This window comes from Bacillus paramycoides (genome assembly GCF_038971285.1).
In the GTDB taxonomy this organism is placed as follows: domain Bacteria; phylum Bacillota; class Bacilli; order Bacillales; family Bacillaceae_G; genus Bacillus_A.
This window is the reverse complement of sequence record NZ_CP152427.1, coordinates 4938187-4995857: the sequence shown is the minus strand read 5'-3', so window position 1 is coordinate 4995857 and position 57671 is coordinate 4938187. Positions and strand designations below refer to the sequence as shown.

The 57671-nt window shown below is 37.0% G+C and carries 54 protein-coding genes and 1 pseudogene (2 of these 55 only partly in view); 37 read left to right on the top strand and 18 right to left on the bottom strand.

The window, feature by feature from the left end; translation table 11 throughout:
* Positions 1-246, top strand: partial view of a phosphomethylpyrimidine synthase ThiC gene (gene thiC / locus AAG068_RS26055; protein ID WP_306186511.1) — the end only. 1515 nt of this gene lie to the left of the window's left edge; the window shows 246 of its 1761 coding nt (coding positions 1516-1761); its start codon lies off the left edge, out of view; it ends in the stop codon at positions 244-246.
* A 254-nt stretch (positions 247-500) separates the two neighbouring features.
* Here thiC and AAG068_RS26050 read toward each other — a convergent pair whose 3' ends face one another.
* The 3 genes from AAG068_RS26050 to cydA form a co-directional block, all read right to left on the bottom strand.
* A complete protein-coding gene (locus AAG068_RS26050; protein WP_342716360.1) occupies positions 501-1859 on the bottom strand; it encodes an arsenic transporter in 1359 nt (452 codons plus the stop codon).
* 372 nt (positions 1860-2231) lie between these two features.
* Complete coding sequence (locus AAG068_RS26045) at positions 2232-3257, bottom strand: cytochrome d ubiquinol oxidase subunit II (RefSeq protein WP_078417298.1); 1026 nt, start codon at positions 3255-3257, stop codon at positions 2232-2234.
* Positions 3250-4605, bottom strand: coding sequence for a cytochrome ubiquinol oxidase subunit I (gene cydA, locus AAG068_RS26040; RefSeq protein ID WP_098238600.1), 1356 nt, complete (start codon positions 4603-4605; stop codon positions 3250-3252). Before cydA ends, AAG068_RS26045 begins: the two co-directional genes overlap by 8 nt.
* Positions 4606-4861: 256 nt before the next feature.
* Here cydA and AAG068_RS26035 point away from each other — a divergent pair, with 256 nt between their 5' ends.
* Positions 4862-5008 carry a hypothetical protein gene (locus AAG068_RS26035; protein WP_342716359.1) on the top strand — a complete coding sequence of 49 codons (147 nt, stop codon included), beginning with the start codon at positions 4862-4864 and terminating at the stop codon, positions 5006-5008.
* A 94-nt stretch (positions 5009-5102) separates the two neighbouring features.
* Complete coding sequence (locus AAG068_RS26030; RefSeq protein ID WP_342716358.1) at positions 5103-6188, top strand: transcriptional regulator; 1086 nt, start codon at positions 5103-5105, stop codon at positions 6186-6188.
* A 59-nt stretch (positions 6189-6247) separates the two neighbouring features.
* On the opposite strand, the gene AAG068_RS26025 is transcribed toward AAG068_RS26030, so the two are convergent.
* Positions 6248-7132, bottom strand: coding sequence for a LysR family transcriptional regulator (locus tag AAG068_RS26025; protein ID WP_342716357.1), 885 nt, complete (start codon positions 7130-7132; stop codon positions 6248-6250).
* Between the two features lie 135 nt (positions 7133-7267).
* On the opposite strand from AAG068_RS26025, the gene AAG068_RS26020 reads away from it, so the two are divergent.
* Positions 7268-9268, top strand: a complete 2001-nt coding sequence (locus AAG068_RS26020; RefSeq protein WP_342716356.1) for a YhgE/Pip domain-containing protein — start codon at positions 7268-7270, stop codon at positions 9266-9268.
* 40 nt (positions 9269-9308) lie between these two features.
* Here AAG068_RS26020 and AAG068_RS26015 read toward each other — a convergent pair whose 3' ends face one another.
* From AAG068_RS26015 to AAG068_RS26005, 3 genes are all read right to left on the bottom strand, one after another.
* Positions 9309-9689 carry a VOC family protein gene (locus AAG068_RS26015; RefSeq protein ID WP_342716355.1) on the bottom strand — a complete coding sequence of 127 codons (381 nt, stop codon included), beginning with the start codon at positions 9687-9689 and terminating at the stop codon, positions 9309-9311.
* 42 nt (positions 9690-9731) lie between these two features.
* Entirely contained in the window at positions 9732-10889 is a 1158-nt protein-coding gene (locus AAG068_RS26010; RefSeq protein ID WP_342716354.1) for an acyltransferase, read from the bottom strand.
* Positions 10890-11037: 148 nt separating this feature from the next.
* Positions 11038-12255: a dicarboxylate/amino acid:cation symporter gene (locus tag AAG068_RS26005; protein ID WP_342716353.1), complete on the bottom strand. Its 1218-nt coding sequence runs from the start codon at positions 12253-12255 to the stop codon at positions 11038-11040.
* Between the two features lie 223 nt (positions 12256-12478).
* Here AAG068_RS26005 and AAG068_RS26000 point away from each other — a divergent pair, with 223 nt between their 5' ends.
* The 3 genes from AAG068_RS26000 to AAG068_RS25990 are packed head-to-tail and all read left to right on the top strand — an operon-like array spanning position 12479 to position 14424.
* Entirely contained in the window at positions 12479-12781 is a 303-nt protein-coding gene (locus tag AAG068_RS26000; protein WP_001023540.1) for a PTS sugar transporter subunit IIB, read from the top strand.
* A 14-nt stretch (positions 12782-12795) separates the two neighbouring features.
* Complete coding sequence (celB, locus tag AAG068_RS25995) at positions 12796-14097, top strand: PTS cellobiose transporter subunit IIC (RefSeq protein WP_048528124.1); 1302 nt, start codon at positions 12796-12798, stop codon at positions 14095-14097.
* A gap of 9 nt (positions 14098-14106) precedes the next feature.
* Positions 14107-14424 carry a PTS lactose/cellobiose transporter subunit IIA gene (locus AAG068_RS25990; protein WP_016085555.1) on the top strand — a complete coding sequence of 106 codons (318 nt, stop codon included), beginning with the start codon at positions 14107-14109 and terminating at the stop codon, positions 14422-14424.
* A gap of 110 nt (positions 14425-14534) precedes the next feature.
* Here AAG068_RS25990 and speD read toward each other — a convergent pair whose 3' ends face one another.
* Both speD and AAG068_RS25980 read right to left on the bottom strand, forming a co-directional pair.
* Positions 14535-14906: an adenosylmethionine decarboxylase gene (speD, locus tag AAG068_RS25985; RefSeq protein WP_342716352.1), complete on the bottom strand. Its 372-nt coding sequence runs from the start codon at positions 14904-14906 to the stop codon at positions 14535-14537.
* Positions 14907-14933: 27 nt separating this feature from the next.
* Entirely contained in the window at positions 14934-16046 is a 1113-nt protein-coding gene (locus AAG068_RS25980) for a polyamine aminopropyltransferase (RefSeq protein WP_342716351.1), read from the bottom strand.
* A gap of 400 nt (positions 16047-16446) precedes the next feature.
* Between AAG068_RS25980 and AAG068_RS25975 the strand changes: the two genes are divergently transcribed.
* From AAG068_RS25975 to chbG, 5 genes are all read left to right on the top strand, one after another.
* On the top strand, positions 16447-16749 hold the full coding sequence (locus AAG068_RS25975; protein WP_001023567.1) for a PTS sugar transporter subunit IIB: 303 nt from the start codon (positions 16447-16449) through the stop codon (positions 16747-16749).
* A gap of 16 nt (positions 16750-16765) precedes the next feature.
* Positions 16766-18070 (top strand): PTS cellobiose transporter subunit IIC, encoded by a 1305-nt coding sequence (celB, locus tag AAG068_RS25970; RefSeq protein WP_342716349.1) that lies wholly within the window; start codon positions 16766-16768, stop codon positions 18068-18070.
* A 183-nt stretch (positions 18071-18253) separates the two neighbouring features.
* Positions 18254-18577: a PTS lactose/cellobiose transporter subunit IIA gene (locus AAG068_RS25965; RefSeq protein ID WP_342716348.1), complete on the top strand. Its 324-nt coding sequence runs from the start codon at positions 18254-18256 to the stop codon at positions 18575-18577.
* A 3-nt stretch (positions 18578-18580) separates the two neighbouring features.
* Positions 18581-19906 (top strand): 6-phospho-beta-glucosidase, encoded by a 1326-nt coding sequence (gene celF, locus AAG068_RS25960; protein ID WP_000145748.1) that lies wholly within the window; start codon positions 18581-18583, stop codon positions 19904-19906.
* 48 nt (positions 19907-19954) lie between these two features.
* A complete protein-coding gene (chbG, locus tag AAG068_RS25955) occupies positions 19955-20659 on the top strand; it encodes a chitin disaccharide deacetylase (protein ID WP_342716347.1) in 705 nt (234 codons plus the stop codon).
* Positions 20660-20699: 40 nt separating this feature from the next.
* Here the strand turns inward: chbG and AAG068_RS25950 are convergent, their stop codons facing one another.
* Positions 20700-21881 (bottom strand): chromate transporter, encoded by a 1182-nt coding sequence (locus AAG068_RS25950; RefSeq protein WP_342716346.1) that lies wholly within the window; start codon positions 21879-21881, stop codon positions 20700-20702.
* Between the two features lie 189 nt (positions 21882-22070).
* Here AAG068_RS25950 and exsM point away from each other — a divergent pair, with 189 nt between their 5' ends.
* A complete protein-coding gene (exsM, locus tag AAG068_RS25945) occupies positions 22071-22484 on the top strand; it encodes an exosporium regulatory protein ExsM (protein WP_342716345.1) in 414 nt (137 codons plus the stop codon).
* Positions 22485-22624: 140 nt separating this feature from the next.
* Here the strand turns inward: exsM and AAG068_RS25940 are convergent, their stop codons facing one another.
* The 3 genes from AAG068_RS25940 to AAG068_RS25930 all read right to left on the bottom strand — a co-directional run bounded on the left by AAG068_RS25940 (position 22625) and on the right by AAG068_RS25930 (position 27417).
* Complete coding sequence (locus tag AAG068_RS25940) at positions 22625-25300, bottom strand: PRD domain-containing protein (RefSeq protein WP_342716344.1); 2676 nt, start codon at positions 25298-25300, stop codon at positions 22625-22627.
* A gap of 104 nt (positions 25301-25404) precedes the next feature.
* Complete coding sequence (locus AAG068_RS25935) at positions 25405-26142, bottom strand: polysaccharide deacetylase family protein (protein ID WP_342716343.1); 738 nt, start codon at positions 26140-26142, stop codon at positions 25405-25407.
* Positions 26143-26343: 201 nt separating this feature from the next.
* Complete coding sequence (locus AAG068_RS25930; RefSeq protein WP_061529281.1) at positions 26344-27417, bottom strand: glycosyltransferase family 4 protein; 1074 nt, start codon at positions 27415-27417, stop codon at positions 26344-26346.
* 550 nt (positions 27418-27967) lie between these two features.
* Between AAG068_RS25930 and AAG068_RS25925 the strand changes: the two genes are divergently transcribed.
* Together AAG068_RS25925 and wecB are read left to right on the top strand one after the other, a co-directional pair.
* Positions 27968-29338 carry a UDP-glucose dehydrogenase family protein gene (locus AAG068_RS25925; protein ID WP_342716342.1) on the top strand — a complete coding sequence of 457 codons (1371 nt, stop codon included), beginning with the start codon at positions 27968-27970 and terminating at the stop codon, positions 29336-29338.
* Positions 29339-29412: 74 nt separating this feature from the next.
* Positions 29413-30528 carry a non-hydrolyzing UDP-N-acetylglucosamine 2-epimerase gene (gene wecB, locus AAG068_RS25920; protein ID WP_000140129.1) on the top strand — a complete coding sequence of 372 codons (1116 nt, stop codon included), beginning with the start codon at positions 29413-29415 and terminating at the stop codon, positions 30526-30528.
* A gap of 39 nt (positions 30529-30567) precedes the next feature.
* Here the strand turns inward: wecB and AAG068_RS25915 are convergent, their stop codons facing one another.
* Both AAG068_RS25915 and AAG068_RS25910 read right to left on the bottom strand, forming a co-directional pair.
* Positions 30568-31689, bottom strand: a complete 1122-nt coding sequence (locus AAG068_RS25915) for an LCP family protein (protein WP_342716341.1) — start codon at positions 31687-31689, stop codon at positions 30568-30570.
* 74 nt (positions 31690-31763) lie between these two features.
* The gene (locus tag AAG068_RS25910; RefSeq protein ID WP_166702736.1) at positions 31764-32399 is read right to left on the bottom strand and encodes a YigZ family protein; all 636 of its coding nucleotides are present in this window, start codon (positions 32397-32399) and stop codon (positions 31764-31766) included.
* Between the two features lie 239 nt (positions 32400-32638).
* On the opposite strand from AAG068_RS25910, the gene AAG068_RS25905 reads away from it, so the two are divergent.
* The 16 genes from AAG068_RS25905 to AAG068_RS25830 all read left to right on the top strand — a co-directional run bounded on the left by AAG068_RS25905 (position 32639) and on the right by AAG068_RS25830 (position 50712).
* On the top strand, positions 32639-33481 hold the full coding sequence (locus AAG068_RS25905) for a DegV family protein (RefSeq protein ID WP_342716340.1): 843 nt from the start codon (positions 32639-32641) through the stop codon (positions 33479-33481).
* Positions 33482-33654: 173 nt separating this feature from the next.
* Positions 33655-33969 (top strand): winged helix-turn-helix transcriptional regulator, encoded by a 315-nt coding sequence (locus AAG068_RS25900; RefSeq protein ID WP_000400857.1) that lies wholly within the window; start codon positions 33655-33657, stop codon positions 33967-33969.
* A gap of 147 nt (positions 33970-34116) precedes the next feature.
* Positions 34117-35535, top strand: a complete 1419-nt coding sequence (locus tag AAG068_RS25895) for an NlpC/P60 family protein (RefSeq protein ID WP_342719819.1) — start codon at positions 34117-34119, stop codon at positions 35533-35535.
* 127 nt (positions 35536-35662) lie between these two features.
* Complete coding sequence (comFA, locus tag AAG068_RS25890; RefSeq protein WP_342716338.1) at positions 35663-37012, top strand: ATP-dependent helicase ComFA; 1350 nt, start codon at positions 35663-35665, stop codon at positions 37010-37012.
* Entirely contained in the window at positions 37012-37716 is a 705-nt protein-coding gene (locus tag AAG068_RS25885; RefSeq protein WP_342716337.1) for a ComF family protein, read from the top strand. The genes comFA and AAG068_RS25885 overlap by 1 nt, the downstream gene beginning before the upstream one ends.
* Positions 37717-37842: 126 nt before the next feature.
* On the top strand, positions 37843-38040 hold the full coding sequence (cspC, locus tag AAG068_RS25880) for a cold shock protein CspC (protein ID WP_001990088.1): 198 nt from the start codon (positions 37843-37845) through the stop codon (positions 38038-38040).
* 322 nt (positions 38041-38362) lie between these two features.
* Positions 38363-38905, top strand: a complete 543-nt coding sequence (hpf, locus tag AAG068_RS25875) for a ribosome hibernation-promoting factor, HPF/YfiA family (protein ID WP_087959291.1) — start codon at positions 38363-38365, stop codon at positions 38903-38905.
* A gap of 275 nt (positions 38906-39180) precedes the next feature.
* Positions 39181-41688, top strand: a complete 2508-nt coding sequence (gene secA, locus AAG068_RS25870; protein ID WP_342716336.1) for a preprotein translocase subunit SecA — start codon at positions 39181-39183, stop codon at positions 41686-41688.
* A gap of 144 nt (positions 41689-41832) precedes the next feature.
* Positions 41833-42931 (top strand): peptide chain release factor 2 gene (prfB, locus tag AAG068_RS25865; protein ID WP_306186569.1). Its coding sequence is split into 2 segments (ribosomal slippage): positions 41833-41904 and positions 41906-42931, totalling 1098 coding nucleotides; the frame shifts between segments, so codons are not numbered across the junction.
* A 442-nt stretch (positions 42932-43373) separates the two neighbouring features.
* Positions 43374-43697, top strand: coding sequence for a cytochrome c551 (gene cccB, locus AAG068_RS25860; protein ID WP_342716335.1), 324 nt, complete (start codon positions 43374-43376; stop codon positions 43695-43697).
* 280 nt (positions 43698-43977) lie between these two features.
* Positions 43978-44664 carry a cell division ATP-binding protein FtsE gene (gene ftsE, locus AAG068_RS25855; RefSeq protein WP_087955103.1) on the top strand — a complete coding sequence of 229 codons (687 nt, stop codon included), beginning with the start codon at positions 43978-43980 and terminating at the stop codon, positions 44662-44664.
* Positions 44654-45547 carry a permease-like cell division protein FtsX gene (gene ftsX / locus AAG068_RS25850; RefSeq protein WP_342716334.1) on the top strand — a complete coding sequence of 298 codons (894 nt, stop codon included), beginning with the start codon at positions 44654-44656 and terminating at the stop codon, positions 45545-45547. The genes ftsE and ftsX overlap by 11 nt, the downstream gene beginning before the upstream one ends.
* Before the next feature lie 70 nt (positions 45548-45617).
* A complete protein-coding gene (locus AAG068_RS25845) occupies positions 45618-47102 on the top strand; it encodes a S41 family peptidase (protein ID WP_342716333.1) in 1485 nt (494 codons plus the stop codon).
* A 91-nt stretch (positions 47103-47193) separates the two neighbouring features.
* Positions 47194-48396 (top strand): PDZ domain-containing protein, encoded by a 1203-nt coding sequence (locus AAG068_RS25840; RefSeq protein WP_342716332.1) that lies wholly within the window; start codon positions 47194-47196, stop codon positions 48394-48396.
* A gap of 223 nt (positions 48397-48619) precedes the next feature.
* Positions 48620-50335, top strand: a complete 1716-nt coding sequence (locus tag AAG068_RS25835; RefSeq protein WP_342716331.1) for an ABC transporter ATP-binding protein — start codon at positions 48620-48622, stop codon at positions 50333-50335.
* 65 nt (positions 50336-50400) lie between these two features.
* Positions 50401-50712: a heavy metal-binding domain-containing protein gene (locus AAG068_RS25830; RefSeq protein WP_000637523.1), complete on the top strand. Its 312-nt coding sequence runs from the start codon at positions 50401-50403 to the stop codon at positions 50710-50712.
* 111 nt (positions 50713-50823) lie between these two features.
* On the opposite strand, the gene abc-f is transcribed toward AAG068_RS25830, so the two are convergent.
* From abc-f to AAG068_RS25815, 3 genes and pseudogenes are all read right to left on the bottom strand, one after another.
* Positions 50824-52458, bottom strand: a complete 1635-nt coding sequence (gene abc-f, locus AAG068_RS25825) for a ribosomal protection-like ABC-F family protein (protein WP_342716328.1) — start codon at positions 52456-52458, stop codon at positions 50824-50826.
* Between the two features lie 265 nt (positions 52459-52723).
* Positions 52724-52891 (bottom strand): annotated as a pseudogene (locus tag AAG068_RS25820) (flavodoxin family protein); the annotation flags it as partial.
* A gap of 51 nt (positions 52892-52942) precedes the next feature.
* Positions 52943-53836 carry a LysR family transcriptional regulator gene (locus AAG068_RS25815; protein WP_342716327.1) on the bottom strand — a complete coding sequence of 298 codons (894 nt, stop codon included), beginning with the start codon at positions 53834-53836 and terminating at the stop codon, positions 52943-52945.
* Between the two features lie 152 nt (positions 53837-53988).
* On the opposite strand from AAG068_RS25815, the gene AAG068_RS25810 reads away from it, so the two are divergent.
* The 6 genes from AAG068_RS25810 to AAG068_RS25785 form a co-directional block, all read left to right on the top strand.
* Positions 53989-55011, top strand: coding sequence for a YeiH family protein (locus AAG068_RS25810; protein ID WP_342716326.1), 1023 nt, complete (start codon positions 53989-53991; stop codon positions 55009-55011).
* 209 nt (positions 55012-55220) lie between these two features.
* A complete protein-coding gene (locus AAG068_RS25805; RefSeq protein ID WP_002143740.1) occupies positions 55221-55418 on the top strand; it encodes a helix-turn-helix transcriptional regulator in 198 nt (65 codons plus the stop codon).
* 144 nt (positions 55419-55562) lie between these two features.
* Complete coding sequence (locus AAG068_RS25800) at positions 55563-55790, top strand: hypothetical protein (protein WP_342716325.1); 228 nt, start codon at positions 55563-55565, stop codon at positions 55788-55790.
* Positions 55791-55896: 106 nt separating this feature from the next.
* Complete coding sequence (locus AAG068_RS25795) at positions 55897-56652, top strand: MerR family transcriptional regulator (protein WP_342716323.1); 756 nt, start codon at positions 55897-55899, stop codon at positions 56650-56652.
* The gene (locus AAG068_RS25790; RefSeq protein ID WP_342716322.1) at positions 56649-57269 is read left to right on the top strand and encodes a hypothetical protein; all 621 of its coding nucleotides are present in this window, start codon (positions 56649-56651) and stop codon (positions 57267-57269) included. Before AAG068_RS25795 ends, AAG068_RS25790 begins: the two co-directional genes overlap by 4 nt.
* A 45-nt stretch (positions 57270-57314) precedes the next feature.
* Positions 57315-57671, top strand: partial view of a DUF4362 domain-containing protein gene (locus AAG068_RS25785; protein ID WP_342716321.1) — the 5' portion only. 75 nt of this gene lie beyond the right edge of the window; the window shows 357 of its 432 coding nt (coding positions 1-357); the start codon lies at positions 57315-57317; its stop codon lies beyond the right edge, outside the window.

Genomic DNA, 57671 nt, shown 5'->3' with positions numbered 1-57671 from the left:
CAATTTAATTTATCTTTAGATCCTGAACGTGCGATGGAATATCACGATGAAACATTGCCAGCAGAAGGCGCGAAAACAGCTCATTTCTGTTCCATGTGCGGACCGAAGTTTTGTAGTATGAGAATTTCACATGATATTCGTGAATATGCGAAAGAAAATGATTTAGAAACGACAGAAGCAATTGAAAAAGGAATGAAAGAGAAAGCGAAAGAATTTAAAGAAACAGGTAGTCATTTATACCAATAACACGTTACACCTCTTTACTTGATTGATCACACTGTAGTACCTAACTTAAATATAGAAGAAGCCCGCTTTGCTAAGACGGTAGCAAAGCGGGCTTCTGTCGTTTATCCCACTTTAATGGGCAGTAAGACTCCCACCTCAAAATTCAGCGAAAGCAAAGAATTTAGGTGGGGGGCGGGCTGCCCATTAAAGTCCGATTGGTGAGGGCTGATAATCAGTGGGGGATGAAGAAACCCCCTACTAATTAAAGTTTCACTTTATAAGGCGAAGAAGAGATGTACCCAGTAGAATAAGAGGAATAATGTGACGACTGTTGTGAGTGGAATAACGATAAGGGATACACTTAAATAGTCTTTCCATTTTACTTTAATTTTGTTTTGTTTCAGGATATACATCCATATGAGGGAAGCTAGCGTACCGATTGGTAATAATAGTGAACCGATGTCACTACCAATAATGTTTGCGAGATAGATCGTTTTTAAAGTGATTGGATCTAGTCCCATTTCTGTTAATGTGATTGTCCCAATCATAAGTGCAGGGTGATTGTTGAAGACGTTGGAGAGGAGGGAGACAAGTCCGCCCATTGCAAAGCTAGCATAGAGTAGATGTTGACTTACCACTGGCTCAAGCCAATTTACAAGCGCCGCTGTTAATCCTGCATTATGAAGCCCGTAAATAATGACATACATAGAGAAAGCGAAAATTAAAATGTGCCACGGTGTCTTTTTCAAAATGTCGACAGGATTCGTTCGTAAGTAGTACCATCTCCAGATGAGAAGAATGAGTGAACCGAGTACGGCAACAATTTCAATTGGGATGGATAAGAAGGATGCAACGAATAGAAGACAGCGCATAAGGAAGACGAAGCCTAATACTTTTAGCATGAATCTTGTCCGTTTTTGTTTCGTATCAACTGAATTTTTTCCTTTTAACGGATGGAAGTTTTTTGTGAAGAATATTTCTTCGATATCATATGAAGAAACAGGTAATTTTTTTGGTAGCTTTTTCTTTAACACTGTATACATAAGCCATGACATAAACAATAGTCCTAATGTTGCAGGTACAAACATCATAGCAGTATGCATATAAAGAGTCATATTCACGATATTTAATGCAATTAAGTTTACGATATTACTTACACCAATTGGTGCACTAGATGCAGTAGCGATTAAAGCACCGCTTAATAAATAGGGGATTTGTTGATGCGGTTTTAATTGAAGGTTTTTTAGAAGAAGAATTAAGATTGGAGTTGTAATTAAAATACTACCGTCATTATTAAATAAAAGAGTCATAAGAAAACATAATAATTGAATATACCAGTATAAACGGCGACCAGAGCCTTTTGCTAAGTTTGCAAGTTTCGCTGCGGACCAGTGGAAGAAGCCAAAGCTTTCTAATATAACTGCCATAACGATGGTCGCTAATATTGTTATAGAGGCACCGCCAATTTTACTAATAATGTCTATGACGTCTGGTCTTGATACAAGTCCAGTAATCAAGATAATGCCAGCGCCAATTGCTGCCGGCCACGCCTCATTTAAACCACGGGGTCGCCAAAAGATAACAATCATCGTTAAGAAGAATACAATAATAGTAATCCATATTTCAATGCTCATATTTTACCTACCTTTCTACTTTTCCTTAAATCAATGTAGCTTGTCTCAAGGTTTGTATTAGTAGTATATTCAGCGAAAAATAGGAAGAACTAGACATATAATGGAATAAAGTGAATATGTGTTTTTCAAGCGAAAGGACAAGTGTCATGAATAGTGAAATAACTATTGTGAGAGGTGTCTATAAATTAGTGGGGCAGTAAGATAGTAAATAGAAATTATATGGGCAATTATTGAGATATATCAGCAATTTTTAAAATATATCGGCGTAACTCAAAATATATCAGTGATTTTTAAAATATATCAACTTGTCGAAAAAACATGACAAAAGGAGCCCATCCCAATATGATTTTTGGGACAGACTCCAAGGGTGGATTATTTTTCCTTTAAAAAAGTTCGATCCTTCAAGAATAAATTCCAGAAGAAAATAAATCCTGGTAATAAAATTGCAATGCCAATTGCATATAGAATAAGCAATGCATAGAATGTTTCGACCGTTGTAAAGCTTGTAAATACAGTTACATCAGGATAAATAATATAAGGTAAATGTGCAACACCGTAAGCGTAACTTGCAAATGCATATTGAGCGATGACTGCTAAAACGGCAATACGAGGGTATCCTAGTGAGTCATACTTCTTGTTTGTCCACCAAAGAGAAGAGTACCCGATAACGAATAAAACGATAGAAACTGTAAACCATGGGAATTGCTTTATGAGTCCTTGCATAAGCCAGTGTGTTTCCGGGTCCATTACAACGAGGGCGATAATCGCCGTAACGAGTGTTGCAGGACCAAGGATGATGGCGTTTCTTCTATAAACTCTATACGAATCTTCTGAACCTTGCTCTCTCGCAAAATCAGCAAGAAAGAGAGAAGAGAGAAATAGTTCCGAAGTTAGCCCAAAGAGCATATAACAGTAGATCACTGGGCTAGAAAGAAGCTTTCCATACAGGAGTACTTCTTTTCCTTCAGACATTGTAATATAAGCCCCCTCTGTAACGGGTAAAACGGTAATTAATAAGGCTGGAATTAAGAGCCCGGTAATACCTGAAATAACCCGAAGAAGATACTGATATTTTGGTACAGAGTAAGCAAATACCATGAATGTACTGCGAATTGCAATGAGTATTAAAATTAACATAACTGGTACGAACATGACTGTCGCAAGGGTGAAAGCGGCTTTCGGAAAGAAACCGAGAAAAGCGACAACGACAAAGACAAGAAATGTATTTGTTACTTCCCAAGTTGGTGATAAGTATCGGTTGGCAAGCTTAGCAGCGAGCGTTGGATGTTTTGCGTATACCATGCCCCAAAAACCTGCCCCAAAATCGATGGACCCTAATATACTGTAAACGAAAATAAGAGCCCATAAGATGATGATTGCAATACTTTCCTCATGCACGAGAATCGCCTCCTTCGTGATGTAAATCATTTGTAAGCGGATGTTTCTTAAAGAATGTCCGTAGTACAAAAACAGTTAAAATACCGAGTCCAATATATAAAATGATGAATAGAATAAATAAAGGACCGACAAAATCAGCGCGTGTAGAAGCGTCGACTGTACGTTGCATACCATAAATGGTCCACGGTTGGCGACCGCTACAACTAAAAATCCATCCAAATTCAATGCCGAGCATCATAATTGGTCCACATGCGGCCGCTCCCCAAAGAAGCCACTTCGGTAATTCTGCGCCTTTTTTTCGGTAAACAAAGTACCAATATAAGAGGGCAATTGCTGCAACCGCAAAGGTGAAGGCAGCGGTGCCGACCATTAAGTTGAATAGTGTATGTGTGTAAAATGGTGGCCATGTTTCTTGTGGGAATTCATTTAGTCCTTTTACGACGGTGCTAGGGTCTAGTCCCACTAGTAGGCTAAGCATGTTCGGAATTTCTAGTGCATAGTTTAGTTCAAGTGTGTTAGGATCTACAACGCCGCCAATTGATAACGGTGCATGTGACGTCGTTTCAAATAAAGCTTCAGCAGATGCAAGTTTTTCAGGGGAATGCTTATGTAAGGCAATTGCCGATTCGTGTCCCGAAAGCCACATCGTAGCCCCTGTAATAAATGTCACGACGAGTCCTAACAGCAGTCCTTTTTTATGATACGCCACTTCACGCTCACTTAAATTTTTCTTTAATAATTTAAATCCAGCGATAGAGGCAATGACAGCAGCTCCAGTTGCGTAGGCTGTAATCACAACATGGAATGCGCTCGTGCCAAAACTCGGATTAAAGAAAGCTTTCCACGGATCAACGTTGAAAACGGATCCATCTGGCCCCATTGAAAAGCCCGCTGGTGTATTCATCCATGTATTTGCTGATGTAATAAGCACGGCAGATGCCGTGGCACCAATCATGACGAAGAATAATGAGATTAATCTCATGAATGGAGGTAGTTTGTCAGCTGCGTATACATAAATGGACATGAACAAAGCCTCTAAAAAGAAGGCGAAAATCTCAATTTGAAAGGGAACAGAAATAACCTGCCCAACAATTTTGGCAAAACCAGGCCAAAGAAGTGAGATTTGCACACCAACGATTGTTCCAGTCGGAATTGCTACACCGAGAAGGATGGCGAACGCTTTCGTCCATCTTTTCGCCATGATGGCGTAATCGGAATCTTTCTTCCAGTGATAGAGTATTTCACTTATAAAAATCATTAATGAAAGTCCCACGCCAAGTGTTGCAAAGATAATGTGGAATGCTAATGAAGAACCGAAAAATGCTCTTGCTAATGTTACCGTATCCATATGTAAACTCCTCTTCTTTTTTGCCATTATTTTCTGATTGAATTGGAAGATTTATTCAAAAAAACTACCAAAAATATATATGTATTTAAAAAGTGGATATGGTAATATAATGTTTGAATATTATGAAAAGAAAGAAGTTAATGTTTAATAATATTTTGTTTGTTTTTTAGTAAGGAATATTTTATAATCTTTTATGCGAACATAAGTTCTGTTTTTCCGGGGTGAAGAAGTTTATGTGAAATGGAGAGGATGTTTTATGTATCCTGAAGTCATTAAAAAGATGGCATTTTCAAAAGAGCATAGAGATTTATTATTGAAGCTGTATAATAAAGAGATTACGCGTCGGGAGTATGATCGACTTGTGGAATCGCTATATAGACCTTCTAAAGAGGTATGTGAGTGATAGAGGAACGGGAGACAATCTAATAGATTGTCTTTTTTAATTTTACGTATGTTCTGGTAAAATTAAGGATAGCCTTATTAGGGAGGTGAATAGATTGAGGAAACGTTTATATATAGGGGTTGGAGTTGTTCTCTTAATCGCTTTAGGTGGAATTGTATTTTGGTCAGCTATACAAGGAAACCGTACAGAACATTTTATTTTAAGACATATGGTGAATGAAAATGGGACGCTTGCTACATATCGTTTAGCGGATACAAAGGCAGGCACGGGTGAAGCGAAGGGCCGTGAAGCTTTATCGGAATCGGCAGGGCTATGGCTACAATATACACTCGATAAAGACGATCAAGCGTTATTCGATGAACAAGTTAAGGTTATTCAAAATAACTTTGTACATAAGGATCAAATCGTTATATGGAAAATCTCTGAAAAGGGAGAAATACAGTCTGCTACCAATGCACTTATAGATGATCTTCGTATTATAGAACAATTATATCGTGCTTATGAAATGTATAAGGAAGAGCGTTATAAAACCTTGGCAGATCAATTGAGCGATGCTGTAATTCGTTATAATAAGAAAGGTAATTATTACGTTGATTATTATGATGCAGATGCAGGAAAACAAAATAACTTTGCAACTACATCATACTTAAATCCGCACGCATTCTCTTATATGAAGAAGTACGGTAAAGTTTCTGCTCAGCAATATCAGGAAGTCGTTCAATTGTTAGCGGATTACCCAAGGCATGGCTGGGCATTCCCGAAAGAGTATAAAGAAGATGGTACATTTACGTACGATAAAGAAGTGAATTTAATTGATCAATCATACGTTGCCTATCACCGGAGTCTAGGTGGACTTTCATCAGATGCTTACTTGGAATTTATAAAGAAGAAATTTCAGGAGGATGGAAAGCTATACGGCCGTTACAATTTAGAAACGGGAAAACAAACTGTGAATTATGAATCACCAGCGGCTTACGGATTAACGATTATGTACGTACTACAAACAGGTGATACAAAGTTTGCAAAGGAACTATATGATCATATGGTTACATTTCGAAATGATAATGTATTTAGTAGATATTACGGTGGATACGTAACGGGCGAAAATAATAATACGCATATTTTCGATAACGTATTGCCACTTTTAGCGGAAATGGAATTGGAGAAGAGTAAGAAATAGAAGGTGCCATCCTTTTGAGGGGGCACCTTCTATTTATATCGTTATTTATCGATGTAATTTTACGTCCTAATATTAGAGAAGTAGTCAATCACGAATTCACGAAATTGCTGAGCAGTTTTTGATAAATAGCGTTTTTTCGACCAACTTAAGCCGATAGTTCGCTCGCAATTCGGTTCAATAATACGTAACTTATTTAATGCTAAAGTAGAATTTTTTAATAAAGTTAAACTTGGGACGAAAGCGATGCCGAGACCTTGCTTAATAAGGTCGCTAATTACGGTTGGTTCATCTACTTCAAAAGCGATATGCGGAGTGAAACCAGCTTTCTTGCAAAATTCATCTGTTAAGTGCCGAAATCCGTAACCAGTGTTCATACTAATAAATGGTTCGTCTTTTACTTCATGCAGATGAATACTGTCGCGTCCTGATAAACGATGACCTGAAGGGACGACTAAGAAAATTTCTTCTGTAATAAGTGGTTCCCACATAATTTCCTCGCCTTCAATTGGCACAGAAGAAATGCAAAAATCAATTTCTATATTATCTAGTTGTCGTTTCATAGAAGGAGTAGATGCGAGAAACTGTTGGAAACGAACGTTAGGATGTTCTAGTAAAAAAGAACCGAGTAGTTCTGGTAATATTCTCGGAATAGAAACTGCCAGTGTAATAGAGCTTTGTTGTAATTCAGCTAAATCTTTAATTTCTCGTTCACCTTCACTTAATTCATGAAAAATGCGCTCTACTCGTTTTAAAAATACTTTCCCAAAAGAGTTTAATGTAATCTGTCGACCTTGGCGATCAAATAGCGGGACGCCTAAGTCTTTTTCTAATCTAGCGATTGTTTTACTGAGCGATGGTTGTGCGATATGCAATTCCTCAGCCGCTTTTGTCATATGTTCTAATCGTGCGACTGTCTGAAAGTATTTTAGTTGAAGAAGTTCCATTTTGAATCTCCTTTCTATAGACCAAAAGGAATGAATTGATAATTAAAGATGTATTATACAGTATGGAAAGTGGCGTGTATAGTAAATCTGTTAAACCATTGTAATGGTGTGAAATTAGGAGAAGGAGTATGTTTCATGAAGGGAATTCAACTTATATTTAAAGATTGGAAAGCGATGTGGCACCATAAACATGGACGTATCGCTTTAATTTTTTTATTAATCGTTCCTTTAATTTATTCAGGATTCTTTTTAGCTGGATACTGGGATCCATATGGGAAATTAGATAAATTACCTGTTGCGATTGTAAATTTAGATAAGGGTGCTGCGATGGATGAAAAAACAATTCATGCAGGAGACGATTTTGTAAAAAATTTAAAAGAGAATAAGGAACTAGCTTTTCATTTCGTATCAGAAAAACATGCTGATGAAGGGTTGAAAGAAGATAAGTATTATATGGTTGTTACGATTCCAGAGGATTTCTCTCAAAAGGTAAGTACACTTATGGATGAGAAACCAGAGCCAGCGCAGCTTCAGTACAAAGTAAATCCGGGTAAAAACTTTGTAGCAGCTCAAATTGGAACGACAGCTGTTGAAAATATGAAAACAAAAATTTCAAATAGTATTACGAAATCTTATACAGAAGGTGTCTTTTCAAAGTTTCAAGAATTAGCACAAGGATTGAGTGATGCAAGTAATGGGGCTGAGAAGTTACATGAAGGAACGACAGATGCAAAAAATGGGGCGAATCAGCTTGCAGATGGTATTCATCGTTTAAGTGACGGAACATCAAAAGTGAAAGAGGGAAGTGAAAAACTTGCTGCTAGCCAATCAGCCTTAACTGGCGGAGCAAACGAGCTAAACCAAGGAGCAAACTCGCTTCATAGCGGGATGGAGTTATTGACGCAAGGTGAAAAAACTTTGCAATCAGGGGTTAGTGAATTAAGTGCGGGTACAAATGAATGGGTGAACGGAAGTGAGAAACTTGCTGAGGGGCAAGTGAAAGCGGACAATGCAGCAAATAGTGTAAAGCAACAATTAGAAGATTACGTGAAAAGTCATCCAGAAGTGCAGCAAGACCCTGCTTTTCAAAAAATCGTTGCTACTTCTAATGGATTAGCTAAAGCAACAAATACTTTAAATAATAGCCAACAACAATTGACACAAGGTGCGCAGAAGCTTGCGGATGGTCAGCATAAGATTGAAGAAGGCATGAATACATTTGGAGTTAAGTTAAATGAGGCTACTACTGGAACGAAAAAGATTGCAGATGGTGCTGCGAATTTAGCTAATGGATTTACGAAGTGGGGAAGTGGATTTACATCATTACAAGAAGGTGTAAATCACCTTGCGAGTGGCGGAACAGAGCTAAATCATGGTGCTGATCAGTTAACGAACGGACTTGTTAAACTTGACGATGGTGCGAAGGAACTTTCTACGAAATTGGGAGATGGAGCAGAGAAGATAGCGGATGTTCGCAATGATGATGCACGCAATACGATGTTCTCAGAGCCAGTTCAATTAGTGAAGTCGACAGTTTCTGATGTACCTAATTACGGTTCAGGTATTGCACCATATTTCTTATCACTTGCATTTTATGTTGGCGGAATTATGGCATCGAATATTTTACCTCTTGGCCGTAGACAAAATATGAAGGTAAGCGGAACGGTACATTTTATTAATAAACTAGGATTGGTATATGTAATTGGACTTATTCAAGCATTACTAGTAGATGTGGTTGTGCTAGGAGCTATGAAATTAGAAGTTGCAAGTGTGCCACTCTTTATTTTATCAAGTATTGTTATTTCCTTTACGTTCATGACATTTATTCTCATGTTAGTAACGGTATTTGGTCTTGTTGGAAAGTTCTTAGCGGTAACACTTCTCGTCTTGCAATTAGCGACGAGCGGTGGTACTTTCCCAGGAGAATTAAATATAGCTATTCTTAGCAAGATTGGACAATTTCTCCCAATGTCCCATTCTCTTAGAGGGCTACAAGATGTGATTTCTTTAGGAGATTGGTCGCAATTACAAATGCAAATTTTAATATTATTATGCTATCTCGTTGTTGCCGGCGGAATTGCTTGGATCACGAGTCATATACAGCATAAGGAAACGAATGCAGAACAAGTTTCTTAAAATGAAAGAAGCTATCCGATTTTTTCGGATAGCTTCTTTTTTATTTGCGTTCCATTACCGCAAAATAATTATTTTCGTTATCAGCAAAGTTGAATGCTCTACCTGTAGGTAAATCTACAACTTGTCCAACTGTAACGTTTTTCTCAGAAAGATCTTTATACAGTTGATCTAAGTTATTAGAGAAGAACATAAGTGAAGGCGTATGTAAGTTTAATTCAGGTTGCATCTTCGCAATTAACGCTTTATCGTGAAGGACGATGCTTGTGCCTGCATCTTTCGTTGGAGCGATTTCAATCCAGCGAAATCCTTTTCCGTTATTTTCTTCAGCGATGATTTGGAATCCTACTTTTTCTGTCCAAAATTTCACTGTTTCGTCTTGGTTATTTACATATAACATAATTTGTCCAATTTGATTAATCATAGGTGTATCCTACTTTCTTTTCTTGTATGGAATTCTATTATATCAAAGATATGGTTTGAATACTTTTTCATGATTTTTCCGAAGTACAATTTTCGCCCATTTTGCATTCGTCGTAGGAGAAGGGCCTGTAATCCACGTATGAAGTGGTAGTGTACTGCAAATGACCATTGCTGAAATTGAGATTGTGGCTGTTATTGTAAATAATAATAGGCTATATAATATTGTGTTTTCTTGTAGTGTGAATAAAGAAAGAAATTTTGTACATAGTTGCAAGAAGAAAAAGTGAGCTAAATAAGCACCATATGTGTAATTCCCGATAAAGCGTAAAGCTTTATATAAGAAACCGCGTCGCTGTACGATTGTAATAGACAGCACGTAAAGTATAATAATCTCGCATACGATATATATAAACATAGACGGTTTTAAATAAGTCGAAACGGTTAAATGAATAGAGTTTGCTCCGTGAAAACTAAATAACTCATAATTGATGAATAAAAATAAGATAAAAAATAATATTGTAATAAGCGGGATATGTTTTATGACAAATGTACGCCACGCTTTTAGTGCGACAGCAGCGATTCCTCCCATGACGAAATAGAATGAGTAGAAGAAGAAGGAACGGTCTGTATAATGTAAAATAGTTGAGCTAGTCAATTTCTCTCCATTAAAAATGTAGTGAGAAGAATACCACATTAAGAGAAAATATAAACAAGCAAAGATGGTCATATATTTATATATGTCTTTTTTATTTTCTGTTCGTTTTTGAAACCAATAAAATAGTGTGCATAGTAAAGGGAACAATAAGTGAATTTGGAACATCATAATTACGTACCAAAGATGGGGTGCTGCTGTTCCGAGTAATAAACTTTTTATTCCGCTTTGTAGTGTAATCATATCGTTTGTTGTTAATAAGTAAAGAATAGACCAGAAGAAATAAGGAATGAGTAAATGTGCGGCTTTTTCATAAAGATATTCTGTGTAGGCTAGTTGCTTCGTATATTGCCGAATTAAGTGAAAGCCGACGATAAATATGAATGCAGGTGCTGAAAATTTTGCAAGGTTAAATAGCATGCCCATAATGAGGGATTGCTCAAGTAAAACATTTCCTTGATTCATTGTATATAATAAGGAACTTTGCAAAACGACAGCGAGGAATGCAATGCTTTGCAAAACTTTAAATTCTGGTGCGCTTTGAGTCATAATGTCCATCTCCTTTTCCATACATGATTATAGTACGGAGAATAGATAATGAGTGTGGAATATTTGTGAAGGTTTTAACAAATTTGTGGCGGAATGGATTAACAACAAAAAAAGAGGATGCTCCACAGGAGCATCCTCTTTCTATTTATTAAGCAAATTTGTTTTTGATCCAGTTCTTACCTTCTACAAGGCGAGCTGTCATTACGGCACAAGCGTTATCTGCTGTTACGTTTAACATCGTTGCAGGAGGATCAATGATTGTACTGATTGCTGCGATAATTGGCAATGCTTCTGGCGGGAAGCCATATAAAGAAACGATTAACATTTCACCAATCATACCGCCGCCTGGAATAGCGCCCATTACTGTTCCTACTAATAGAGAAACAACAAGTGCGATTGCTAATGTTTTCGGTCCTTCGAATTCCATATTGAAAATACCGAATAAGAAAGCAATCTTTAATACGCCGCCTAAAACAGAGCCGTCTTTATGAAGTGTAGATCCAAGAAGGACAACTGTTTCACGAACGTCAGACGAGATACCCATTTTCTTCGTTGCTTCCAAGTTCGCTGGAATACTAGCAGCACTACTACAAGTTGCAAGTGATGTAACTGTAGGAGAGACCATGTTCTTCCAAAATACTTGTATACCTTGTTTGCGACCTGCAAGGTATGCATAGAACGTGAAGAATACAAAGAAGTAAATGAGAGACGCTGGATAGTATACCATTGCAGCTCGGAAGTAAGTTCCAAGAAGTTGTGGTCCAAATTCACCAACTAATGCTGCGAAGTAAGCAGCAAGTCCGATTGGAGCGTAGTACATAATGAAAGATACAACTTTCATTGAAATTTCTGCACCAGCTTGTAAGAATGTAGCGAATGGTTTCCCTTTTTCACCAACTGCTGAAGTTGCAATCCCCATTAAAATAGAGAAGAAAATAAGTGCTAACATATTTTCTCGAGATAGTAACTTTGAGAAGTCAGATACTGTTAGAATACCGACGATTTGATCTGCAACACTAACTGCCTTTTCAGCTTTATCAGGCTGCGTTAGTTCTAATACAACACCTTGTGCTGGCGGGAATACTTTCACGACAATAATCATAAAAATAGCAGCTAAAATACTCGTAAATAAGAAAGTCCCAGCCATGCTAGACATAATTTTACCGAAACGTTTTAATCCATCCATATTAGCAATAGATGATGCGATGCTAAAGAACACTAAAGGTACAACAATCGTAAACATTAAGTTTAAGAAAATGTCACCAAGCGGCTTTAAAGCAACTGCATCGGCACCCATGAAATAACCAATGAAACCACCAATTAGGATAGAAGATAATAAAATAAGTGGAAAGCGATATGCCTTCATAAATATATCCTCCTATCAATTAAAAAAATCATACTGAATTATTATAGCGAGTTAGCGTCTTCTTTACTAGGAGAATAATGATAGATGGAATAGCGTGAAAACCGAGAAATTTTTGTTTTTAAGCTCGGCATACAGCAGGAAATCTAGACATATATATTTGTAACCTAGCGGTGGCAAAGGATGCACCGTAACTTAGGTTTGGAAAAAGGGGGAGGGAAAAGGGATGAATATTTTACTTTGCTGTGCAGCGGGAATGTCTTCCAGTTTAATTGTTACGAAAATGGAGAAAGCAGCAGAGGCAAGAGGGATAGAGGTAAAGATTTGGGCAGTATCAGGTTCTGAAGTAAATAGTCACATAGATGAAGCGGATGTACTTTTACTTGGACCACAAGTACGTTATTTATTACCGAAAATGAAAGAGTTATGTAAAGGGAAAGGGATACCTGTTGATGTCATTCAGTCCGTCCATTACGGGCTTTGTAATGGGGAAGCAATCCTGCAAGCAGCTTTGTTAATGAAACCATGAGGAGAGTGGGATAGATGATACGGTTTTTAGAGAAATATGTAATGCCAGTAGCAGGGAAGGTTGCAGAACAGAGGCACTTGCTAGCGATTCGTGATGGACTTGTATTGACGATGCCTTTCTTAATTATAGGATCATTTTTCCTCATCATTAGTGCTTTACCAATACCAGGTTATAATGATTTTATGGCCGGTTTGTTTGGGGAGAATTGGCAGAGGGCTTTGGGGTATCCAGTTAGTGCAACTTTTAATATAATGGCTTTAATAGCTGTTTTTGGAATCGCTTACAGACTTGGAGAATATTATAAAGTGGACGCTTTAGCATCCGGGGCATTATCGCTTGTGACATTTTTACTTGCGACGCCATTTCAAGTTGCATATATTATACCAAGTACAAAAGAGAGTGTACTTGTAGAAGGTGCTATCCCAGCTGCATTAATGGGAAGCCAAGGGTTATTTGTAGCAATGATTATCGCACTTATATCTACTGAGCTTTATCGGTTTATTGTACAAAAAAAGATAATTATAAAGATGCCAGAGACAGTTCCGCCAGCTGTGACACGTTCATTTGCCGCACTTGTTCCAGGATTTATTGTTGTAACGGTTATTTGGATTTTACGTTTAATTATAGAAAATACTTCTTTTGGCAGTATCCATAATATTGTAGGGCAAATTTTACAGGAACCACTTAGTGTACTTGGTGCTAGTCTTTGGGGCGCAATAATAGCTGTTATTCTCGTTCATGTTCTTTGGTCATGTGGAATTCATGGAGCTACTATTGTTGGTGGTGTAATGAGTCCCGTTTGGTTGTCGTTAATGGATCAAAACCGAGTTGCTTACCAAGCAGGGCAAGATATACCAAATACGATTACTGCACAGTTTTTTGATTTATGGATTTATATGGGCGGTTCCGGTGCAACGCTTGCTTTAGTTGTAGGAATGTTATTATTTGCCCGAAGTCAGCAATTAAAAAGTATAGGTAGATTGTCAATTGCGCCTGGTATATTTAATATTAATGAGATGGTAACTTTTGGGATGCCGATTGTCATGAATCCAATTTTATTAATTCCATTTATATTGGTTCCAGTTGTGTTAACAATTGTTTCTTACTTTGCAATGGAATGGGGATTAGTTGCTCGTCCGAGCGGTGCTGCTGTACCTTGGACGACACCGATTCTTTTTAGTGGATATTTAGGATCGGGCGGGAAACTTTCAGGTGTTGTTTTACAACTTGTTAACTTTGCGCTTGCATTCTTCATTTATTTACCGTTCTTAAAAATATGGGATAAACAAAAAGTAGCGGAAGAAAAGGGGGAGTAAAGAACTAAAATGGATACGATAGAAACGAAAGCTTTTCATTTAATTTTGCACGGGGGAAATGCGAGAAGTTGTTCAATGGAAGCAATTGATTGTGCAAAGCGTGGAGAGTTTACAGAAGCAGAAGCTAAATTACAAGAAGCGTTAGAGGAATTAAAAGAGGCGCACCGTGTACAAACGGATCTCATACAAAAAGAAGCTGGTGGTGAAAAGACCGAAGTTACGCTTCTGATGGTGCACGCACAAGATCATTTAATGAATGCAATTACGGTGAAGGAATTAGCGAGTGAATTTGTAGAATTATATAGGAAGATGTCAGTGGCTGAATGAACCTTGCGTATGCAAGGTTTTTTTATGTATGTATCTGTACCACCAGTGGAATGTTCGTTCCACTGATGGTATTTACACTCCTCCTTTTTACAAATGAATAAGAGTGATATTTAATTAGTATTTACAATCTCTCCTATACCACGAATTAATTTTTTTATATGCATCTCATTTGGTTTTAATATACTTACGATATAATCAATCGCTATTTGCGGTTCAACGGTCGTACCACACGTATAACAGTCAATGGCTGCAAAGTTTTTTTCTGGATAAGTGTGAATAGAAAGGTGGCTTTCTGATAGTAAAACTAAGACAGTAACACCGTGCGGTTCGAATTCTTTTGCACTTACGTTTAAAATATGTGCGCCAGAGCGATCCGCAGCGGTAACTAAATGATATTCTAAAAAGTGAACATCATCTAATAGGGAAAAATCCACTCCCCATAAATCTACTATTATATGCTTACCGAAAGTAGAGTATTCCATAAGGTAGCACTCCTCACTATAATATCGTTAAAACTCCATTTCTTTTTTATAACACTGATGTAGGATAAGGTTTGATTCTGAATTTAAAAGGGCAAGGTTACGCTGTTCGAGATGTTCTTCTTTAAATTGAAATAAGGGAGAAAGAAGAGAAGGCAATGTTTGAGGAGTTGGTACAACGTATAATTGTTCAATTTGATCGAGTACATAGTCAGAATTAGCTGCAATATGAAATCCCCAGTCAGTTCCGAAAGAAGGTACGATTGTATGATAACTTTTCACAGTTAATCCAGCATGTTCAATTGTGTTACCAATGCTCCAGTATACTAGAGGTGCATCAGCAGGTGAATTAGATTGACAGACGAACGCGCCACCTTCTGTTAAAAACGTAGCGATACGAGCGAAAAGTTCACTTGTATATAAAGTACTTAACAACTCTGTCGCGGGGTCTGGAAAATCAATAATGATTACATCGTATAAAGAGGAAGGAGAATTCAAAAATTCCTTTGCATCGCATACGTGTGCATTCACACGATCATCAAAAAATGCGCTTTTGTTCAAAGAAACTAATTCAGGAACATTACGAGCCATATCAATCATCGATCCATCTAAGTCAACAAGGTCTACATGTAGCACAGTTTCATATTTCAAAACTTCTCGTAAGGCAAGGCCATCGCCACCACCTAATATGAGAACACGTTTTGGATCAATTACTTTTGACATAATCGGATGCACAAGGGCTTCATGATAAATTTGTTCGTCAACGGAACTGAATTGTAGTTGTTTGTCTAAATATAAACGGACATCGCTTACTTGTAACAAAGTAATATTTTGATAATTACTTTGTTCTGCAAATAAACTTGTATGCTCGCCATTTTGTATTTGTTGTAGAGAAATTGCATCCCATACATCTAAGTTGTGTGAACTTGTTTCTATTATAGGTTCCAATTGTTCTTGCTTGTCCTGCTTGTTTTGCTTGTCCTGCTTGTTTTGCTTGTCCTGTTTGTTTTGTGTGTCCTGCTTATTTTCTATTTCCTGTTGTTCTAGTTCAAATTTGTCAGAGTCTAATTCAGAGCGCTTGTCTTTTTTATAGCTAGTTATTCTATAAATCTTTATTTTGTTCTGTTTTCTATGTTTTGGCATAGGAATCCCCTTTCGAATTGTGTTATTTTACTCTATTCTATGTAATCTAGTAGAAACTGCTTGGACAATAGATAGAAGAGTGTGTTTAAGAGAGGTTTATTTTTCACTAGATTTTCATGTTAATAAATTTTTTTTAGTGTTTTTTTCTTTTAAATACAACTAGACAACTAAACACTAATCTATTTTCATACAGTTATGTGTTAAAAGCGTGTTGTTTTATAACACACTGTGTGTTTTTTGAGTGACACACTAATTGAAAGCGTTAACACACAAGAAAATGCTCGAAAAAGCACTGATTTTAGTGGTTTTAAAAAGTTGGCACGATAATTGCATTAATAAATAGCGTAAAGAAAAATAAATAAAACATAAATTTTTTATACTACACAAGGGGGATTTTCAAATGAATATTTTATTATGTTGCTCAGCAGGGATGTCTACAAGTTTACTAGTTACAAAAATGGAAGCGGCTGCAAAAGCTCGCGGTCTAGAAGGAAAGATTTGGGCTGTATCTGGGGATGCAGTAAAAACAAATATCGATCAAGCAGATGTATTATTACTAGGACCACAAGTTCGTTACATGCTGTCTTCAATGAAAACGCTTGCCGATGAGAAAAACGTTGGAATCGACGTTATCAATCCAATGCACTACGGCATGATGAATGGAGAGGCAGTTTTAGATCACGCGTTAACACTTAAAAAATAATTAGGGGGGAAGCGAAATGCAAAAGTTTATTGCATTCATGGAGAAATATATTGTTCCTGTCGCTGGTAAAATCGGATCGCAACGTCACTTAGCTGCGATCCGTGATGGATTTATTGCAGTTATGCCACTTATTTTAGTTGGTGCACTGGCATCACTAATTAATGGTTTTCCGTCTGAAGCTTTCCAAGATTTCATGAAAGGTTTGTTTGGTGAAACGTGGAAACAAGTTGGCGGTGGAATGTGGACTGGTTCTTTCGCGATTCTAGCACTAATCATAGCATTTACAACAAGTTATAACTTAGCAAAATCTTACGGCGTTGATGGTTTGTCAGCAGGTATTATTTCATTTGGTGCGTTAATTATTCTTACGCCAACAACACCGAAAGAAGGCGGATTGAACTTAGCTTGGACAGGTGCACAAGGGTTATTCGTAGCAATTATTGTGGCGCTCCTTGTTACTGAGGTATTCCGTTTCTTTGTACAAAGAAACATTACATTTAAAATGCCTGATGGAGTACCACCAGCAGTTTTAAGATCGTTCGCAGCTATAGTTCCAGCATTTGTTATCTTAACAGTAGTTGCAGGTATTCAATTAGCAGTGAAATTAGCTGGTACAAGTGTTCATGAATTTATCTTTAATACGATTCAATTACCACTGCAAAGTTTAGCAGGGACATTACCAAGTGCAATTATCATTGTAATCCTTGTTCATCTTCTTTGGTTCTTCGGTTTACATGGTCCAAATATCGTTGGTGGTATTATTGAGCCATTATACTTACCGGCATTAGAGAAAAACATGAAGTTATTCAAAGGTGGTACATCTGCATTTGATGTTCCAAACATTGTTACAAAACCATTCTTTGATACTTTCGTATATCTTGGTGGTTCTGGTGCAACATTAGCGTTCTTAGTAGTTGTGTTAATTGTAGCGAAAAGTGCACAATTACGCGGTGTATCTCGTTTATCAATTGGTCCTGGTGCATTTAACATTAACGAACCAGTAATCTTTGGTACACCAATTATTTTAAATCCAATTTTATTCTTACCGTTTATCATAACACCAATTGTATTAGTAATTACTTCTTATACAGCTATATCTATTGGCTGGGTACCAAAAACAGTTGGGATAATTCCATGGGCAACACCACCAATTATTAGTGGTTATCTTGTAACAGGTGGACATCTTTCAGGTGCACTCCTACAGTTATTCAACTTTGTAATTGCGATGGTAATCTATTATCCATTTGTTGTATTATGCGATCGTTCAGTTGTTCGTACTGAAAAAGCAGCGCAAGGAAATAACAACTCTGTACCTATGTAACATAGTAATTGTTCCCACAGATAACATAATCTGTGAGAACAATTATCTTTATATCATGTTCAAAAAGATGAAATCCATCTACAAGAACACCAAACTATCATTCATAAAATAATAATGTAATAGAAATGTTCAAACTGAAGGGGTATTTCAATCGGTTGAACCATAATAGAGAGGGCGGTAATTATGATGACTACAGCAGAACAAATTCCATTTCAATTAATTTTAAATAGTGGTAATGCACGAAGCTTTGCGATGGAGGCACTTCAATTTGCCAAACAGGGGAAAATGGCAGAGGCTGATGAAGCGATGGTGAAGGCGAAAGAAGCGATTAATGAAGCGCATCATTTCCAAACAGGGCTCATACAATCAGAAGCAAGAGGAGAAAAAACAGAGATTAGTGTCCTTTTAATTCATGCACAAGATCATTTAATGAATGCGATTACAGTAAAAGAATTAGCAGCAGAATTTATTGACCTTTATAAAAAATTAGAAGCGAAAGGGGAATAAAGCATGACTGGAATTAAAATTGCTACAATCGGCGGTGGGTCTAGTTATACACCAGAATTAATTGAAGGATTTATTAAACGTTATGATGAGCTTCCTGTTCGTGAAATTTGGTTAGTAGATATTGAGGCAGGAAAAGAAAAGTTAGAAATCGTTGGTAACTTAGCGAAACGTATGGTGAAAAAATCTGGTTTACCAATCGAAGTACATTTAACACTTGATCGTCGTGAAGCATTAAAAGATGCTGATTTCGTAACAACGCAGCTTCGCGTAGGTTTATTAGAAGCTCGTGCGAAAGATGAAGCAATCCCATTAAAATATGATGTAATCGGTCAGGAAACGAATGGTCCTGGTGGTTTATTCAAAGCGCTGAGAACGATTCCTGTTATTTTAGATATTTGTAAGGATATGGAGGAGCTTTGTCCGAATGCATGGTTAATTAACTTCGCGAACCCAGCAGGTATGGTAACAGAAGCTGTCCTTCGTTATACAAATATTCAAAGAGTAGTTGGTCTATGTAATGTTCCAATCGGAATTCGCATGGGTCTTGCAAAATTACTTGAAGTAGATGCAAGTCGTGTTCACGTTGATTTCGCAGGTTTAAATCACATGGTATACGGATTAGACGTATATTTAGATGGCGTAAGTGTAATGGATCGTGTGTTAGAGCTTGTAACAGATCCAGAAAAGCAAATTACGATGGAAAATATTGCAGCGCTTAACTGGGAGCCAGACTTTATTCGCGGCCTTCGCGCAATTCCATGTCCATACCACCGTTATTACTACAAAACACGTGAAATGTTAGAAGAAGAGAAAGAAGCTTCAGTTGAAAAAGGTACACGTGCAGAAGTAGTAAAACAATTAGAAGATGATTTATTCGAGTTATACAAAGACCCGAACTTAGATATTAAACCACCACAATTAGAAAAACGTGGCGGCGCTTATTATAGTGACGCAGCATGTAGCTTAATTACGTCTATTTACAATAATAAAGGTGATATCCAGCCTGTTAATACACGAAACAACGGAACAATTGCAAGCTTACCGCATGATTCAGCTGTTGAAGTGAACTGTATTATTACGAAAGAAGGTCCAAAACCAATTGCGGTTGGAGATCTTCCAGTACCAGTTCGCGGTTTAGTACAACAAATTAAATCATTTGAGCGTACAACAATTGAAGCTGCTGTTACAGGGGATTATCATAAAGCGCTGCTTGCTATGACAATTAATCCACTTGTACCATCAGATAAAGTGGCAAAACAAATTTTAGATGAAATGTTGGAAGCACATAAAGAACATCTTCCACAGTTCTTCAAAAAGGTAGAGAAATAAAGCGGCGCTATTTAGCCCGCTTTTTTTATTCTATTAGGAGGTATTACGATGATTAAGTTAATTGTAAACGCAGATGATTTTGGTCTTACAGAAGGTACAAATTACGGCATTATTGATGGGCATATAAATGGACTTGTAAATTCAACGACGATGATGATGAATATGCCAGGAACAGAGCATGCGGTACGTTTAGCGAAAGAACATAACCTACTCGGAGTAGGCGTACATCTCGTATTAACAGCAGGAGAACCGCTTCTTGGAGACGTACCATCACTTGTAAGTAGCGATGGGTTGTTTCATAAACAAAGCGTCGTATGGGAAGGGAAGATAAATCCGGAAGAAGTCGAGCGAGAATGGACTGCTCAAATTGAGAAATTCTTATCTTACGGATTAACGCCAACTCATTTAGATAGTCATCATCATGTGCATGGGTTGCCAATCTTGCACGATGTTCTTGAGAGATTAGCGGCTACATATAATGTTCCGATTCGTCGTTGTGAGGAAGAGCGAGCAGTACGCCCGTTTTCTGACGTATTTTACAGTGACTTTTACGCAGATGGTGTGACGGAAGATTACTTTGTGAAGTTAAAAGAAAGAGTACAAGGTGAACAAACGGTAGAAATTATGGTTCATCCAGCGTATATTGATCCAGAGCTTGTGAAGCTTTCTTCTTACGTAATGGATCGCGTGAAAGAATTGCGTATTTTAACAGAGAGCGAATTGCCTGAAGGAATAGAGCTTGTGAAGTTTTAATAGAAAAACGACGGCTATATCATGTCGTCGTTTTATCTATTTACAAAATGGATAGAATATATCCGCCAAAGGCTCCGAGTATAACGATAACCCAAGGTGGTGTTTTCCAAAAAGCGAGCAAGCAAAATAGAAGAGACGCAAAAACAAAATCTGCAGCGTTCATAATTGTGCTTGTCCAAATAGGATCATAAAAAGCGGCAATTAAAATACCAACAACAGCGGCATTGACTCCAAGTAGTGCGCCTTGTATGAAAGATATTTTTCTCACGCTATTCCAAAATGGTAAAACACCAATAACGAGCAAGAAAGCAGGAAGAAAAATTGCAATTGTTGCAAGTATTGCCCCAAGCGTCCCGTTTAACACTGCTCCTATATAAGAGGCGAATGTAAATAGTGGTCCTGGTACGGCTTGTGTTAATCCGTATCCAGCTAGAAACTGTTCTTTCGTCATCATTCCGTTTTGTACGAACTCACCTTCAAGAAGAGGTAGCACGACGTGTCCGCCTCCAAATACAAGTGCACCAGAGCGATAGAAACTATCAAATAAAGCGATGTAATAAGAGAACGGTCTTAATATTGGTAGTAGCAGTAACAGCCCGAAGAATAAGATGAGACAAGAAACTGCTATCGTTTTTGAAATAGGTACTTTTATATGTTGAGATTGACTAATTGGTTGGTTACGATATAAAAACCAGCCGATAAAGCCCGATATTATAATGAGGATGACTTGTGTCCAGCTACTTGGCCATAATAAGGCGATTGCTGCAGTTACAATCGCAATCGTCGCACGATTGCGGTCTGGCGTTAATTTTTGTGCCATTCCCCATATGGCATGAGCAACAATAGCGACTGCTACAAGTTTTAGTCCATGAATCGAGCCAGCACTTCCAAGAGCGAACTGATTAAGGAATGAGGCAAAGAAAACTAAAACAAGCACAGACGGTAAAGTGAATCCAATCCATGAAATAATAGCTCCTAATACCCCGCCTCTTAATAATCCAACCCCCATACCGACTTGGCTGCTAGCAGGACCAGGAAGGAATTGACATAGCGCTACTAAATCTCCATAACTTCGTTCATCCATCCATTTTCTTTTTTGTACATATTCGTGGTGGAAATAGCCGAGATGGGCGACGGGGCCACCAAATGAAGTAAGTCCTAATTTAAATGAAACGAGAAAAATCTCTAATAATGTGTGAAAAGTGTATTTGTTTTTTTCCAAAACGACCTCCGAGAATGTTTTTCTATGTGAATTATACAAGAGATAGTGAGGCAAAAGGAACGATTCTAATGTAAAGATTGTGTGAATCTTTTCTTCGTAATTAACACTTGAAAAAGTCATAAATGATTATGTATAAACCATAAAGTAGTAGAAGTAGTGCTGGGAAATTTATATGAGGAGAATGCCCGTATGACAACACATTTCTTTGCGAGGTTAACAGGCAAGAGGGAAATACCTCCTGTAAATACAGAAGCTTTTGGCGTAGCAGAGTTTATATTTAGTGGTGATTTAAAGAAATTACAATATCGGGTCATATTGAAAAACATCGAAAAAGTTACATCATGCCAAATTCATTTAGGGAAAGCGGATCAAATTGGCCCAGTTGTTTTAAGTTTATTTGGTCCGTTAAAGCAAGGGATTAGTGTAAATGAAGGAGTCGTTACTGGTGTAGCTAATGTGGAAGATTTTGAAGGGCCGTTACAGGGGAGAGCATTTGATAGCTTACTGCAAGAAATCGTGCAGGCGAATGTATATGTAAATGTTTATACGAAGTCCAATAAGAAGGGCGAAATCAGGGGAAGAATCAGGAAAGTAAAGAAGTAGAAAAAAGGCTGTCCATATTTTGGAACAGCCTTTTCTGGTATAAGGTGCAAATTTTAGCGATTATTGTCGGTAAATCGATATATATTGAAAATCGCTGATATAATCCAAGTTACAGTCGATATACTAAAGAACTGCCTCGATTAATTTTTTGCAGGCTGATTTTTAATGAAGAAGTCCATAACATAAAACACTTCGTCATCAGGTATTTGTATTTCAAATGTATTTTCAATTGGCTGTAACGCTTTTTTCACTTTCATATACATCCAGTATTCATCTTGTCTGCGTTTCTCTTTATCTGGATGAGGGAGAAGGCTTTCTCCTTTTTGAAGACGGTCAACCATACAGCTCATATGAAGAATAACACCCATTAAACTGTCAGGAGTTAGCTGTAAGGAAATTAATTTTTGAATTGTATTTAATGCGTAACGAATTGTTTTAATAAGTAGTGCTCCGTCGTTACGCTGCATTTGTTGTTCAAGAATATCGGCCATCTTTGCATATGTTTCTTCATAGGTAATTAATTCTTGAATTGGCTGAATCGCCGTGTAGTTTACAATGTCTTGGAAATGATACGTTAAGCATGGTACCTGCACATCGAAATTCGTGACGATACAAATAATATTCCGCTCTTTTTTTATGTTCTCAATCATTTTTGTTAAATCTTTTTCATGGACGATACTAATCGGAATAATTTCAATTAAGTCTTTGTCAAATCGCAAATAGTTTTCCAACATTTTTTGGATAGCTAAAGCACTGCCTTCCCCAGTTAAACAAGCTGTTAAAATAACAGATTTCATTGGAGATAGTGGCTTTTTCTTTTCTTCTTGTACGTTTAAGTAAAAAGGTGTTAAGTTCTTCACCGTTTCATATAATGCATCTAACGAGTAGCCAAGCTGAGCTTTTCGAGCTGCTTCTAGTGCATGTGGAGTGCTTGTCATGGAAAGAACACGCACCGGAATTTTGAACTCAGTTTCTAATATATCACCGATATAAGCGAGTGATCCCATATCAACGAGTAAGAGGAGCCCGTTTACATTTTGAAGTGTTTTCATATACACTTTCACACGTTCTAAGAAATCTTTCGGCGATTCATGTAACGGCATATCGATACCGGTTACTTCATCAATGCCGAGCAGTTCGTTGGCGACGTTTGCCATTTCGGTTGCGATGCCGTTACCGTGCGCTAATATTAATACTTTTACTTCTGTTTGTGAGGCAGGAATTGGATCAACAACGAAGAACATTGTTAAAAAGCCGGCCTCATCGATAGGCATTGTTATTTGTAATTCATCCTCCAGTAGTTGAATGCATTGCATAGCTACAGAGAACGCTTCTTTATATTTCGTACGAATTTGATTTAATTGTGGGTGATGAATTTGTTTTCCAGCTTGTAAACGTTGTAGAGTTGTCTGTACATGTAAACTTAAAGCGAGAAATACTTTTTCATCAAACGTCTTAGATAAATGCTTTTCAGCAAGTTCTGCAATTCTTTCACAAACGGAAACGATATTACGATCCACAATTTTAAAAACATTTTCATGACTTGTCTTTTTTGACATTTGGTTAAAATATTGTACGAAAAAGCTTTGAATATCATTTTCGATTAGTAATTCTAATTCATCTTCTTCAATACCGCGAGCTTGAAGTTCTTCATATTTATAATCAATATAATCGTAAATAGAAGACTGTTTTTCATTTTCTATTTTATGGTTACTCCAACCTTCATCACCTGTAAATACAAATGTTTCATTCGGTATTTGGTATAGGTGACGGCTCTTTCTTTCAATGAATAGCCCTTCTTTCATATACCAAGGTAAATCTGTACTTGAAACATAGACAGAATCACGTTTCTTTGTCACGAAGTCAGAATAGGCTTTCGCACAGGCAATTTGTACATCCGTTTTTAATTGACCAATGTTATTGGGACAATTGTAAAAGACGAAAGCTCGCATTGCATTCGGACTAACGTGAATTTCTTTTCGCAGGCGGATTGCTTCATTTGTGAAAAATAGTTGTAGTAAAGCAAAGCGTTCTTTATGCGTACGCTCACGAAGTGGTGGCAGCGTGACAGTCATTGGTATACGTCTTGTAAATGTTTTTAATAAAAATGAATTTGGTTCTTCTGTTGTTGCAGTAATGATTAATACTTGTGCTTTACGTTCGTTTTCTGTTTCTCCAAGGCGGCGGTATACACCGCGGTCAATAAAGGTGAAAAGCATTTCTTGTCCCTCTGGAGGAAGACGATGTACTTCGTCTAAGAAAAGGATCCCTTCATGTGCTTTTTCAATTAACCCTTTTTGATCACTTGCCCCTGTATAAGCTCCTTTTTTGATTCCAAATAACTGCCCGAGTAGTAGCTGTGGATTATTTGCGTAATCAGCACAGTTAAAGACGATAAATGGTGCATTTTTAGGAAGCTGTTCGACTTCAATTGCATATTCGTGCATTAAAGAAGCGAACATAGATTTTCCGACTCCTGTTTCTCCGAGCAGTAAAGTATGCATACCGTTTGGAGGATAGAGAATAGAAGCTTTCGCTTTTTCAATTGCGATTTTAAGGCTCGTATTTTCAATTGCAAATGTATCTAATGAAGTCACTTCTTTTGAATGCGTTTCCAACGAAGCGTTCGTTTCTATATAAAAACGAACAGGACGCGTATTTGTTTTTAATAAACGTTTATTTTTTACAAGTTTGTTTAAGTCGCTACTTACATTGGCGCGATCTAATTGCAGAATGGTAGCGAGTTCTAATGCGGTTACACCTTTTGTATAATTGCCTTTTTGTATTGCGTTAAAAATGAGATCTATTCGTTTCATTTCTATTCACCTCGAAACTTCATCACTATTTAAAATTTTACACAAAAATGGGAAGGGTGGGAAGAGAAAAATAAAACAGCTTTAGCATATAGGCGCTAAAGCTGTTACAATCTTGTGTCTTTCCAAAAGTTCACTTCGAGATGAGAAGATGGATTATAGGGAAGAAGTTTGTATCCTTGTGACTGTAAATAATCAATTACCTTTGGAAGTATTTGTACAGTTACACTCGAATCATGCATTAAAATCACTTCGACTTGTTCATCGCTCTGATTACGTACTCTTTCTAGTATGGCAGAAGGATTGTCATAACTTTTCCAGTCATATGTATCGATTGTCCAATCCCACATTTTATACTGGGCTGATACAAGTGCATCACGGTAATTCTTTTTTAAGTAAGGCATGCTACCATACGGGACGCGAACGAGATGTGAATTTAATTTTGTAACTTGCTGAACGATGCTTTGTGTTTGTTCCATCTCTGTAATTAAAGCAGATGGATCACCAGTGTAAAGGCGTTTTACATCGTGTGACATACTGTGAAGTCCGATATAATGTCCGTCTTTAATCAATCGTTGCATTGTCTTTTTATAATGTGGCACTTTTCCACCAATAACAAAGAAAGTTGCTTTTCCGTTCTTTTCTTTTAAGATGTTTAAAATTTGCGTAGTATATTTGTTTGGTCCGTCATCAAATGTTAAGTACGCGATTTTTTTGGTAGAAGAGGTAGTTTCGGTATTTGGATGATGTTCAGCAGGGGTAATGGTAGTCGCTCCTGCATGAGATGACGCGTACATAGTAATTGTTAAAAATAAAATAATGGATTGAAATACTCGCTTGATCATAACATTCACCCTCAGTTTGACAATCAAGATGTAAAGAAGAAAATATAATCCTTTTCTTATTATGTATATCTTTCTCCAATAGTGGGACTCTCAAACAAACTATATTTTGGAAATATGAAATGAGGAGTAAAAAAATAGCATCCTCTTATAAGAAAGAGGATGCTATTTGAATATTTCATAATAGTAAAGGCTATACTACAATTAGTCTTCGCGTTTTTTCACTTTTTTATAAAAGGAAATAATTGGTTTGTAACGTTCATGTACAAGCCCGATTACTTCAGCAATAATCTCTGTAAAGAAGATTAAAACGAAAAGAAGAATAATGGATAACCATAATGTCGCACTAGAGAAAATGATTGCATTTACACTAAAGAAAATACCGAATGCGTATATAATTAGTACCGTTTTACGATGAGAGAAGCCCATTGCAAGTAGACGGTGATGTAAATGCGATTTATCTGGTGCTGAAATAGGTTTTTTATTTACGATACGGCGGATAATTGCAAATGTCGTATCAAATACAGGTACGCCTAAAATGATAACTGGAACGATAAAGCTGAATAACGTTACACTTTTGTATAATCCAAGTAACGATATAACAGAAATACAGTATCCTAAAAATAGTGCGCCTGTATCTCCCATGAAGATCTTTGCTGGATGGAAGTTGTAGAATAAAAATCCAATTGTACTTGCTAATGTAATTAATGCTAGTGGTAAGATAATAGCAGCTCCAGTGCCCCATGGGCTAGTGAAGGCCATATATGCTAGCGTTGCAAGTACGATAGATGAAATACCAGCAGATAATCCATCTAAGCCATCAATTAAGTTGATTGCATTTGTAATACCTACAATCCAAAATACTGTAATCGGATAAGCAAGCCATCCAAGTTCAGTATCCCCGAGGATTGGGATGTATAATACTTGCACTAGTAATCCACTTTTTACAATCATAATGGCAACTAGTAGTTGTCCACCGAATTTTACCTTCGCAGATAACTCGTACATATCATCTAAAATACCGATGATTACAATGATAATCGCACCTAGCGTTATCGATAACATTCTTTGTTCGTATAAGCCGCCGACAACAAATCCTACAGCTACACCAATAAATATCGCTAACCCGCCAAGACGAGGCATGATCTTTTGGTGTACTTTACGAGCGTTTGGCTTATCTGTCGCTCCTATTTTAAAAGCTAACTTAATAACTAAAGGAGTAACGACGAGTACAGTGATGAAAGATGCCAAAATGGCATAAATCACTTGTGAGTCCATGAATACCCCACCCTTTTATAGTCTAACGTAATTTTTTTTAATGTATTTATCTGAAAATTATGATGTTTATTTACAGGCTCATAACATATGGTATCACAAAAAGATTAGAATTCAATCTTTTTTTCTTTGTATGGTAAATGGGAGCAGATAGAATATATGACAATTGTATACAGAATGTTGAATCGTTTGAGAAGTTTAATCGTATCGGAATTTAGAATATGACATTTTTTCTTTTTCTTTGATGATGAATACTTTTATTTCAATATTATAAGTGTTACACGTAGAGATGAGTAAGTTCCGTGTTAAAATGTGGGAATTTATCTTGCGTGTACGGGTAGTAATGCTCGAGCCCTTAAAATTTAGTTGGAGGAAAGAAATTAGGTGGGAGTATTCATTCCTGTAAAATCCAAATTGGTTTAACAAATAATTAATGAAGGTTGTTTAATTTTACAAAAACTTAAAAAAGAATGAAAAAAGGAATTCATATAATAAAGAGGTAAAAGAGTTTTCTCATTTTTAATGTGAGAGGGGGAAGCACAGGGGAAATTCTATGTATTCGTATATTTTCTATTGTATATTCCTGTGCGAAAAGGAAATGAAAATTACGATAATAGGTACCGGATACGTTGGATTGATTACAGGAGTAGGCTTGGCAATGTTAGGCCATTCGGTTACATGTTTTGATATAAATGATGAGAAAATTGAACGGATAAAACAAGGGGATCTGCCTATTTATGAAGCTGGCTTATATGAACTAATGAATGATGCATGTGAGAATAATCGTTTAACTTTTACAACGAGTAGAGTAAAAGCATTTAACGATGCGGAATTTATATTTATTGCAGTTGGGACACCATCTTTATTAGATGGGACAGCGGATTTAACATATATTCGAAATGCTTGTGATGATATCGGAACATATGCGACGAATGACATTATTGTCGTGACAAAAAGTACGGTCCCTGTAGGAACAAATGATGTTATGAGGGGCTGGATTGAGGAGAGATTACAAAATAGATATGAATTACATATCGTATCGAATCCAGAATTTTTACGGGAAGGTTCAGGAATTTACGATTTTTTTCAAGGAGATCGTATTGTAATTGGAGCAGATAACGAGGAAGCGGCACGAAAAGTTGAGAATTTATATAGTGAATTACATTTGAAAACGTATGTTACAGATATAAAAAGTGCAGAGATGATTAAATATGCATCGAATGCTTTTTTGGCGACAAAAATTAGTTTTATCAATGAAATTTCAAATATATGTGAGAAAGTAGGAGCTAATGTATTAGACGTTTCACAAGGGATGGGAATGGATAAGCGAATTGGTGCGTCTTTTTTAAATGCTGGCATTGGCTATGGGGGATCGTGTTTTCCGAAAGATACGAAAGCCCTTGTGCAAATTGCAGGAAATGTGGCGCATGATTTTCGTTTGTTAAAAGCCGTCATTGAAGTAAATAATAAACAACAGTTGTTATTGATTGAGAAAGCGAAGAAAGTAATAAATATGAATAAGAAGCGGATTGCCGTGCTAGGGGCGGCATTTAAACCAAATACGGATGATATAAGAGACGCACCGTCCCTTATTATGATACAAGAACTATTAAATATAGGGGCGGATGTAGTTCTATATGATCCGAAGGCGATTCACAATATGAAAAATATCTTTGGGGGGACTATACAATATAGTGAATGTATAGATGAATCGATTAGAGGAGCGAGTGCGGCTTTTATCATAACGGAATGGGAAGCAATTAGAGCCTATCCGTTAGAAAAGTACGCACAGCTCATGAGAGAACCTATTTTATTCGATGGAAGAAATTGTTATACTAATGAGGATGTTGAGAAACAAGGAATAGATTATTATTCTGTTGGAAGAAAAAGTATTTGTAAGAGGGATTTTTCCGTTAGTCGTTAAAAAGGTATGTATTCATGTATATTCTTATATGTCATAATAGAATTTGTAACTAGTGAAAGAAAAGAGGCAATGAAATGACTGAACGTTTAAAAGTAATGACAATTTTCGGGACACGTCCAGAAGCAATTAAAATGGCACCTCTTGTATTAGAGTTGCAAAAACATCCAGAGAAAATTGAATCGATTGTGACTGTAACAGCGCAACATCGTCAAATGTTAGACCAAGTATTAAGCATCTTTGGAATTACGCCAGATTTCGATTTGAATATTATGAAGGATCGCCAAACTTTAATTGATATTACAACACGTGGTTTAGAAGGTTTGGATAAAGTAATGAAAGAAGCAAAGCCGGATATTGTACTTGTACATGGTGATACAACGACAACATTTATTGCAAGTTTAGCTGCTTTCTATAATCAAATTCCAGTAGGGCATGTTGAAGCAGGACTTCGTACATGGGATAAATATTCTCCATACCCAGAAGAGATGAACCGCCAATTAACAGGCGTAATGGCAGACCTTCACTTCTCACCTACAGCGAAATCAGCGACGAACTTACAGAAAGAAAATAAAGATGAGTCACGCATTTTCATCACTGGAAATACAGCGATTGACGCACTAAAAACGACTGTAAAAGAAACATACAGTCATCCTGTATTAGAGAAACTTGGAAATGATCGTCTTGTACTTATGACAGCTCACCGTCGTGAGAACTTAGGAGAGCCAATGCGTAACATGTTCCGTGCGATTAAACGTCTTGTTGATAAGCATGAAGACGTACAAGTTGTGTATCCTGTTCATATGAACCCTGTTGTTCGTGAAACTGCAAATGATATTTTAGGCGATCATGGCCGCATTCATTTAATTGAGCCGCTAGATGTAATTGATTTCCACAATGTTGCAGCTCGTTCATACTTAATGTTAACTGACTCTGGTGGAGTGCAAGAGGAAGCACCATCACTTGGTGTACCAGTTCTTGTTCTTCGTGATACAACAGAGCGCCCAGAAGGTATTGAAGCAGGTACATTGAAATTAGCAGGAACAGACGAAGAGACAATCTTTAGTCTTGCTGATGAATTGTTATCAGATAAAGAAGCTCATGATAAGATGTCGAAAGCATCTAACCCATACGGTGATGGTCGTGCATCAGAGCGCATTGTAGAAGCAATTTTACAACACTTTAATAAGTAAATAAAAAAGAGCCAAATCATATGCGATTTGGCTCTTTTGTTATTGCTGATTTCTCATAATCCACTCTGCATGAGCATTTGTGGAAGGAGGAGGCTCAGTTGGTGTTTTATTTTGATTTTGGTTCGTTTCTTTCTTTGCTTTTTCGCTAGAGTTAGAATTTGATTCCGTTTTTGTTGTTGGATTTTCTTGAGTGTTTGCTGTTTCTCCTAATTCTTTTTTAATTTCGTTACGTACTGCCTCAACACCGTTTGGATCCGGAAGGAAGTAGTAAATACCACCTATTTTTTTGTCTTCTCCTTCAAGTTTGAACGTTTGCATTGTAGAAGGATCAAATCCAGAAAGTTTATTGTAAAGAGCAAGGCCGTCTGAAATAGGAATGTCAGTTTTTATAAATTTTCCAACGACTGCCGTTAAATCTTTAATTTTAAATACGGTAGAGGTGGAATTTAGTTTTTGAGCAACAGCAGCTAGTAGTTGTCTTTGTCTAGCAGCACGACCATAATCGCCATTTGGATCTTGCTTTCGCATACGAACGTAAGCGAGTGCTTCTTCACCATTTAATTCTTGTTGCCCTTGCTTAAATTCGATTTTTTTGTAGTAATCTACGTCAGAACGCTCCCAGAAATCGAAGGGAACATCTACGGTAACACCGCCAACAGCATCAACAATACCTTTAAAGCCTTGGAAATCAATTTTAAGATAATGGTCTACAGGCACTTTTAGAAAACCTTCGACCGTTTTGATTGCCATTTCTTCTCCGCCATAAGCGTGCGCAGCGTTAATTTTGTCCTCTTTATTCTTTCCGACAATTGGGACGCGACTATCACGAGGGATACTCATAAGCGAAATCTTCTTTGTCTTCGGATTGACTGTTGCAAACATTAATGAATCTGTACGACCGTTTTGACCGTCTGTCGCATAATCCTCTATACCCATAATAAGGATTGTAAAAGGTTCTTTTGTAATTTCTACATCTTCGGTTCTCAAATCCGATTTTTCACGAGTAAAACCACTATACATCCCCATAAGAGAAGAGTAAGAATTTAATACATAAAGTCCTACACTACCAAATAAAAATAAGAAAATAAGGAAGATGAAAAACTTTCTTCTTCGTTTCTTTTTTATTCTGCTATTTTGGAGATGATAATAACGTTCTTCCATATATAATCTCCTTAGTTCATTTGTAGGGAAGTAATTCACTACATTAATCTTTAAAGGTGATAATATAGTTATTCTTAGATAACATCTTGTTCTAAGTACAACATATCTCCCTCTGTAATTGTACATTTCCCATTTGTTAATTCAATCATCCAATCTGTGAATGGTTGTTTTCCATCTTCTTCTACATACGTATCAAATGTGACATTTTCGAGATAATGTATATCTTTAATGGCATATTTTGAATTGCGTAATTCATTTTCAATTTTACCAAGTAATGTGTAATCAATTTCGGTCTGCATAACACGCATAAGTTTTCGCTCAACAACACCGACATGATTAATACCTTCGCTTGTACATTTTCCGTATGCGCGAATTAACCCACCTGCACCAAGTTTGATGCCACCAAAGTAGCGGGTAACGACAACGACGGTATCTTTTAAACCGCGTTTTTTTAGTACCTCTAACATAGGTACACCAGCTGTACCACTAGGTTCGCCATCATCATTTGCTTTTTGGATTTGATCTTGTTCGCCAATTAAATAAGCGGAACAATTATGTGTCGCATTCCAGTTTTGTTTTTTTATTTTTTGTATAAATTCTTGAGCTTCTTCTTCGGTTGTAGCTCGGCTAATGTAACAGATAAATCTTGATTTCTGAATGACAATTTCGTGCTCACCGTAGTCTTTAATTGTTAAATATTGTAATAACACTCGAATACGCCCCTATCTACCAAAGTGACTAGTACTTTACATTTTAAAAGCGAGCGTTTTTATATTCAAACATTTTTTATAAATAAGTTAAAATTTTTGGTGAGTATTTCACCTTTTTGTTGTAATTTGTCAAAATGGTGAGTATAATTTCAAGCCGGTATTTTCATGTATGGATGCACCATTTTTAGTTTTCGTGTAAAATTAGGAAATAAAAACTTTTTTATAAGGCAGGTACGAAAATGAAAACAGCTATTGTTACTGATAGTACAGCATATATACCGAAGCATATTCGTGATGAACTCAATATATATATGATTCCATTAAACGTTGTGTTTGGAACGGAATCTTATCAAGAAGAAGCTGAAATTTCAGCAGATGATTTTTATGTAAAAGTACGTGAGCAAGAAGAACTTCCGAAAACTTCTCAACCAGCAATCGGAAAGTTTGTTGAGCTATATGAAGAATTATCTAAGGATTATGATGCGGTTATTAGCATCCATCTTTCAAGTGGAATTAGTGGTACATATCAAACTTCAACGACAGCTGGACAGATGGTAGAGGGTATTGATGTATATACATACGACTCTGAAATTAGTTGTGAAGTACAAGGATTCTATGTGCGTGAGGGTGCAAGGCTAGCAAGCGAAGGAAAGGATCCGAAAGAGATTATCGCCCGTTTTGACGAAATGAAACAAACGATGGACGCTTATTTTGTAGTAGATGATTTACACCATTTACAACGTGGAGGACGATTAAATAGTGCCCAAGCTTTCATCGGTAGTTTGTTACAAGTGAAGCCCGTTTTATATTTTAGAGATAAAATCATTATTCCGTTTGAAAAGATTCGTACGCGTAAAAAAGCGTTAAAACGTATCGTTGAAATTTTTGATGAGCAGGCAAGTAAAGGTGTACCTATGGAAGCTGTTATCATTCATGCACAACGTGAAGAGGAAGCGAATGAATGGAAGGCTGAATTAGAAGCAAAATATCCTCATGTCACAATCCGTACAGGTTATTTTGGTGCTGTAATTGGTACGCATTTAGGTGAAGGTGCATTAGGTCTTGGATGGTATACGAAGTAATAAAGATATAAAAAGCTCTCTTTTTGAAGAGGGTTTTTTTACGGGTATTTTACGTGTGGTTGACAAGTTAATATTTGGAAATGGTAAAATGTACGTAAAATAAAATAACGAGGAAAGTTTTATAACTTACTTTTTACAAGAAACTATATTATAATAGAGGAGAGGTGAAACATATGGAGCATAATTCTTGTTTATGTCCAAAGTTTGAGTCAGCTTTTACTTTGCTTAGTAAGAAATGGACTGGCTTAATTATTAAATCTTTGCTTGAAGAGTCAAAACGTTTTAGAGAAATCGCAGATATTATACCGAATATGAGCGATCGTATGTTGTCAGAGCGTTTAAAGGAATTGGAAAGCGAAGGCATTGTAGTTCGTAATGTTTATCCAGAAGTACCAGTTCGAATCGAGTACGGCTTAACTGATAAAGGGAAAGCATTAGAAAGTGTTATGGATGAAGTCCAAAATTGGGCTGAGAAATGGATGAAATAACGTTTTGATTTCATTCGTATTAGTATATTTAATAAAACGTAAGGGAAACCTTGCGTTTTTTTCTTTGCTTATAAAAAGTATTTAAAATTCTACACATACATACAAAAATATGCATATTTTGCGATAGTGTTACATATAATATTACATTTGTTTTACAAAAGCGTAACATTAGCAAAAAAAATCCCGAATTATGGTATAAATTTTATAGGTTATATACGGAAAAAGAAAAAAGAAAGCGGTGTAAAAAATAAAATGAAAAAGCTAAAAATGGCATCTTGCGCATTAGTTGCAGGGTTAATGTTTTCAGGGCTAACACCAAATGTATTTGCAGAAGATAAAATTGCTGACGTGAAATCACAAATTAACACACAAAATGATACTTTACATAAACAACAACAAGAACGTGACGAATTACAAAAACAAATGAATGACTTAAATAAAACAATTCAAGGTTTGGATAAGTCTGTTCAAGAGAATGCTTCAAAACTTGATGAAACAATGAAAAAAGTTGCTGATACGGAGCAATTAATCGAAAAGAAAAATAAAGATATTGCAGAACTACAAACGAAAATTGCAAAACGTGAAGAGTTATTAAGAAAACGTTTAGTTGCACTTCAAGAACAACCAAACACAAATGTTGTAACAGAAGTTCTTGTAAACTCTAAAAATGTTGCAGATTTAGTTGATCGTTTAACTTCTGTTTCTAAAATTCTTGAGTCTGACGAAGATATCATGAAAACACAACAAGAAGATCAAGCGAACGTGAAAAAAGATGTTGAAACGGTAAAAACAAAGCAAAAAGAATTAAAAGAAGCACAAGCTCAAATTGAAACTGCTAAGAAAGAACTTGACGCTGAAAAAGAGAAGAAAGCAGCGGCAGTAAACGATTTAAGCGGTAAAATGGATACAGTTGTAACTTCTATGACAAGTACGGAAGATCAATTGAAAGATCTTGAGAAGCAAGCGTTACAATTACAACGTATTGCTGAACAAGAAGCGCAAGAAAAAGCTGCGCAAGAAGCTGCTGCTCAAAAGCAAGCAGAGCAAGCGGCTAAAGCTGCGCAAGCTCAGCCAGTACAAGCACCAGCAGAGCAAGCTGCACCAGCAAACAACGGTGGACAACCTCAAAAAGAAGAGCCTAAAAAGGAAGAACCTAAAAAAGAGGCACCTAAGCAAGAAACGAAAAAACCAGAGCAAAACCCAGCTCCAGCACCAACTCCGGATACTGGCGTAATTGCTAAAGCACGAAACTACTTAGGCTTACCATATGTTTGGGGAAGTGCATCTCCATCAAACGGTGGTTTTGACTGTAGTGGATTCATTTCTTACATCTATGGTGTAGGACGTCAAGACGTTGCAGGTTACTGGAATTCAGTTTCTAAAGTAAGTAGCCCACAACCTGGAGATTTAGTATTCTTCCAAGGTACTTATAAACCAGGTCCATCTCACATCGGTATTTACGTTGGCAATGGCCAAATGATTCATGCTGGTGACAAAGGGATTGCTTACGCTAGCTTAAGCAGTAGCTACAACCAAAAACATTTCTTAGGATACGGTCGATTCTAGGATTTATAAACGAATAAAACATGTGTATAAAGTCGATAGCTTACTATTTTATAAGTAGGTTATCGGCTTTTTTGCGTTTTTACGAGATTATAAGAAAGGTTTATAGTAATGCTGGAGGTGGTTGCTAATGCTTGCTGGAAAGCAATTACTATTAGAAGAACTCTCTTCAGATTTACGGAGAGAGTTAAGTGATATGGAAAAGAAGGGAGAGGTCGTATGTGTACAAGGTGTAATGAAGAATGCTTCTAAATATACATGTCAGCGCTGCGGAAATATAGAGCAACGACTCTTTGCATCATTTTTATGTAAAAGGTGCTGGGAGGTATGTACGTATTGCCGGAAGTGTATAACGATGGGGAGAGTTAGTGAATGTGCTGTACTCGTTCGCGGAATTTATGAAAGAAACGGAGAAAGGGGGGCAAATCCGTTACAGTGGAATGGGACTTTATCTATTGGTCAGGAGTTGGCGGCGAAAGGTGTTATAGAAGCTATTAAGCAGAAAGAATCTTTTTTTATTTGGGCTGTATGCGGCGCTGGGAAAACAGAAATGTTATTTTACGGTATTGCAGAGGCGCTTCAAAAAGGAGAAAGGGTTTGTATTGCAACGCCAAGAACAGACGTTGTACTGGAATTAGCACCGAGATTACAAGAAGTGTTCCCTAGTATAAATGTAGCTGCTTTATACGGAGGGAGTGTAGATCGTGAAAAAGATGCAGCGTTAGTCGTTGCAACGACTCATCAACTGTTACGTTACTATAGAGCATTTCATGTCATGATCGTAGATGAGATTGATGCCTTCCCCTATCATGCGGATCAAATGTTACAGTATGCAGTGCAACAAGCGATGAAAGAGAAAGCGGCGCGTATTTATTTAACAGCAACTCCCGATGAAAAGTGGAAGCATAATTTCAGAAAGGGGAAACAAAAAGGGATCATTGTTTCAGGACGATACCATCGTCATCCGTTACCAGTTCCTCTATTTAGCTGGTGCGGGAATTGGAAGAAAAGCCTTCATCATAAAAAAATTCCTCGAGTGTTACTACAATGGTTGAAAATGTACTTCAACAAAAAGTATCCTATTTTTTTATTTGTTCCTCATGTGCGATATATAGAAGAAATAAGTCTGTTATTGAAAGGGTTGGATAATAGAATCGATGGTGTACATGCAGAAGATTCGATGAGAAAAGAAAAAGTAGCAGCGTTCAGAAAGGGAGAAATTCCGTTATTAGTTACAACGACAATTTTAGAAAGAGGGGTAACTGTGAAGAACTTACAAGTGGCGGTGCTAGGGGCAGAAGAAGAAATTTTTTCAGAGAGTGCGCTCGTACAAATTGCAGGCCGAGCGGGTCGTAGTTTTGAAGAGCCATATGGCGAGGTTATGTATTTTCATTACGGTAAGACAGAGTCGATGGTACGGGCGAAAAAACATATTCAAAGTATGAACAAAAATGCGAAGGAACAAGGAATGATCGACTAATGCATTGTTTACTTTGTGATGAGTATATGTTGGAAACAGTTAGTTGGTACACCTTCTTTGTAAAGTCCCATAAAAAATATGTATGTAATAGATGTGAGCGGAAACTTTCCTATATTATAGGGAAGATTTGCATAGAGTGTGGGCGACCTTTAGAGGACTTGCCTTCCGTATATAAAGAAAATGATATTTGTGTGGATTGCGTAAAGTGGATAAATGAGGAGAAGTATCGTCCTTTTAGAAATCGTTCTTTGCACGTGTACGATGATGAGATGAAAGAAATAGTAGCACAGTTTAAGTTTCGGGGAGATGCGGAGTTAGTTCATATTTTTCATCGATCCTTTCGGGAACTATTTCAAAAGTATTTTACGGACGTTTCAATTGTTATTGCTGTTCCACTTAGTAGGGAACGGAAATATGAACGTGGTTTTAATCAAGCAGAGTTATTAGCAGCTTGTTTACCTGTCAAAAATTCTTATCCATCATTAAGAAGAAGAGAAACAGAAAAGCAAAGTAAGAAGACACGTAAAGAAAGGCTTTCGGGAAGTAATCCTTTTTATTTTCAGGGAGAAGAGATGTTTCATGGTCAACACATTTTACTCGTGGATGATGTATATACGACAGGAATTACAGTGAGACAAATTGGAAGTCTTTTATACGATAGAGGAGCTAGAGAAGTTTCTAGTTTGACGCTCTGTAGAAGTTGATCTGTAACTGTCGAAAGAGATAATAAAAAGACGATAAGTCTTCTTTGACTTCGTAAGTTGTCATTCGTTATAGTGAAATTATGGGGCAAGAGCCCTGATTTTTAGAGTGAAGGGAATGGAATGAACATGCAAGGAAGAGTAAAATGGTTCAATGCAGAAAAGGGATTTGGGTTTATTGAGCGTGAAGACGGTGATGATGTGTTTGTTCATTTTTCTGCGATTCAACAAGATGGATATAAGTCATTAGAAGAAGGACAACAAGTTGAGTTTGACATTGTAGATGGCGCACGTGGACCGCAAGCAGCTAATGTTGTAAAACTGTAGGAATGTTGTTTTTGGGGAGAGAAAGCTGCGTTTGTGGCAACGTTATATATATGTAGTAGAACCTCTTGTTTGTTGCAAGGGGTTTTTGTTATGAATTAAGTTGTCAAAAAGTTGTTTCTTTTCTGTAACGAATTGTCCACAGTTATATTCGTTATTCACGATGTTAATAGGATAAAATAAAGATAGAAACGATGCATCTTTTCATTTCAACAAAAAACGATAAAAAAATCGCAATTCCACTAATTTTTTTAAAAAAGTTAGAAGGAGTTTTTAAGCCAGTGTCGAAATTATAGTACATAGGCTTGAAAGGAGGAATTCATCTATGAAATTCAACATTCGTGGTGAAAATATTGAAGTAACTCCAGCATTAAAGGAATATGTAGAGAAAAAACTAGGTAAGTTAGAGCGTTATTTTGATACATTCCCAGAGATTAAAGTTAATTTAAAAGTATACTCTGACAAGCAACGTGTCGAGGTAACAATTCCATTTACTGATTTATTACTTCGTGCAGAAGAAACTAATAGCGATATGTACGCTGCTATCGATTTAGTAGTTGATAAACTTGAGCGACAAATTCGTAAACATAAAACAAAAGTAAATCGTAAGTTACGTGAGAAAGGTTCTATGAAAACGAACTTTATCCTTCCAGAAGCAGTAGCTGTTCTGGATGAGGTAGAAGAGGATGAACTTGAACTTGTACGTACAAAACGATTCGATTTAAAACCGATGGACGTTGAAGAAGCAATTCTACAAATGGATATGCTAGGACATAATTTCTTCGTCTTCACAAATGCTGATACAAATGAAACTAACGTTGTATATGGCCGTAAAGATGGGAAATATGGTTTAATCGAAACTAAATAATAATTCAAAAGCGCAGCCGAAATGGCCGCGCTTTTTTTGCTGAAAATAGATTTTTACAAAAAGTTTTCTTAATTTAGAACGAGACATTCGGCCGATTGTTGTCATAGTTATAAGACAAGTGTTACAATTATCATTAGGTATATACATTTTAGTTTTTTTAATTAGGAGAAAAATTGGCATAACATACATTTGATTTTTATAACGACTGATTGTAATAGAGAAAAAGAAAAAACAATCGGAAGTTTTATTTTAATAAAAAGAGGAGCGTATTTCCTATGATCGGTATTTTAAAAAAGGTGTTTGATGTAAATCAACGCCAAATTAAACGTATGCAGAAGACAGTTGAGCAAATTGATGCACTAGAGCCATCTATTAAGCCATTAACTGATGAACAATTAAAAGGGAAGACGCTTGAATTTAAAGAACGTCTAACAAAAGGTGAAACAGTAGATGATCTATTACCTGAAGCTTTTGCGGTTGTTCGTGAAGCTGCGACTCGTGTTCTTGGAATGCGTCCGTATGGCGTACAGTTAATGGGTGGTATTGCCTTACATGAAGGGAATATCTCTGAGATGAAAACGGGTGAAGGTAAAACGTTAACATCTACATTGCCTGTATATTTAAATGCTTTAACAGGAAAAGGTGTTCACGTTGTTACAGTCAACGAATACTTAGCACAACGTGATGCGAGCGAAATGGGACAACTTCATGAGTTCCTAGGCTTAACAGTAGGAATTAACTTAAACAGTATGTCACGCGAAGAAAAACAAGAGGCTTATGCTGCTGATATTACGTATAGCACAAATAATGAGCTTGGATTCGATTACTTACGTGACAACATGGTTTTATATAAAGAGCAGTGCGTTCAACGCCCACTTCACTTTGCTATTATCGATGAAGTCGATTCTATCTTAGTCGATGAAGCGCGTACGCCGCTTATTATTTCTGGACAAGCCCAAAAATCAACAGAGTTATATATGTTTGCAAATGCATTCGTTCGTACGTTAGAGAATGAAAAAGAATATTCATTTGATGTAAAAACGAAGAATGTAATGTTAACAGAAGATGGTATTACGAAAGCCGAGAAAGCTTTCCATATTGAAAACTTATTCGACTTAAAACATGTAGCGCTTCTTCACCATATTAATCAGGCACTTCGTGCGCACGTTGTTATGCACCGCGATACAGATTATGTTGTACAAGAAGGCGAAATCGTAATTGTAGACCAATTTACTGGTCGTCTTATGAAAGGTCGTCGTTATAGCGAAGGTTTACACCAAGCTATCGAGGCAAAAGAAGGCGTAGAAATTCAAAATGAAAGTATGACACTTGCGACAATTACATTCCAGAACTATTTCCGTATGTACGAAAAGTTGTCTGGTATGACTGGTACAGCGAAAACAGAGGAAGAGGAATTCCGTAACATTTACAATATGAACGTTATTGTAATTCCAACAAACAAACCGATTATTCGTGATGATCGTGCTGATTTAATCTTCAAATCAATGGAAGGTAAATTTAATGCTGTTGTTGAGGATATTGTAACTCGTCATAAACAAGGACAACCTGTTCTTGTCGGTACAGTTGCGATTGAAACGTCAGAACTTATTTCAAAAATGTTAACGCGTAAAGGCGTACGTCATAACATCTTAAATGCGAAAAACCATGCGCGTGAAGCAGATATCATTGCAGAAGCTGGTATGAAAGGTGCTGTAACAATCGCGACGAACATGGCGGGTCGTGGTACGGATATTAAGCTTGGAGACGATATTAAAAACATTGGTTTAGCAGTTATTGGTACAGAGCGTCACGAAAGTCGTCGTATTGATAATCAGTTACGTGGTCGTGCTGGTCGTCAAGGAGACCCTGGTGTTACGCAGTTCTACTTATCAATGGAAGATGAACTAATGCGCCGCTTCGGTTCTGACAATATGAAAGCAATGATGGATCGTCTTGGTATGGATGATTCTCAGCCAATCGAAAGTAAAATGGTTTCTCGTGCAGTAGAATCTGCGCAAAAACGTGTAGAAGGAAATAACTATGATGCACGTAAGCAGTTACTACAATACGATGATGTACTTCGTCAGCAACGTGAAGTTATTTACAAACAGCGTCAAGAGGTAATGGAGTCTGAGAACTTACGCGATATTATTGAAGGTATGATGAAATCTACAGTAGAGCGTGCGGTTGCACTTCATACACAAGAGGAAATTGAAGAAGATTGGAATATTAAAGGTCTTGTTGACTACTTAAATACAAACCTTCTGCAAGAAGGAGATGTAAAAGAAGAAGAATTACGTCGCCTTGCTCCAGAGGAAATGAGCGAGCCAATTATTGCGAAATTAATAGAGCGTTATAACGACAAAGAAAAGCTTATGCCAGAAGAGCAAATGCGTGAGTTCGAAAAAGTTGTTGTATTCCGTGTTGTAGATACGAAATGGACAGAGCATATTGATGCGATGGATCATCTTCGTGAAGGTATTCATTTACGTGCTTACGGTCAAATTGATCCACTTCGTGAGTATCAAATGGAAGGATTCGCAATGTTCGAATCCATGATTGCTTCTATTGAAGAAGAAATTTCTCGTTACATTATGAAAGCTGAAATTGAACAAAACTTAGAGCGTCAAGAAGTTGTTCAAGGTGAAGCTGTTCACCCATCTAGCGATGGCGAAGAAGTGAAGAAAAAGCCAGTTGTAAAAGGTGACCAAGTGGGCCGCAACGATGTATGTAAATGTGGTAGCGGTAAAAAATATAAAAACTGCTGTGGCATTGGGAAGTAATATAGGGCGTTAGCCTAGGCTACTTTGCAAACTTTTACATCAAAAATGTATAATTAAGAAGGATTAAACTCTCTCCGTCATAAGTGGAGAGAGTTTCCCTTGTTTTCATACGAAAGTAACAGCAATTACATAGAGGTGAAGGAAATGGAATTAGTAGAAATTAGACAGGAATTAGAGAAAATGGCTAAGAGATTAGCGGCTTTTAGGGGGTCTCTTTGACCTCTCTACTAAGGAGAAACAAATTGCAGAATTAGAAGAGAAAATGATGGGCGCAGGATTTTGGGATGACCAACAAGGCGCACAAGCTGTAATTAACGAAGCGAATGCACTGAAAGATATGGTTGGAAAGTTCCGTCAGTTAGATGAGACGTTCGAAAATTTAGAAATCACGCATGAGCTTTTAAAAGAAGAGTATGATGAAGATTTACATGAGGAGCTTGAATCAGAAGTAAAAGGCTTAATTCAAGAAATGAATGAGTATGAGCTGCAATTACTACTAAGCGACCCTTATGATAAAAATAACGCAATTTTAGAATTACACCCAGGTGCTGGTGGAACAGAGTCACAAGACTGGGGTTCTATGTTACTACGTATGTACACACGTTGGGCTGAAAAACGTGGATTTAAAGTAGAAACGGTTGATTATTTACCAGGTGATGAAGCTGGTATTAAGAGTGTTACTTTATTAATTAAAGGTCATAACGCTTACGGTTATTTAAAAGCAGAGAAAGGTGTACATCGTCTAGTGCGTATTTCACCATTCGATTCTTCAGGTCGCCGTCATACATCGTTCGTATCTTGTGAAGTTGTTCCTGAGTTCAATGATGAAGTTGAGATCGAAATACGTTCGGAAGACTTAAAAATTGATACGTACCGTGCAAGTGGTGCAGGTGGACAGCATATTAATACGACAGACTCAGCAGTTCGTATTACACATACACCAACAAACACAGTTGTAACATGTCAATCAGAGCGTTCACAAATTAAGAACCGTGAGCATGCGATGAAAATGTTAAAAGCAAAATTATATCAAAAGAAATTAGAAGAGCAACAAGCGGAGTTAGATGAAATTCGCGGTGAGCAAAAAGAAATTGGATGGGGTAGCCAAATTCGTTCTTACGTATTCCACCCATATTCTCTTGTGAAAGACCACCGTACAAATACAGAGGTTGGTAACGTACAAGCAGTTATGGATGGAGAAATTGATCCATTTATTGATGCTTACTTACGTTCTCGTATCTAATAAGCTAATTGAAAAAAGCCAACAAAATTGTTGGCGCATGTTGAGGATATAGAGGATATAAAGAGTATTATTTTATCTATATGGATGAACTACAGAGGAAGAGAAGTTGGAAACGACAACTTCTCTTTTTGATGGGATTATATGTAGCATACAATGTTGTATATTGTTTTGTAAAAAGTAGAGAATAGTAAAACAGAGCGGCAATAGAGTAAGACTTTATACAGAACTTTTTTAATTTCCCGTTCAAAAAGGATTCTTTATAGAAGTTTATAAGTTGTTCACAGAATTGAAACAACTTATAAAAGCTTTATATCATTAGGGTTCTCACGGTATTTTTGAAGAATATGAAATATACCTTAGTTTTTCTATATAAAGATAATGCTTATAATGAAAATGAGTGTGTTAGGAATGAAAAGAATATCAACAATGGGGAGCGATAGAAGTGAAAAAGAAATTGTTGGCTATTGTGCTAGGAACATCAGTCGTTTTTGCTTTAGGAGCATGTGGAAATAAAGAAGAGAGTAAGCCTTTGAAACAATCTGCAAGTACAGATAGCGCAGAGCAAATTTATCAAAAAAGTTGTATAGGCTGTCATGCGAAGGATTTATCAGGAGCAACTGGACCGGATTTACGAAAAGTAGGACAGAAATATGATGCGGCAGACATCGAAAAAATTATTGAAAAAGGTCGCGGCTCCATGTCACCAGGAATCATTCAAGGTGAGGATGCGAAAAAAGTAGCTGAGTGGTTAGCTGAACATAAATAAAGAGAGTAAAATAAACGAGTTGGTTATATAGCTAACTCGTTTTCCTTTTTGTGGAATGTAACATAACTGTAACAAAAATGTATCCGAATTGGAAACCGTTTGATGTTACAATGAGGTTTGTAGAATTTTGCTGAAATATATTACATAGAGTAGCATTGCTAATAAAAAGCATGAATGGAAGCTACCTTCAACAAGAGTAGTTAAGTGAGAATAAAGTTTTTATTTTTAGATGTACAGAAAAGTATTTCGAAAAAAATCATTAAGTATTGGGTGATAAATAATGATAAAAATGACGAATGTTTATAAGGAGTACCCGAATGGTATGAAAGCCATTGCTGGTCTCACAGTTAACATTAAACAAGGTGAGTTTGTATACGTAGTTGGACCGAGTGGAGCCGGGAAATCTACATTTATTAAAATGATGTATCGTGAAGAGAAGCCATCTACAGGATCTATTAATGTAAATGGTCTTACTATCGAGTCATTAGCAGAAAGAGACGTTCCATATTTCCGTCGTCAATTAGGCGTAATTTTCCAAGACTTTAAATTACTACCTAAATTAACGGTATATGAGAATGTTGCGTTTGCCTTAGAGGTAATTGAAGAAGAGCCAGATGCAATTCGTGAGCGTGTAACAGAAGTTTTAGGTCTTGTAGGTCTTGAAGATCGTGCAGACGCACTTCCAAGTGAACTTTCAGGCGGGGAGCAGCAACGTGTTGCAATTGCGAGAGCAATTGTTAATAGACCAAAGGTTGTAATTGCCGATGAGCCAACAGGTAACTTAGATATTGAAACAGCTCTTGATATTATGAAGATTTTCACGCGCATTAATGAGCGTGGTACAACGATTGTTATGGCGACACATAACGCAGATATCGTAAATACAATCCGTCATCGTGTAATCGCGATTGAAGGCGGAAAAATTGTTCGAGATGAGATTGAGGGAGGATACGGATATGAAGGCTAAGACCCTTAGTCGACATTTACGAGAAGGTGTAAAGAATCTATCACGTAACGGATGGATGACGTTTGCTTCTGTTAGTGCGGTAACAGTTACATTATTACTTGTAGGTGTCTTTTTAACAGCGATTATGAATATGAACCATTTTGCGACGAAAGTAGAGCAAGATGTAGAAATTCGTGTACACATTGATCCAGCAGCAAAAGAAGCTGATCAAAAGAAATTAGAAGATGATATGAGCAAGATTGCAAAAGTAGACTCTATTAAATATTCTTCTAAAGAAGACGAGTTAAAACGTTTAATTAAAAGCTTAGGTGATAGCGGAAAAACGTTTGAGTTATTTGAACAAGATAACCCACTTAAAAACGTATTCGTTGTAAAAGCAAAAGAACCAACAGATACAGCGACAATCGCGAAAAAGATTGAAAAAATGCAGTTTGTAAGTAATGTTCAGTACGGAAAAGGTCAAGTTGAACGATTATTTGATACTGTAAAAACAGGTCGTAACATCGGGATTGTGTTAATTGCGGGTCTTTTATTCACAGCGATGTTCTTAATTTCTAATACAATTAAAATTACAATTTATGCTCGTAGTACAGAAATCGAAATTATGAAACTTGTAGGTGCGACAAACTGGTTTATTCGTTGGCCGTTCTTATTAGAGGGATTATTCTTAGGAGTATTAGGATCAATTATTCCAATTGGCTTAATTCTAGTTACGTATAATTCACTACAAAGTGTGTTTAACGAGAAACTTGGCGGAACAATTTTCGAACTTCTACCATACAGCCCATTTGTATTCCAATTAGCTGGTTTACTAGTGTTAATCGGTGCTTTAATCGGTATGTGGGGAAGTGTAATGTCAATTCGTCGCTTCTTAAAAGTATAAAAAGTTGCAAACATAATTCGTACAAGCTTATCATATAGTAGAAATAGGTAAAGGCATCACACACTGTGTGATGCCTTTTGCTACACCACCTGTGTGTTTTGGAAAGGGGAATTCCGCATTGAAACGTAGAGTTGCAATTATTGGAATGGTTGTTGCATTTTTAATTGGTGCTGGCGGAATGTTTGCAGGTATGTCTTTATTTGGGGTTAACCCAGCAGAAGTAACGCAAACAATTTCGAGTGGAAACGCTAGCACTGCGCAAGGGAATTTGGCAAAAATTAATGAGGCGTATGCACTAATTGATTCACGTTATGTGGAAGACGTGAAAGATGAAAAATTAGTCGAAGGTGCAATACAAGGCATGTTGTCTACGCTGAAGGACCCTTATTCCACGTATATGGATAAAGAAACGGCTAAACAGTTTAGTGAATCACTGGATCCCGAGCTAGAGGGAATCGGGGCTGAGGTGAACAAAACGGACGGTAAGCTTATTATCGTGTCTCCAATTAAAGGCTCACCGGCAGAAAAGATTGGAATTAAACCGAATGACCAAATTTTATCTGTAGATGGAAATAGTGTGAAAGATTTATCCCGTGAAGAAGCGGTATTAAAGATTCGTGGTAAAAAAGGAACGACTGTTGCGATTGAAATTAAGCGCGCAGGAGTAGCTGATCCGATTGTATTTAAAATTAAGCGTGAAAAAATTCCGATTTTCACAGTGTTTAGTTCTGTGAAGCAAGAGAGCGGAAAAGATATCGGTTATATGCAAATCACTTCTTTTGCTGAAAATACGGCGAAAGAATTTAAGGATCAGTTAAAAGAGTTAGAGAAGAAAAATATAAAAGGCTTAGTTATTGATGTACGTGGTAATCCTGGTGGCTACTTAAATAGTGTAGAAGAGATACTAGGGGAAATTATGACGGATAAAAAGCCGATGCTACAAGTAGAGCAACGAAATGGTGAGAAGAAGAAATTCTCTACTGAACTGAAAGAGAGAAAGCCGTATCCAATTTCAGTATTAATTGATAACGGAAGTGCTTCTGCTTCAGAGATTTTAGCGGGTGCGCTAAAAGAGGGAGAAGGATACGATTTAGTTGGTGAAAAAACGTTTGGTAAAGGTACTGTTCAGCAAGCCGTTCCATTTAAAGATGGTAGCAACATTAAATTAACGATGTTTAAATGGTTAACACCGGATGGAAACTGGATTCATAAAAAAGGAATTGCGCCAACAGTAGAAGTGAAGCAACCAGATTATTATCATGCGACACCAATTCAAATTGAAAAGACACTTTCATATAACTCAAATGATGTACAAGTAAAACACGCGCAAGAAATGCTTAAGAGTTTAGGATATGTACCAGGACGTGAAGATGGATACTTTAGTAAAGAGACAGAATCAGCGCTGAAAGCATTCCAAAATGCGAATAAGATGGAAGCGACAGGACAGCTTGATAAAAAGACAGCTGAAGCGATTCAAACGAAAATTATTGAAAAAATCCGTTCTGGAGAAAATGATCTACAATTACAGTCAGCATTAAAATTAATAGCGAAATAGAAAGAAATACAGGCAGTTTGCTGCCTGTATTTTTTTGTGTTAAACAAACGTTTGTCCAGTTATGATAATATAAAAAGAAAGAATGATATAAATGGTGGTGAATGGGTTCGTGGAGGCATGGATTTTTGAAATAATGCGGGCGGTTGGACGTTTTTTCTTACACCCTGCTGTCTATGTATTTTTAATAAGTAGTATCTTTGTTGGATATTTACGTATGTTACGAGAACGAAAGGATTTTTCCTTTAAGGTTTATGATATTTGGTTTGAACTGCGAACATCTTTATTCGCAGGAGTTAAATACGGATTAATCGTATCTATTATTACAATTGGACTTGGACTTGTTGTTTCTAAAGCAAGCTTATGGGCCATCTTACTATGGACGTTATTATTTGGATTAACTGCTATGTATCGATATTTATCAGCAGCTTATACGTTTAGTATCGCAATTGTATGTGTTCTATTATCTTCTAAGCTACCAGTTTCCTTCTTACAGCTTGGAGAAGGTGAAGAGAGTACGATTGTATCTCTTGCTATTTTGCTAGGCGTTATGCTCGTTGTAGAGGGCTTGTTGATTTCTAAAAATGCAGTAGGATATTCGACGCCGAAGCTTAGGAAGGGTAAGCGCGGATTAAAGGTCGGTTTACACGAATCAAAGCGTTTATGGATCGTTCCTATTTTTATTCTTATACCAGGTGACGCGGTAACACAGTTTATTTCATGGTGGCCTGTCGTTTCAATCGGTTCAGATACATATTCTCTGTTCCTCGTTCCATTTTTAATTGGGTTTATGAGAAGGATTAGAAGTTATGAGCCGACGGAAGCCTTATTATTTACAGGAAGACGTGTGTACGGATTAGCAGGACTTGTGCTTGTTTTAGGAGTCGCAAGTTATTGGTGGTACGTACTTGCAATTATCGCAATGGGCGTTGCAATGCTTGGACGTTTTACAATTTCCATGCAAGAGAAAATTGCGGATGAAACAAGACCAGCGTACTTTGCTGCACGTAATGATGGACTCGTTGTATTAGATACAATCCCGAATACAATTGGGGCGGAGCTGAATTTACTACCTGGAGAAATGATTACGAAAGTAAATGGAGTCATTCCAAGAAGCGCCGAGGAATTTTATGATGCACTTCAAACGAAGACGACAGGAGCATTTTGTAAGTTAGAAGTATTAGATACAAATGGAGAGCTTCGCCTTGCTCAAACGGCATTATACGCCGGAGGACATCACGAATTAGGTATTGTGTTTGTTCAGCAGGAGCATGAATGGGATTCAGAAGCTATGTAATAAAAGTAGGGTATCACCTTGTGGTGATACCCTTTTTTTGTTTGGAGAGGATTAATAGTAAATGAAATTTATATCGGCGATTATCCAAATATATCGACTTTCTGGAAAAAAATACAATTATTGCAAACCTTATTTTAGTTTCATAGTTGAATCACTTGAATAATTATTTGATAATGGTTATCATTTAGGGAGTCTTTTTAATTTTGAAAAATGGGGGGAAGGTATGCTACGTAAATTTTTTTCTTACTATAAACCGTATAAAGGTTTATTTATACTCGACTTTTCTTGCGCAGTTGTCGCAGGGTTATTAGAACTTGGCTTCCCGCTTATCGTAAATCAATTTATTGATAAGTTATTGCCGGGGCAAAACTGGACGCTTATTTTATGGGCTTGTTTTGGTTTACTTGCAGTGTATATGTTAAATGCGGGCTTACAATATGTTGTTACATATTGGGGACATATGCTTGGTGTTAACATTGAAACGGATATGAGGCAGAAATTATTTGATCACATTCAAAAGCTATCATTCAGATTTTTTGACAATAATAAAACAGGTCACTTAATTTCACGTCTTACAAACGACTTAATGGAAATTGGTGAAATTGCTCACCACGGGCCAGAAGATTTATTTATCGCCGTTATGACTTTAGTTGGGGCATTTTCATTTATGATGATGATCAACTGGAAGTTGGCTCTATTAACGTTCTTCGTCATTCCATTCTTATTATGGTTAGCACTTTACTTCAATAAAAAAATGACAGGTACATTTAGACGTTTATTCTCAGATGTTGCTGATTTTAATGCATGTATTGAAAATAACGTTGGTGGCATCCGCGTTGTACAAGCATTCGGAAATGAAAAGTTTGAGAAAGAGCAATTCGCTGTTAACAATGCTCGTTTCCGTACAACGAAATTAATGGCGTATAAAATTATGGCATTGAATTCATCAATTAGTTATATGCTTATGCGTCTCGTAACGCTTTTCGTCTTAATATGCGGTACATGGTTTGTTCTGCAAGGTGAATTAACGTACGGTGGATTTATCGGATTCGTTCTATTAACGAATATTTTCTTCCGTCCAATTGAAAAAATTAATGCGGTAATCGAAAGCTATCCGAAAGGGATTGCTGGTTTTAAGAGATATGTAGAGCTTCTTGAAACAGAGCCAGATATTGTAGACTCTAAAGATGCGATGGAAGTGAAACATGTACATGGTGATATTCAATATAGCAACATTACGTTCGGATATGAAAATAAAGAACCGATTTTAAATGAAATTAGCTTGAAAATACATGCAGGCGAAACAGTTGCATTTGTTGGACCATCAGGAGCTGGAAAAACGACTTTATGTAGCTTATTACCACGTTTTTATGAACAATCATCAGGATCCATTCAAATTGACGGTATTGATACGAAAGATATGACGTTATCGTCACTTCGTAAGCAAATCGGAATCGTGCAGCAAGATGTGTTCTTATTCTCTGGAACGATTCGCGAAAATATCGCTTACGGAAATTTAAAGGCATCAGAGGCTGAAATTTGGCAGGCAGTAAAACGTGCGCAATTAGAAGATTTAATTTACTCACAACCAGACGGTTTAGATACTGTTATCGGTGAGCGCGGCGTGAAACTTTCAGGTGGACAGAAGCAGCGTTTAGCGATTGCTCGTATGTTCTTGAAAAACCCGCCAATTTTAATACTTGATGAAGCAACTTCTGCACTAGACACAGAGACGGAACTAGCGATTCAAAAATCACTTGCTGAACTATCTGTCGGCCGTACAACGTTAGTTATCGCTCACAGACTTGCGACGATTAAAAATGCAGATCGTATCGTCGTTGTAAATAAAGATGGTATTGCGGAACAAGGTTCACATGATGAATTAATTGAACAAGGCGGAGGATACAGCAGGTTATACGAAGCACAATTCAGTTCGTAAATATAATTTGTACTGAATTAGTGCACCATAAGTAGGTGAAAATCTCATATGGGAGGCTATAAAGTATGATTGTAACTACAACGTCTACAATTCAAGGAAAAGAAATTATTGAGTATATCGATATCGTCAATGGAGAAGCGATTATGGGCGCGAATATCGTTCGTGACCTTTTCGCCTCTGTTCGTGATGTTGTCGGTGGTCGTGCTGGCGCTTACGAAAGTAAATTAAAAGAAGCGCGTGACATCGCAATGGAAGAGATGAAAACTTTCGCAAGACAAAAAAATGCGAATGCAATTGTAGGTATCGACGTGGATTACGAAGTAGTTCGCGAAGGGATGCTAATGGTTGCAGTGAGCGGGACTGCTGTTCGTATTTAAAGTAAAAGCCGTGCTGATGCACGGCTTTTACTGTTATTGATGCTATTCTATGTCGAAGTTTCAATATTTCTTGGGAAATGCGGAAGGTCTCGTCGATATATAGGGAAGACATTAGAGTGCTTCTTGGCATTTCCGGATTTGAACTAATAATGTTTCATATTCTTGTTCGAGAGATGAGATATCATCGTGATGATTTGGTATGGAAATTCGGCCAATGATTTCTGTTAGTTTTGTTTGTAATCGTAATAGTTCTTGTTCAGTAACGTTTACAGAATCCCCAGTTGTTCTTTTTGTGTATTGCTCGTAATTACCGTGGAATACTCTAGGTTCACTCTCATCTACTTGTAGAATATGGTCGGCAACAGAGCGAATAAAGGCACGGTCATGGCTAATGAAAAGTATTGTGCCAGGATATTCTTGTAACATGCTTTCTAATTCTTCTTGTGTTGCTAAGTCTAAATAGTTTGTCGGTTCATCAAGCAGAAGCATATTATAGTTTCCTAAAAATACTTTTGCGAGTGCAACCTTCATTCGTTCACCCCCGCTTAGAACGTGCACAGGTTTATGAACATCTTCACGGCGAAATAGAAGTCTTGCAAGTATTGTGCGAACGAATGCTTCTGTATAGTTTGTTTCTTCTAGAACGTTTTCTAAAATGGTTTTATCTGTTTGTAAAATTGATAATGTTTGTTCGAAGTATCCAATTTTACAACTTTTCGAAAGCTGCATGCCACGCTCATTTGCGAGAAGCATGTTGAACAAAGTTGTTTTGCCGCTTCCGTTCGCGCCTAAAACAGCAAGCTTTGCACCAGGCGCAATAGTTCCATTCATATTTTTAAATAGTGTACGGTCGCCTATTTTCTTTGTTGCTTTATTGAACTGTACTGCCACTTTACTATGAATGGGTGTATGGTATTGTACGTCAAACTGAGTCTGAGAAAAATCCTTTGGTTTTTCTTTCTTTTCTAGTTTTTCGAGACGTGTTTCTAATGCTTTTGCTGCTCTGCTAACTTTTTCTTGGCCATGAGCCCCACTTAACTTATAAAGCTTAGATTCAGATGAACTGAATCGTGTTGGGATTTTTGTCATGTTAGAAGCACGTTGTTTTCTTTGTAAAATGGATTGCTCTAAACGATTTTTTTCTTGTATATATTGCTCATATTCTGCTTGTTTTTGTATTCGTTCACGTTCTTTTTGTTTTCGATAGTTGGAATAATTCCCTTTATACTCTTGAATCATGCCGTCTTCAATTTCAATAATTTTGGTACATATATTATCTAGAAAATCACGATCATGTGATATTAAAACAAGTGCCCCTTTATAGGATAAAAGTGCCTTTTCTAATTGTTCTGTACCGAACATATCTAAGTGGCTTGTCGGTTCATCAGCGAATAAAATGCCTGCATCTTGTTCGAGAGCATGGGCGATCTTTAGCCGCATTCTTTCACCGCCGCTCATTGCAGCTGTAACGTTTGGAATACTCCATTTTCCTTTTGCGAGAGAAGAAGCGGTTTCTGGTAGTTCCTCGCTAAGTTGAGGAATGATGCTGATAGAACTATGATGAGTTACTATGCCTTTGTCAGCCTCTATTTCTTTACTTAATATTTGTAATAACGTAGATTTACCAGCACCGTTGACTCCGACAATTCCTATGCGATCCTGTGCTTGAATTTCCAGTGATGGTAACGTAAATAGTGTGCGATCACCAAAGCTTTTTTCAATATTACGTGCGAATAAAATAGTCATAAAAAACCCTCCCTAGTTTCACTAGAGAGGATAAACGTCGCCCTTGCATGTAAAAATCGTACATAAATAAACGATTTTTTACATGATCGTTTCGAAAGAAAGTATCGACAAATGGACAGACTAATCCCCTGCTAGTTTTCATCATTTTTTGTTCACTATTTGTGATGGATGAAATAAATAAGAGAATTAGAACTTCATTGGTCAAAGTACCTTCCTTTCATAATATTACTTTTATTGTATGCGCATACAAAAGAGTTTGTCAAACTTATTTCTGTTTATAATTTTTGAATTTATCATTATACAATTGTGCTTTTGCTAGCGCCTCAGCATCGTTTTTTCTTTCATCTAATCCATTCGCATCTCCAATAATATAACCCTCAAATGATGAACCAATAAAATCAAAGATGTATTGAAACTGAGCGATAAGCGGTAATGTGTTTCACTCCTTTTACATGTATTGTAAACCTTCACACTAATGTGAAGGTCAACTCTGTTTTTTCGCAAAAGAATGTACATGATTTAAAAATACTTGAATAGCTTTAGATGGGATAAAATATTTGCCGCGCACGATGGAGAATGGACGAATGAGTTGTTCGTCTGGAACTTCGACGTGGAATAGTTCTTTTGCCAGTAGCTCTTTCCGTACAGTCCAATCAGAAAGGATAGCGATGCCAAGCCCGGCACTAACTGCTTCCTTCACGCTTTGTATACTACTGAATGTAAAGAATCGTTTCATTTTCAAATGGTGTTGATGAATAAAGCGGTCACTATACGCACGTGTACCAGAGCCACTTTCTCTTAATACCCATACTTGATCTTGGAGTGAGCTTTCATTTATTTCATTTGTGCGGAGTAGCGGATGATTTGGCGGAACGACGAGCTTCATTTCATCTTGCATAAATGTTTCAACGTCAACGTCGGCGTATACGACTTGCCCTTCCACTAAGCCGATATCAATTTGATTAGAGCGAAGACTTTGCAAGACGTCTTCTGTATTTGAGATAAAGGTATGAACTTCGACGTGTGGATTCTCATTGGCATAGTTAGCCATTATTTTTGGAAGTAAGTATTCCCCAATTGTAAAACTAGCACCGATACGAAGAGTTCCTGTTACAACGTTATGTAGTTCGTTAATTTCTTGTTTCGCATCTTCGTAAAGAGAGAGCATTTGCTTTGCATGTATATATAATATGTTTCCAGCCTCTGTCACTTGAACGTGTTTCGGGGAACGCTGAATAAGTGTAGTTCCAAATTCATTTTCTAAGTTGCGTATATGCATACTTACGCCAGGCTGTGAAAGGTTTAATAATTCTGCTGCACGGGAGAAGTGCTTCTGTTCGACGACGGTAACGAAAATTTTTAAAATGTCTACGTTCATGTAATGAGCTCCTTTCGTTTTTCTTTCATCTTATCATAAGTATTTCTGATGATAGAGATTCAATATTGATATTAAACTTATTATAGAAACTCTCTTATAATGTAAGTAGATAGAACATGCATGTTCCAATACGATTATTGGAGTGGTACAAAGTGGAACAAACACTTGTTATACAAAAGAAGAAGCGTTTTGGATTTTCGCAAGGAATTGGAATTACACTATTAATTGCAATTGCGGCGAAATATTTAGCAGAGCTTCCATTTTTAAATATTATGGGACAATTAGTAATTGCTATTCTAATTGGGATGGTTTGGCGTGCGGCAATTGGAGTTCCTCATGATGCGATTGCAGGGACAAACTTTGCGAGTAAGAAGTTGCTTCGCTTCGGGATCATCTTACTTGGAATGCGATTAAATCTTGTTGATATTGCGAAGGCAGGGCCGAAAGTATTGGTCATCGCAGCGGTTGTTATTACATTTACGATTTTCGTTGTATATGGACTAACGAAAGTATTTAAAGTAGAGAAGAAGCTTGGAATTTTAACAGCATGCGGGACGGCAATTTGCGGGGCGGCTGCTGTCGTGGCAATTGCACCGCAAGTGAAAGCGAAGGATGAGGAAACAGCAGTCGGCGCAGCGATTATTGCAATTTTAGGCACAATATTTACACTTATTTATACGCTATTATACCCAGTGCTTGGCTTCTCGCCGTACGGCTACGGTGTATTCTCAGGTGCGACGTTGCATGAGATTGCCCATGTCATCGCAGCTGCAGCACCAGGAGGAAGTACGGCTGTAGACATCGCAGTTATCGTGAAGTTAACGCGCGTTGCAATGCTTGTGCCAGTAGCAATTTTAATTGGATTATGGTTTGGTAAGAGCGAAGGCAGCGAGGAAAAAAGATCGTGGCGTGACCTTCCGATTCCTTGGTTCATCTTCGGATTTTTAGCGATGAGTGCAGTGCATTCGCTCGGTATTATCCCAGAAGTTGTTGCCGGATACATTGTTGTCATTGCTTACATGCTTATCGCAATGGCGATGGCGGGGCTTGGTTTAAATGTAGAGTTTAAAACGTTCCGTAAGTTAGGAAGCAAAGCATTCGTGGCGGGGCTGATCGGTTCGGTTTGCCTTGCTATTCTTGGATACGTTCTTGTATATGCGTTAAGGTTTATGTAGTAGGGCGGAGAAGCTGTTCCCAAAGTTTTTTGGGAACAGCTTTTTCTTATGATTATAGGGCTAATGATGTCGGTATTTGCCGGTAAGTCGATATATTAAAAAAATCGCTGATATAAATTAAATGACTCTTGTACTTTGTTAGAGAAGATTTTCAGTGAAATGTTTTTCTAAAATTTGTAAAGATATCTTTACTTTCAAAGGTGGAGCCTATGGGTGTGAAAAATACAATAAAAGAGTTAAGAAAGCAAAATCATATAACGCAAGTTGAAATGGCAAAGGCGATGCAGGTGACGCGGCAGACGATTGTGGCGATTGAAAACCATCATTATAATCCGAGTCTAGAGTTATCGTTAAAAATCGCTAAATATTTTGGAATGAAGGTGGAGGAAATATTTACGCTAGAGTAAGGGGAGAAAAAATAAATGATAAGTTTGAGAAATTTCAATTAGATTATACGTTTAAATATATAGGGATTGGTTTTGGTTTATTAATAAGTATGGCATCGACGAGTGTGTTAGCAACAAGGAATAGTTAGAAAAAGGGGAACTGGGATGGGATTATCGGTATTATGTGTCGCTACGGCTATTTTTGCTTTGTTTTGGGGAATGCAGAATTTCTCTCGTAATCCAGTACCAAGTATTTGTATTATGCTTGGTACTGTAGGTTTATCATATTATTTATTAGTTTCAGCTCATTATCATAAAACAGCCACGAGTGTTGTCGTTGGAGCACTTATTTTATTTTGTGGGCGTGCTGTACAAAAAGGATTATTTCCGTAAAAGCTGTTTATACGAAGAGTATAAACAGCTTTTTGTATTTTTTTAACAAAAGCATTGAAAGTGACGTTACGTCATCTTTTATAATGAAGAGGAAGAGGTGAGGGTAGTGATTTCAATACAACAATTGACGAAAGAAACAGGGGTAACAGTACGTACATTACGTTATTATGATCAAATAGATTTATTAAAGCCGAGCGGGAAAACAGAAGGCGGTCATCGTTTATATAGTGAAGCTGACGTAATACGTCTCCAACAAATTTTATTTTTAAAGGAAATGGGATTTTCATTAAAAGAGTCTGCGAATATGTTAGTAAAAGGTGAGCTTAACTTAAAGGATTCGCTTGAAAAACAACTTCGATTTGTACAGGAAGAACAAAAGAAATTCAATCGAATGGAGCGCGTTTTACAAGCAGTTGTTTATTCAGTAGATGTGGAGGGAGAGCTCGATTGGAAAGTTATGTTTGAACTGATCCAGCTTTCGAAACAGTCTTCTCGTATACGTGAAATATTTCAAAATGAAGTATTTTCAAAAGAAGAACAAAAGTTGCTTCATAATTTGCCAAATATGAGTGAAGAAGATCCGAATGTTTTAGAATGGGTAGATTTATTAAAGCAATTACGCACTTTTATGAAAGATGGTAAAGAAGCTGCAAGTGATGAGGTGCAAGGGGCAACGAAGAGATTAATGCAGAAGTGTTTAGAAATGGCCAATGGTGATGAAGCGTTTTTAGATAAGTTATGGGAAGTTAGAAAATCGAAGGAAGATTCACAGAAAATGAGCATGTATCCAATCGAAGAAGAATTTTTATTATATATGGATGAAGCTTTTCGTATATATGATGAAAAGGAGAAGGGTAAATGAGTATACTTGCAGAATATCGTTGGTATTTTTTAATTGGGGCAGAGATTGTATTTTGGTTATCAGCTATCGGTTTCTTTTTACTCCGTTACGGATTTCGTTTGAAGAAGGCAAGCTTTATTATGGGGATTGTACTACTCGTAAATGAAGTGTCCATTTTAACCTTAGGAGTAGTGGATTATTACCAAACAGGAAAGTTCTCTAACTTTCAAATCATTACAGTAATTATTTTATTGTATGCAGTTTTCTACGGGAAAAAGGATTTGAAGAAGCTTGATATATTTGCGCAAAAGCTAGTTGCGAAATGGCGGAATGAACCAGCGCCAATTATGGAAGAGCACGTAGAATTAACAGGTATGGCCTATGCGAAGCAGGAAATAAAAAATTGGGTATTACATCTTGTTTTATTCGTTGTTGTGCATATTTTCTTTTTCTTTCTGTACGGTTTTGTCCCGTTTGAACAATGGTATAATTGGTTAGAAACGGGGATTGTTTTAAATGAAAAAGCAAGTCGTGTTAGCCAAGTTTGGGCGATTATACTTTTAGTGGATACAGTTATTTCATTTTCATATGTTCTTTTCCCGAAGAAGGAAAAAGGAAAAGAGAAGCTACTTTCATAGAGGAAAGTAGCTTTTTTAGCATACCAATAGTTTGTATAGGAGAGGATGACAGTAGGAAAAAGAAGTCGTTTTATATGCCTATTTTTCTTTAGTTTAGTAGCATGCTCACAGCCTAACATTGCAATTGATAAGAAGAATGATGTTGTTGCAAAGGAGGCAGAAATTTCTAATATAGATAAATTTGAAAAGTTCGTTTTGAATATTGACCAAGGGAGAGTTGATAAAATAAGAATTGTACATTACACGCATGAAGGTGACCCGATTGTTCAAACGTTAGGGCATAGTGAGAACGATATACTTTATGTATCAGATAATAGAAAAGACCAATTTGCTGGTGACAATAAAGGGTTATATAAAGATAGTTGTAAAAGTATTGTTGCAGACGAGTGCGAATTAGGAATC

Bases quoted from the DNA above. Each gene is read 5' to 3' on its own strand.
- AAG068_RS26020 (WP_342716356.1), top strand. From the start codon at position 7,268: ATGAAGGGAATTCAACTTATATTTAAAGATTGGAAAGCGATGTGGCAC.
- exsM (WP_342716345.1), top strand. From the start codon at position 22,071: ATGACAACACATTTCTTTGCGAGGTTAACAGGCAAGAGGGAAATACCT.
- AAG068_RS25990 (WP_016085555.1), top strand. From the start codon at position 14,107: ATGGATACGATAGAAACGAAAGCTTTTCATTTAATTTTGCACGGGGGA.
- AAG068_RS25980 (WP_342716351.1), bottom strand. From the start codon at position 16,046: ATGCCAAAACATAGAAAACAGAACAAAATAAAGATTTATAGAATAACT.
- hpf (WP_087959291.1), top strand. From the start codon at position 38,363: ATGAAATTCAACATTCGTGGTGAAAATATTGAAGTAACTCCAGCATTA.
- celB (WP_342716349.1), top strand. From the start codon at position 16,766: ATGCAAAAGTTTATTGCATTCATGGAGAAATATATTGTTCCTGTCGCT.
- AAG068_RS25830 (WP_000637523.1), top strand. From the start codon at position 50,401: ATGATTGTAACTACAACGTCTACAATTCAAGGAAAAGAAATTATTGAG.
- secA (WP_342716336.1), top strand. From the start codon at position 39,181: ATGATCGGTATTTTAAAAAAGGTGTTTGATGTAAATCAACGCCAAATT.
- wecB (WP_000140129.1), top strand. From the start codon at position 29,413: ATGACTGAACGTTTAAAAGTAATGACAATTTTCGGGACACGTCCAGAA.
- AAG068_RS25925 (WP_342716342.1), top strand. From the start codon at position 27,968: ATGTATTCGTATATTTTCTATTGTATATTCCTGTGCGAAAAGGAAATG.
- AAG068_RS26000 (WP_001023540.1), top strand. From the start codon at position 12,479: ATGAATATTTTACTTTGCTGTGCAGCGGGAATGTCTTCCAGTTTAATT.
- AAG068_RS26005 (WP_342716353.1), bottom strand. From the start codon at position 12,255: ATGAAGGCATATCGCTTTCCACTTATTTTATTATCTTCTATCCTAATT.
- AAG068_RS26050 (WP_342716360.1), bottom strand. From the start codon at position 1,859: ATGAGCATTGAAATATGGATTACTATTATTGTATTCTTCTTAACGATG.
- AAG068_RS25790 (WP_342716322.1), top strand. From the start codon at position 56,649: ATGAGTATACTTGCAGAATATCGTTGGTATTTTTTAATTGGGGCAGAG.
- AAG068_RS25835 (WP_342716331.1), top strand. From the start codon at position 48,620: ATGCTACGTAAATTTTTTTCTTACTATAAACCGTATAAAGGTTTATTT.
- ftsE (WP_087955103.1), top strand. From the start codon at position 43,978: ATGATAAAAATGACGAATGTTTATAAGGAGTACCCGAATGGTATGAAA.
- cspC (WP_001990088.1), top strand. From the start codon at position 37,843: ATGCAAGGAAGAGTAAAATGGTTCAATGCAGAAAAGGGATTTGGGTTT.
- AAG068_RS25805 (WP_002143740.1), top strand. From the start codon at position 55,221: ATGGGTGTGAAAAATACAATAAAAGAGTTAAGAAAGCAAAATCATATA.
- AAG068_RS25975 (WP_001023567.1), top strand. From the start codon at position 16,447: ATGAATATTTTATTATGTTGCTCAGCAGGGATGTCTACAAGTTTACTA.
- celF (WP_000145748.1), top strand. From the start codon at position 18,581: ATGACTGGAATTAAAATTGCTACAATCGGCGGTGGGTCTAGTTATACA.
- abc-f (WP_342716328.1), bottom strand. From the start codon at position 52,458: ATGACTATTTTATTCGCACGTAATATTGAAAAAAGCTTTGGTGATCGC.
- AAG068_RS25930 (WP_061529281.1), bottom strand. From the start codon at position 27,417: ATGGACTCACAAGTGATTTATGCCATTTTGGCATCTTTCATCACTGTA.
- chbG (WP_342716347.1), top strand. From the start codon at position 19,955: ATGATTAAGTTAATTGTAAACGCAGATGATTTTGGTCTTACAGAAGGT.
- AAG068_RS25935 (WP_342716343.1), bottom strand. From the start codon at position 26,142: ATGATCAAGCGAGTATTTCAATCCATTATTTTATTTTTAACAATTACT.
- comFA (WP_342716338.1), top strand. From the start codon at position 35,663: ATGCTTGCTGGAAAGCAATTACTATTAGAAGAACTCTCTTCAGATTTA.
- speD (WP_342716352.1), bottom strand. From the start codon at position 14,906: ATGGAATACTCTACTTTCGGTAAGCATATAATAGTAGATTTATGGGGA.
- AAG068_RS25965 (WP_342716348.1), top strand. From the start codon at position 18,254: ATGATGACTACAGCAGAACAAATTCCATTTCAATTAATTTTAAATAGT.
- AAG068_RS26025 (WP_342716357.1), bottom strand. From the start codon at position 7,132: ATGGAACTTCTTCAACTAAAATACTTTCAGACAGTCGCACGATTAGAA.
- AAG068_RS25900 (WP_000400857.1), top strand. From the start codon at position 33,655: ATGGAGCATAATTCTTGTTTATGTCCAAAGTTTGAGTCAGCTTTTACT.
- cydA (WP_098238600.1), bottom strand. From the start codon at position 4,605: ATGGATACGGTAACATTAGCAAGAGCATTTTTCGGTTCTTCATTAGCA.
- AAG068_RS25915 (WP_342716341.1), bottom strand. From the start codon at position 31,689: ATGGAAGAACGTTATTATCATCTCCAAAATAGCAGAATAAAAAAGAAA.
- ftsX (WP_342716334.1), top strand. From the start codon at position 44,654: ATGAAGGCTAAGACCCTTAGTCGACATTTACGAGAAGGTGTAAAGAAT.
- AAG068_RS26035 (WP_342716359.1), top strand. From the start codon at position 4,862: ATGTATCCTGAAGTCATTAAAAAGATGGCATTTTCAAAAGAGCATAGA.
- AAG068_RS25905 (WP_342716340.1), top strand. From the start codon at position 32,639: ATGAAAACAGCTATTGTTACTGATAGTACAGCATATATACCGAAGCAT.
- AAG068_RS26015 (WP_342716355.1), bottom strand. From the start codon at position 9,689: ATGATTAATCAAATTGGACAAATTATGTTATATGTAAATAACCAAGAC.
- AAG068_RS25885 (WP_342716337.1), top strand. From the start codon at position 37,012: ATGCATTGTTTACTTTGTGATGAGTATATGTTGGAAACAGTTAGTTGG.
- AAG068_RS25800 (WP_342716325.1), top strand. From the start codon at position 55,563: ATGGGATTATCGGTATTATGTGTCGCTACGGCTATTTTTGCTTTGTTT.
- AAG068_RS25940 (WP_342716344.1), bottom strand. From the start codon at position 25,300: ATGAAACGAATAGATCTCATTTTTAACGCAATACAAAAAGGCAATTAT.
- AAG068_RS25845 (WP_342716333.1), top strand. From the start codon at position 45,618: ATGCCTTTTGCTACACCACCTGTGTGTTTTGGAAAGGGGAATTCCGCA.
- AAG068_RS25840 (WP_342716332.1), top strand. From the start codon at position 47,194: ATGGTGGTGAATGGGTTCGTGGAGGCATGGATTTTTGAAATAATGCGG.
- AAG068_RS25815 (WP_342716327.1), bottom strand. From the start codon at position 53,836: ATGAACGTAGACATTTTAAAAATTTTCGTTACCGTCGTCGAACAGAAG.
- celB (WP_048528124.1), top strand. From the start codon at position 12,796: ATGATACGGTTTTTAGAGAAATATGTAATGCCAGTAGCAGGGAAGGTT.
- AAG068_RS26010 (WP_342716354.1), bottom strand. From the start codon at position 10,889: ATGACTCAAAGCGCACCAGAATTTAAAGTTTTGCAAAGCATTGCATTC.